Genomic DNA, 57,671 nt, shown 5'->3' on the forward strand with positions numbered 1-57,671 from the left:
TTTCCGGAGCTGCTGCTTTGTTCTATATCTCTCTCCTCTTTTTTCAGTTTGAGCATTGCAATTTCATAATTCTTCCGTGTCGGTTCACTGTACGGTTTTTGCTTTAATGAGCTTTTATAGGCTTTTGACGCTTTCTCTGCATCATCAAGTTTCATATACGCATTACCTAGATTGTGAAGCGCTGCTGCTTTATCTTCTACATTCTGAGCCAACTTTTCTGCTTTTGAAAACTCTGCTTTTGCATCTTCAAACTTTTCACTTTTATAGAATGCGTTTCCAAGATTGTAATGAGCTGCGAAGTCTTCGCCATTAATCTTTACCGCTTCTGTAAATTTAGATGAAGCACCCTCATAATCTTTTGCATTAAATTTCACATTGCCTTCTCTCACCAATATTCGGTATTCTGTCTGCGCAAAAACTGAGTTTTGGAACAAAAAAACCATGAGAAACGACAAAAAGAATATTTTATTATTCATCTAATGCAAAATTATTCGTTTATATGTTAATAAACAGTGTCTTAATTGTTAAAGTTGGGTTAAAGTAATCGGGGCAAATTTAAAATTTTACAGCACATTTTAAATAGAAAAATCTCTTTTCGGATTAAAAAAGAAAATCATCAGAAATAAAAAGATAGAAACTCCCAGGAAATACTGATAGTAATGATTGGCGTTCTGTGATTTCACATACATTTCAGACTTCCCTCCTTTTTTGTCTAAATCTTCAACAATTCTGCTTGGTGCGTCTTTCATAGAATTGCCGTCGATATAGCTCCCACCGGTGGATTGAGACAAATTGACCAGAGCCTCTGTTTGCCTTTTCGTGATTACCATCTGTCCTGAATTATCCAATTTATAACCCATTAGCTGACCATATTCATACATCGGAACCGGTGCGCCTTCTTCCGTACCAACTCCCACAGAAGTGATTGAAATCCCTTCCTTGTTGGCAAGTCTTACTGCTGCATTGTCATTGCCTTCATTGTCTTCGCCATCGCTTATCAACACAACTTTTCTTGAACCTTTGGCAACATTTTTAAATTTATCTGAAGTGATTTGCATTGCCTTTAAAAAATCGGTACCCTGCACTCGCATAGCCTTGGTTTCAACTTCGCTCAAATAAGTTTCTGCAGCTCCGTAATCTGTTGTTAAAGGCATTACAGAAACGGCATCCCCAGCAAAAACAACAATTCCCACTTTATCATTTTTCATCTTCTGCATCGTATTGATCACGAGATTTTTCGCCTGATCCAGACGGCTCGGTTCAATATCTTCTGCGTTCATTGAATTGGAAATATCGAGAACAAACATTACGTTGCTGAGTTTCTGTTCAGATTTTACAGTTTCAGATCCATTCAACAAATCAATAATTGAAAAAATTAAAAACAAAACCGCCAGCAGATACAGAAACGGAAAAAATTTTACAAAAGACGAATTCTTTTCAAACAGAGCCTCATGAAATTTCGATTCTGCAAAAATTGCCTTTCTCTCCTTTTTCCATCTTAAGAACCGGATCACGATGAAAGACAGCAGCGGCAGAAGCAACAGCAGAAGTAAATACCAGTAATTTCCCAGATCCCAGCTCATCAGTTTAAAAATTTATATAAAACCCATCTCAAAAGTGCATCAAATAGCAAAACCCCAAGTGCTATCCACAGAAACATTCTGAAATGCTCTTCATAATTATACGTTTTTGAAGAACTGACATCCGATTTTTCTAAGAGGTTAATTTCGTTGTAAACAGCCTCCAGTTTGTCGCCTGAAGTGGCCCGATAATATCTTCCGCCGGTGATATCTGCAATTTCTTCCAGTGTGCCTTCATCAATGGTGACGGGCATTTCGTTGTAAATATAACCAAATTCATCCACTCCGGTTGGCATTAAGGCATAGCCTTCAGTTCCAATTCCGATACAGTACACTTTTATGTTGCTTGATTTGGCCAATTGAGCTGCCAAAAGCGGTGGAATTACATTCTGAATGTTGCTCACTCCATCCGTCATCAAAATCACGATTTTACTCTTAGCTTTGCTTTGTCTGAGGTGATTGACAGCAACGGCCAATCCTTCACCCACCGCCGTTCCATCTTCCATCTCTCGCTGATTAATGTTTTTAATCTCATGAATCACAGCATCATGATCAAATGTGAGCGGCATTTTAGGAAAAGCTTCCAGTTTATAGGTCACAAGACCGATTCTGTCGTTGGGTCTTTTATTAACAAAATCGACAGCGATATTTTTTAAAACAGATAATCTGTCGGGCTCAAAATCTGTTGCCAACATACTTAGGGAAACGTCGACAGCAAGCATAATATCAATTCCTTTCGTCTCATCCTGATCCTGACTAATGGTAAAACTTCTCGGTCTTGCCATCGCAATAATCAGACAGCTCAGAATAAGGTATTTTGAAATTTTGAGGAGAAAAAGAACGGCTTTAATTCCGCTTCGGCCTTCCATATTTTTGGTGGACGGTACAACGATTCCCTTTCTTTTTTTTCTGCTTATATCTAAAATTAAAAGTTGCAGAAAAGCGAGAAAAAGCAGCAAAAACCACGGACTGTACAATTCGTAATTAAACATCCTTTCTCAAATTTTCAAATTCGATATCTTTCGCAGACTTTTCCACAACGGTTTTTATGTCTGCAAAATCTTTCTGCATTGTGGTTTCATCAGGAAATGTTTTAGCAAATTTCACCAAATCTCCGCGCAGGAAAACTTCTTCCACTATTTTTTCACTTTCAGGAGAAATTGTATTGTTCTGCTTCATTGCATCAATCAAATCATCGGTAAGCAAAACTTCCGCAGGCAAATGATATTGTGTAGTGATAAAACGTCTTGAAATATCGATTAATTCAACATAAAAAGATCTGAAATCTCCGTTTTCGATGTACTTTTTCTTTTTTAAAACATCCAGTTCCTTTAAAGTAAGGTTGGTGGTAATTTTAGGTGAAGATTTTGGTCTTCTTCCATATTTTAAAATAATAATGATTGCGATTATTAAAGCAATAACTGCGATTGCCGCAAGGATATAAAACTTATACAGCTCCCAATAATCGGCTATTTCAAGGTCAACTTCTTTGTTGCTCATGATGTCGTTGATCACATCTTCTTTTGTGGCTGTATTCACCACTTCAATTTCATAAGCGGGAGTTCTGTGAATTTCGTCACCCACTTTAAATTCAAGTTCAGGGATGGTAAATTTACCTTCCTCAAATACTGCAAATTCTATTTTTCTTTCGTAAGAATCTTCTGAAACACCGATGCTGTCTTTAATTTCCTCAAAATGAAAAGGCAAAAGTTCGTTTTGCTGAGCGGCACTTACTTTTTGTCCGTTCAGGTATTTAATTCTGATGATCAGCTGATCGGTTTCTCCCAGAGCCAGCATTTTTTTCTGCAGGTTTGAAGTAATCATCTGCGCAAATGAGAGCGATGAAAAAAGTATAGAAAATATGAAAAGTATTTTTTTCAATTGAAATTTTAGTTTTAATAATTGAACACTAAGTGCACAAAGTTTTTTTACTGTTTCTAATGATGTTCACAAAGCCGTTTCACTTAAATAAGTTCAGACTTTTAATTGTTGCTCGAGGAAATCCTTTCTAATTACTTTTAAAGGTACTTTCATTTAAAATTATTTCTTCTGAAAGTACTGATACAGCAGTTTCGAATATTCCGTTCCGGTGCCGATGTTCATAAAACCGGCAGACGAATTGGCAAAATTTTCTTCCAGTTGTTTCAGTTTCTGTTTTTGGGCTTCCGCAAAAGTATAACGCCATCTTGCACTCGAAGTATTGACGTAAATTTCTCTTCCAGTTTCCGCATCGTGCAGCAACGCATAACCTACATCGGGAATTTCATTGTCTTTTTCATCAAAAACCCGCATTCCCAGAAGCTGATGTTTTTTTGAAGCCACCGCAAGAATTTTTGAATCTAAATCATCTTCAAAATCAGACAGAAGAAAAACCAGCGATTTCCTTTTAAAAACACTCATCATGTAATTTAAAGCCACTTCAATTTTTGATTCTGCGGGCACATAATCTGCTGTCAGAATACTGCTGATCATCGACAGGATGTGCTTTCTACCTTTCTGCGGCGGAATTACTTTATATACTTTATCTGCAAACAGAATCAATCCCACTTTATCGTTATTCCCAGCGGCAGAAAAGCCTAAACTGGCAGCAATTTCTGCCACATACTCTCTTTTGAGCTGATGTTTTGTGCCGTAATTCATCGATGCTGAAATATCAACAAGAATCATCATGGTTAATTCCCTTTCCTCTTCCATTACCTTTACAAAAGGTTCCTGAAAACGGGCAGTTTTATTCCAGTCGATTCTACGGATTTCATCGCCAAACTGATATTGTCTAACTTCAGAAAAAGTCATTCCCTGTCCTTTAAAAGCCGAGTGATATTGCCCCATCAGCGAGTTCTCCGTCTTCCTTCTGGTACGGATTTCTATCTGTTTAACTTTTTTGACGATGTCTTTTATTTGCATAGGTTGAAAAGAGCCAAGTAAAAAGTAAAAAGAATCAAGTTTAAGAGATTAAACTCATTACCAATTACTTATTATTTATTACTCATAATTTAAGGGGCTTGTATTTTAGCTAAAATCCTGTTCACAATTTCCTCGGAAGTGATTTCTTCAGCTTCAGCTTCAAAAGTCAGTCCTATTCTGTGTCTTAAGACATCCTGAGCCAAAGCTTTTACGTCTTCAGGAATCACAAATGCTCTTCCTTTTAAAAATGCATACGCTCTTGATGCAATAGCCAGATTAATTGACGCTCTTGGAGAGGCTCCGAAACTGATGTAATTTTTAAGTTCCGAAAGTCCGTATCTTTCTGGGAAACGGGTTGCGAAAACCATATCCAAAATATATTTTTCAATTTTTTCGTCAAGATATATTTTATTGACAATTTCTTTTGCATCAACAATATTTTGCAGAGAAATCACCTGTTTCACTTCCTGAGACTGTGAAGTTGAAACCATTCTCATCACCGCTCTTTCGTCCTCAAATTCAGGATAACCGATGGTGCATTTCAGCATAAAACGGTCACTTTGAGCTTCAGGCAAGAGATAAGTTCCTTCTTGGTCGATTGGATTTTGAGTAGCTAAAACCAAAAATGGTTTAGGCAATTTCATCGTTTCATCGCCTATGGTTACCTGTTTTTCCTGCATTACTTCCAGCAAAGCCGATTGTACTTTTGCCGGAGCACGGTTGATCTCATCTGCAAGCACGAAATTGGCAAAAACAGGACCTCTTTTGATGGAAAAATCATTTTCTTTTACATTGTAAATCATCGTACCTACAACATCTGCAGGCAAAAGATCCGGAGTAAACTGAATTCTTGAAAACTGCCCGTGAACAGCGTCTGCCAGCGTTTTTATTGCCAAAGTTTTCGCCAGACCGGGAACACCTTCGAGCAAAACGTGACCGTTACCTAAAAGTCCTACCAAAAGGCGGTCAATCATATATTGCTGACCGATGATTACTTTATTGATCTCCTGTCTCAGAAGTGTGAAAAAATAATTCTGTTCCTTAACCTTTTCTGTAAGCTGACGGATGTCTTCTGCTTGAAATGTATCTGACATAAGTTTATTAAATAATTGGTAAATTTCTGATAAATACTTGCATTTGCCAACACAACAAATGCCATTATTGAGTTAAAGTTTGTTAAATCTAAAATATTTTTAGTATTAAAAAAGTTTAAACTCAGGCTTAAAATTGTAGCATCCACTTTATTAAACTATTTTTGGAGATTAAAAATTCTGTACGATGAATTATCATTTTCAGGCACACAGACAGGTGAGAAAAAACCTTCTACATATCCTGCAGGAAACTTCCCACGAAGACCTTCTGCTGATTCCGGATGGTTTCAACAATAATCTTTACTGGAATATTGCCCACACTGTCGCAACCCAGCAGCTTCTGCACTATTACCTGAGCGGAAATCCGTTCAGAATAGACAAGTACTGGGTAGAAACCTATAAAAAAGGTACACTTCCCAATCTTAACGTGCAAAAGTCTGAAGTTGAAGATCTTGAATTTCTTCTTACAGAAACTTCGAAAATTTTAATGAAGGATTTTGATGCAGATTTATTTGCTGATTATACTCCATACACTACAAGTTTTGGTATGGATTTGAAAAGCATTCAGGACGCCATTATCTTCAACAATATGCACGAATCACTGCACTACGGCTACGCTTTGGCGCAGAAGAGGGCGATTTTGGGGGAAAAGGATTAAATGGTTTTGGGTTTAAGGTTTAAAATTTAAGGTTATGGCAACGGTTAATAGATTTGAAGATTTAGACATTTGGAAATTATCAAGAATCTTATGCAATGATATTTTTGAGGTTATTGAAACTACAAACCTCAAAAGCAGCTTTAGACTTAGCAATCAGATTGACGGATCTTCCGGTTCTATAATGGATAATATTGCTGAAGGATTTGAAAGAAACGGCACGAAAGAATTTATAAATTTTCTTTCTATTGCAAAAGCATCATGTGGTGAAACGAGATCACAACTTTATAGAGTTTTAGACCGTAAATTTATTAATGAAGAGAGATTCGAAAATTTAAAAGAACAAACAGAATTATTGAGCAGAAAAATTGGCTCATTTATAAATTATTTAAAAAATACAGAACTGAAAGGAACAAAGTTTAAGTAGAAAGCAAAACCTTAAACATTGAACCCTAAACATTGAACTATATCAAATGAACGACGATTTTATATTCGGGTTGCGTCCCGTACTGGAAGCTATAGAAGCTGGAAAAACAATAGACAAGATATTTGTACAAAATGCTTTGCAGGGAGAAATTTATGCAGAACTGAAGGCAGCTCTGGCAAAAAATAAAATCCGTCCCAACTATGTTCCGGTAGAAAAACTGAACCGTTTCACGAGAAAAAATCATCAGGGAGTGGTGGCATTCATTTCAGATGTCCCTTTCCATAAAATTGAAAATATAATTCCTGAACTTTTTGAAGAAGGAAAAACACCATTCATTTTAATCCTTGACCGATTAACCGATGTAAGAAACTTCGGAGCGATTTGCAGAACCGCCGAATGTGTTGGAATTGATGCAATCGTAATCCCTGAAAAAGGCGGTGCACCGGTAAATTCTGATGCCATCAAAACTTCGGCTGGAGCATTATACAATATTAAAATCTGTAAAGAAAATAATCTTGCTCATGTGGTTGATTTCCTTCAGCAAAGCGGAGTTTCTGTATTTGCCGCCTCTGAGAAAGCTCAGAAATTAATCTATGATGTAGATTTCACAGAACCATGCGCCATCGTCATGGGTAATGAGGAAACCGGAATTTCAAAAGAAGTTCTTCATCATTCAGATGAAAAAATAAAACTTCCGATTGTAGGAAAAACCCAATCTTTAAATGTTTCTGTAGCCTGTGGAGCAATTATGTACGAGGCTTTAAGACAGAAAACTATTAAAACATCACTTTAATTTTAAATACAATTCATGAAATCGCCTTTATTATAAAAAAAACTATAACGACACGGCGAATTCATCAAAACAATAAATATCTATAAATGAAAAATATAGCAGCATTTGCATTACTGTCCATCGCTTTGGTATCGTGCAAAAAAGAAACCGCAACCATCACCAAAGTAGATCCTAAAACAGGAAAAACAATCACGGTGGAAGTGCCTGCAGATTCTATAAAAAAGGTGGAAGCCAACCCTGCAATCAAAGATTCACTGGGAGTTTTCAGACAGACTTTTAAGCTAAAAAAAGGTGAAACCTATCCGTTGACAACGTATCAGCGAGATGTAAGAACGATGACGGATCCTTCAGGAAAAACAATCTCAGGAACAAGCGATTCTACCGATGAGATGAATTTTACTGTAAATGATATTAAAGGTAAAGTTTACGATATCACCATCAATTTAATCTCAAAAAGAAGCTCACAAAATTCTCAGGGAAAAACAATTGCTGTCGATACAAAGGAGGCCGCTCCGAAAGAAGATCAGTTAAAAATGGTTTGGAATATCAATAAAGCTTTGGTAGGAAACAAACTTCAGATGAAAATGGATGACCATGGAAATGTAATTTCTATCAATGGTTTTGAGCCTATTTACAAAAAAATCGCTGACGTTGTCGCTAAAATCGTAAAAGATAAAACTCAGGAGCAAGGTGTTGTTGAAAGTTTAAAACAAACCTTCAACGAGAAAGTTTTAAAAGAACAGTTCGAAAAAAACCTTTCTGTAATGCCTAAAAAAGGTGTGAAAATTGGTGAAAAATGGACTTTAAGCGAAAGTGCAGACGAAGCGGGAAAAGTAAAGGTAACATCAAACTACCAACTCAAAAGCGTAGGAAACGGTATTGCTGAAATCTCCGTTACAGGTGGAATTCCGAAGAAAACTGACAAGCAAAAACAAGATGAAATGACGCACAGCCTGACCAGCGAACTTTCGCAGGATGGCGTTATTAAATTTGACCAAAATACCGGCTGGATCACACACCAAAATATCAGTGTGAAAACTACTCAGGTAGAAACTATTGCCAATGCAAAAGAATCTCAATCGATGAAGAGCGTTTCCAATTCTACGGTGATGGTTAATCCGTCTGCGAAGTAATATCAAAACTTTTAAAACTATAGTAACATGAAAAAAAATTTATTAATCTTAGGAATTCTTGCTTCTCAGTTTATTTTTGCTCAAATTAAATTTGAAAAAGGATATTATATAGACAAAAATGGCAGCAGAACTGAAGTTTTGATTAAAAACTACGATTGGAAAAATAATCCTTCACAAATTGAAATAAAAGGATTTGAAAATTCTAATATTTCATTGCTGAAGACGTCTGAAATAAGTGAATTTGAGGTAGGAGGTGTAAAATATGTTTCCGCTTTAGTTGGTATTGACCGTTCATCAAAAAATGCTAATTTTCTTTCCACTGATAGTGGCTTTAATCTTCAGCAGGAAAATCTTCTGCTGAAGATTTTAGTAGAAGGACCTGTAAATTTGTACAGATTTACAGACGGAACTACAACTCGCTTTTTTATTAAAAATCAGAATGATGATAAAATTAAGCAGCTTCTGTATAAAGAGTATAGTCCTGATGGCAGACAAATAGAGAAAAACGAGGAATATAAAAAACAATTAAAAGAAACCTTTGCCGCAGATGGGAATGATTATTCTTCACAGATTGACAACCTTTCTTACAGAGAAAGCAGTCTTGTTAAATTTTTCGCAGCAAATCAGGGAACACAGTTAAAATCAGAGCAAACGCAAGCAAACAAATTTCATTTATACATAAAACCAGGGATAGGCTTTTCTAAATATGAAATTGTTCCTGTTAATTCGAGTAATATTCAAGGAACTCAAACAAGCAGTATCATGCCTAGAATAGGAGCAGAATTTGAATATGTATTTAATTTTAACAGAGGAAAATGGGCAGTAATTTTTGAACCAAGTTTTCAAACAGTAGAACATCAAATTAATGATTTCAACCGCAGAAATTTTGAAATTAATTTTTCATCTATCCAGATTCCCGTAGGTATAAAGCATTATATGTTTATCAATCAAAATTCGAAGATACATCTTTCAGCTTCCCTATTCCCAAATATTGTATTGAACAATGATCAAAAACTTTCATCCGGAAATATATATCAAACATTTGCAGCAGGCTACAGTTACAAAAAATTCGGTGCAGAAATAAGATATGGCGCAACTCCGTTTTTTTCTTCAGACGTATATGCACAATATACCAAAGTATTCTTTGAAGGAATAAATTTATCATTAGCCTATCAAATATTCTAAACAAAATAATTAGATATGTCTTTTATAAAAACTCTTTTAAGTATAGTTCTCACTACGATTATCATTTTTTTCGTCTGGAATATTCTGAAAAGAATTTTCTTCAACAAATTTTACAAATACACTGGCTTCAGACCTCAGGAAAGAACACCGAAAGAGAAATCTAAAAACTCAAAGACAAACATTGAGAAAAAAGTAAAATGGGACGCAGAAACGGTAGATTTTGAGGAGGTAAAAGAAAATAAAAAATAATCATTTCAGACAAATTAAAAGTTAACAACCATCAACATGGCAAAAAATAAAAACTTAGTTTACATTGCAATTTCAATCGTTGCATTCTTGGTTTTAGCATTTTTATATTCAACGCCGGTACTTACCGGAAAGCAGCTTTTTCAGCATGATATCGTGCAGTATCGGGGCGGCGCAAAAGAACTTATCGATTACAGAGACAGCTTCGATAAAGAAACGTACTGGAGCGATTCTATGTTTGGCGGAATGCCTACTTACCAAATGGGAAGCCGCTTTGAAGGTGATATCATCAAAAAAGTAGACAGCTATTTGAATATTTTGCCACGTCCGGTTAACTACATGTTTCTTCTTTTCGCAGGATTTTTCCTTTTAGGAATGGTTGCCGTCAGAAACTGGAAATATGCGTTGTTAGGTGCAACATTTTTTGGACTCTCGACTTACTTTTACATAATCATTGCCGCGGGACACAACGGAAAAGTGAATACCATTGAGTATTTCGCACCATTATTAGCCGGAATTCTATTGGTTTACATCCGCAAAAAATACATTCTTGGTTTTATCGTCACTACCCTTTTCTTCGGATTGCAGGTTGCGGCAAACCACCCTCAGATGACCTACTATCTGTTTTTAGGACTCGGATTTTTATTTGTTTCTGAATTGATAAGAGCTTTGATGAAAATAGTGCCAATGAAGCACTTCCTAATCTCATCGGGAATTATTGCCGGAGCATTAGCCATAGGAGTTGGGATGAATTCCCAGCGAATCATGGCAAACTCAGAATACATTAAAGAAACAGTAAGAGGAAAACAGATTTTAAATACAGAAAATCATGCCGCCGGAAACAACGGAATGGATAAACCCAGCATTCTTAACTGGAGTTACGGAAAACTGGAAACATTAAATCTTTTCATCCCAAGATTGATGGGTGGAGGAAGTCAACAGGAATTTTCAGATTCTTATCCTAACAAATTAAGAGAGTCACTGGCAACTCAAACCAATGACGAAAATCAAATTGAAGAGGGCGTTCAAAGTATTGTACAGCAAACGACACCTTACTGGGGCGATCAGCCGGGAACTTCAGGGCCAGCATATCAGGGAGGTGTAGTTTGTTTTCTTGCCATTTTAGGATTCTTTTTTGCACCAAAAAAATACCGTTACTGGATTTTGGGAGCAACGATTTTAACGGTTCTTTTGGCTTGGGGAAGCAACTTTATGCCGCTGTCGGATTTCTTTATCGATTACATTCCGTTTTACAGCAAATTCAGAGCGCCGTCGTCAATTTTGGTCGTCGTAGAATTGCTTTTCCCTCTCATTGCGATTATTGGTTTATATAAGTTTTTCACAGATTCAAAATTAACTGAAGAGTACAAAAAGAAAATACTGCTTTATGTAAGTGGCGGAACTTTAGGTTTAACTTTAATTTTACTTCTTTTCGGAAAATCTTTACTTGGATTCACCAACGATTCTGAAAAAGAAATTCCAGGTTTTATTTTGGATGTAATCATTGAAGACAGAGTAAAATTATTCAGAATTGATGCTTTCAAAGCCTTAATTTATGTTGGAATCACTGCAGCTGTATTATTTTTAGGTTTGAAGCAGAAACTCAATCAGAACATCGCTCTATTAATCATCGGAGCAGTAAGTTTGTTTGATTTATGGAGTGTTAACAAAAATTATCTCAATGATAAAAACTATGTAGATGAAATCTTCGCTGAAAACCCATTCCAGACAGAAGGTACAGATTATTTACAGGAAAAAGTAGGCGACAACCCTAATTTACAGTCTATTTTAGCAAGCATTCCGGTCAACAAAACGTTGGAAACTATAGCTCAAAAAGATACTAAACACTACAGAGTTTATAATCAGGTTTTGGGTGTGACGGGAGAAACGAATACCTCTTATTTCAGACCGTCCATCGGTGGTTACCACGCAGTAAGGCTCAGAAGATATGATGATTTAATGAATGCATACATCACACAGCCTGACAGCGTAAAAACACCGAAAATTCTCAATTTACTCAACACAAAGTATATGATTTTCGGAAAACCTTCAGAACCGCAGGTTGTTCCAAATCCTAATGCCAACGGAAATGCGTGGTTTGTAAGCGATGTAAAATTCGCCAATAATCCAAACGAAGAAATCGCTTTGGTGGGTGAAATTGACAATAAAAAAACTGCAGTAATCAACGTTGAAGACAAAAAATATTTTGACGGAAAAAATCTTCAGGCAGATTCTTCAGCGACTATTAATTTAACCAAATATGAGCCGAATGAGCTGGAATTTAAATCGAATTCAAAAACGCCTCAATTAGCTGTTTTCTCAGAAGTTTACTATCCTCACGGCTGGAAACTTTCAGTAGATGGGAAAGAGGTTGATTACGTGAAAGCAGATTATTTACTGCGTGCTGTTCACATTCCTGCCGGAAATCACAATATTAAAATGGTATTTGAACCGCAAGTGATTGAAACAGGAAAATGGATTTCGTTGATTTGTTTCGGAATATTTATTTTATTGACCGCATTTGGAATTTTCTGGTTGAATAAAAATAAGAAACAGAACGTTTTAACTGAAGAAAAAATCTAAATAAGAGCAAGGCTTAAAAGTCAATATTCTTAACTTCTTAAATTAAAATCTTAATGGTAAAATTTAATCATAAAGGTTTAAATTAAGAAGTTAAGTTTTTTAAGAAGTAGACTTAAACTTTCAAGTTTATGAAAGACAAAAAAATTCTAATCATTACTTATTACTGGCCACCTGCAGGAGGACCGGGAGTTCAAAGATGGCTGAAATTTGCAAAATATCTCCCTGAATTTGGCTGGAAACCCATTATTTACACTCCTGAAAACCCTAGCTATCCTTTGCTGGATGAAAGTCTGATGAAAGATGTTCCTGAAGATCTTGAAATCGTAAGAACGAAAATCTGGGAACCTTATCAATTGGCTGAAAAGCTTAATAAAAGCAATAAAAAATTCAAAGCAGGGCAATTTGATGTCGGTAATAACCAAAGCTGGAAATCTAAACTTTCGATTTGGGTAAGAGGAAATTTTTTTATTCCTGATGCCAGAGTTTTTTGGGTAAAACCCTCCACACAGTTTCTGGAGAAATATCTTAAGAAAAATAACATCGAAACTATTGTTACGACTGGCCCGCCTCACTCGATGCATTTGATTGGTTTAAATTTAAAAAAGAAACTTCCAAATTTAAAATGGATTGCCGATTTCCGTGATCCATGGACGGAAATTTCATACTATAAACATTTAAAACTGACCAACAGATCAGACAAAAAACACCGTTTTCTGGAAAGTGAAGTTTTCAAAAATGCCGATATAACCTTAGCAACAAGCTACACCGATGCCGAAAACTTCCGTAAAAACGGAGCCAACGCTTTTTGCATAACCAACGGCTTCGATGAAACAGACTCCCGTCATTGCGAGCAAAGCGAAGCAATCTCTTCAAACCCTCAAACAAAATTTACCCTAAGCTACATCGGCGTTCTCGAGCAACTCAGAAATCCCGAAAACCTTTGGAAAGCACTGGATAATTTAGCTAAAAACAATTCAGATTTTGCAAATAATTTCAGTTTAAAGTTTGTGGGAAGAATTGATGATAAAATTTTAAGTACTATTGAAAATTCAGATTTAAATGATCACATTTTGAATTTAGGCTACCTTTCCCACGACAAAGCAGTCTCAGAAATGTCGAATTCTAATCTTTTACTGATGACCAATTTCCCGAACGATTCTTCAAAAGGCATTATTCCCGGGAAAATCTTTGAATATTTAGCTACTGGAAAACAGATTATTTCTTTCGGTCCGGATCATGCTGATGTTGCCAAAATTTTAGAGGAAACAAAAGCCGGAAAACATTTCAGTTACGACAATTCAAAGGAGATTGAAGATTTTATCATAGAGAAATTTTCAATGTGGAATAACGGAAATCTTTCTGAAAACACAGAAAATATTGAGCAGTTTTCGAGAAGAAATTTAACGAAACAATTATCGGAAATATTATAATTAAATCGTCCACTCATCATTGATGACGGCGACAATATAATATTTCCCTTCAAACTCTTCGAAGACAAAACGAAGTGCATTCCAATCCATTCCGCCATTTTTTTCTGAGCCGGAAATATAATTTTCTGTGAAATTGGTGTTAGGATATAGTTCTTTCAGATTGTTAAGCGAATTGCCCACTCCAAGAAATTTATTGAATGAATATTCTGACTTGGTAAAATCTTTTTTAAAAACCCAATTCTTCATATACTGACCGACTGTCGCTTTGTAAATTTCGCCGGAACCATCTCTCGAACCCCACGTAAAAATGGTTTTTGATGGAAAATATTTCTCAAAATCCGCCTTTGTAAAGTGCTTATCTTCATTTTTATTCACAAATGCATACATTGAAAACCGCACACCTTTCTGAGGGTGGATATAGTTGGCAAAAACATCGTAATAATTTACTTTCAAAGCCTGAAGCAACTCGTCATTGGTCTTTTTCAGCGCAACTTCTGGAGAAAAAGAATCCTGCTCTGTTTCGGTTCTTTCATTGGATCGTTTAAGGTTATCTGTGGAAACTGTTGGGTTTCTGTCCTGCTTTTTATCACAGGCTAAAATTGCTAAGATAGATGCGATTGCAAAGGCTTTTCTCATTGTAAAATTTTCAGGAAAACTTCAAATGCGATGCCAGTTTGCGTTGGAGAGTTGGAGTCCTTCGACGGGCTCAGGATGACATTACCTAAAGTTGGAGGGTTTGAGAGTGGGAGGATTTGAGGGTTTGAGTTATTCTTTACATACATAGAGAATAAGTATTACAGCAATCCTATTTTTCCTTCACTGTGTGCTGTTTTTGCTGGAGGCTTTTTAGTATTTTTGATGTATGGAAATTTTGGATATTCTCATCATAGGAGCCGGGCCGATCGGTTTAAATGTTGCGCTTGAAGCGAAAAAAAACAACCTGAACTATTTGGTTATTGAAAAAGGAACAATTGTCAATTCTCTCTACAACTATCCTTTGTACATGAAGTTTTTTTCGACGGCAGACAAACTTGAAATTGATGAAATACCATTTATTTCTGCTGCTCCAAAGCCAGGAAGACAGGAAGCTTTAGAATATTATCAGGGAATTGCGAGACAGAAAAACATCAACATCAATTTGTATGAAAAAGTATTTAAGGTTTCTAAAAACGACAATGTTTTTGAAGTTAAAACTATCAAATCAACATATTACGCCAAAAATGTTATTATTTCAACAGGATTTTATGACATTCCGAATCTGATGAATATCCCAGGAGAAAATTTAGACAAAGTAAAACATTATTATACCGAACCCTACCCTTTTGCAAGACAGAAAATTGTGGTGGTAGGTTCCAGCAATTCATCTGTAGATGCCGCTTTGGAAACCTACAGAAAAGGTGCTGAAGTGACGATGATCATTCGGAATTCTGAAATATCTCCCAGCGTAAAATATTGGGTAAAACCGGATATTGAAAACAGAATTTCTGAAGGAAGCATCAAAGCTTATTTTAATTCTGAACTGATTGAAATCAAAGAAAATTCTGTCATGTTTAAAGATGAAAACGGAAAGATCAATGAAATTGAAAACGATTTTGTTCTCGCCATGACAGGCTATCTTCCCGATTTTGATTTTCTGAAAAATTCCGGAATTGAGCTACAAGGCGAATGTTTAAATCCTTTTTACAATGCTGAAACGATGGAAACGAATGTTCCCAATTTGTATCTCGCCGGTGTTGTTTGTGGTGGAAAAGATACGCATCTTTGGTTTATAGAAAACTCAAGAATTCATGCTGAGATGATTGTGAAGAATATTCTTTCTAAGTAACGTCATTGCGAACAAATGGAACGGATTGTCATTGCGAGGAGAGAGCTACGAACGACGAAGCAATCTGTTCGGGACAGTTACCCAAGTTCAACAGATTGCTTCGTCGTTCCTCCTCGCAATGACGTTAAAAATCAACTTTCATACCCAATACAAAATTCCGTTTTGCAGCAGGATTGTAATATCGGTTTCCAAAAGCGTTGGTATCGAACCCTAAGACATAATCTTCGTTGTACAAATTCTGAATTTGAAAGTATAAATTCAGTCTTGTTTTGTCAATATCTACAGGAAATCTGAACTGGATATTTCCAATTAAATTAGGTTGTGACCAAACCGTATTGGCATCATTGAAAGGAATTTTTGAAGTGTAAAAATGGGAGTAATCAACTGATAATTTTTTAAAGAAAGTAAAATTGAGTAAGCTATTTATTGTCGTTTTCGGAACGCCTGTTAAGTCATTACCGGAAAAATCATTTCCGTTTTGCTGATAATTTTTAAATTTAAAATCATAAAAACTTCCGGAAAATCTGAATTTGAAATTGGAGAAAAATTCATTTTTTAAATTGAAATTTTTAGATTCCAGTAAAACTTCAAAACCTTTCTGAACAGTTTCCCCTGAATTGACGAAAAATTCCTGTCCGCTCTCATTTTGCCTTCTCACAATCGCATCTTTCATTCTGAAATCGAAATAGCTTCCTTCTACAAAAAGTGCATTTCCAAACTGTTTTCTCAGTCCGATTTCTTTGTTCCAGCCATATTCCGGACTAAGATTCTGATTAAATTCCTGTGTTGACGAACGGATTTCTTCGCTCGTGGGTGCTGAGTTTCCTTTCCCTATTTTTCCTCTTACCAAAAAACCTTTTCCGAGAAGATAAGTTACGCCAAAATTGGGGAGCCATTGGTTTTTAAATTTAATTTCTCCATTCTCAGTTCGTGGAAAAAGCCTCTCCCAATCGTAGGAATTTGAATTTAAACTGATGGAAATATCCGTAAATACTTTATCATTAAAATTCAGTTTTTGTGAGAGAAAGTAAAATCCTGAAGTATTTTTCAGCTGATCAAAATTCTGAGGATTACCCTCAAAACCTCTGTTGTTATCGTAGTTTTTAATTAAAATATCATTGATTCCGCCTTCAAATCCAAAACGGTAAGCCAGAGAAACTTTTTCCCATGTTTTTTCATAATTAAAATGGGTTCTTAAGGCAAAATTCTTCTCAAAACGGTTTTCAAAATTGGTAATAAACGGGTTTTCAAAATCTACATACGAACCCTGAACTAAAATAAAATGAGAGAAATTTTGGTTGAACTGATATTCATTTGAAAGTCCGGCCAAAACCATTTTATTTCTGATGCCTGCATCCTGTTCTGAAGCACCGGGAAGCGTTGCTGTTTTTGGTCTTGCCTGTTTTCTGTTGAGATTCATCTGCTCCAAGGTCAAACCACCAGGTGTTTGATAATCGAGGTCAGAATACATCAGCATTCCTTTTAAAACTCCCTTTTTTGAATATTGAAAATTGTCTTTTACGAAGATTTGCTTCCGCTGAACTTTTGACTGATCCCTATAAGAATCTGTCTGATAATAATTCTGAAAAACTTCCAGAAAATGATTTCCGATTTGCTTAGAAAAATCAAAACTTTGGTTGAAAGTTCCATAACTTCCCGTTGAAATATTCGCTGAAAAGTTATCTGAAGATTTTGTTTTTAAAAGTATCGTTCCGCCAGTCACAGCTCCATAATCACCACTTTCAGGACCTTTGTAAATTTCCATCTTGTCTATTAGTTCGGGAGAAATCACATTGAAATAAGTGTTTCCCGAAGCATCAGATAAAATGAAATCATCCAGATACACTTTCACATTCCGGACTCCGAAAGGCGACCTTAAAGTGCTTCCGCGAAGGGAAATCCTGTAACTTCCCGGCGACCTTTCTTCCATTCTTGCTCCTGCAATTTGGTTGATGGATTCAAGCATTCTTTCCGGCATATTCTGATTCAGCAGATTATCTGAAATGACTGATACCGACTTTGTGGAATTGATGAATGCTGTTGGTTTTTTATAAGCATCTATTTTCACTTCCGAAATGAGATTTGCAGAATCTTTTTTTTGAGAAAATACTATTGATGCAGAAAAAAGAGGGAGAACGAAGTAGAGCTTTTTCATTGCGAATGGATATGCAAAAATTGTACACTTTATCAATGAAAGTTTATGTTGTGATTAAAAAAATCTTTTTGGGTTTTTCAGATAAACCCTGCCAGGGTTTGGAACCCTGGCAGGGTTGAGCGGTTTTGCTGGATTTTGCAGATATTTCTTTTAGAAACCTTCAAGGTTTTGAAAACCTTGAAGGTTTGAAGGAGATGAAAAAGGAATTTTAGAAAAAAAAATGTTTTACGCGTACCCGTCTTTGCGTGAGGGATTTGGCGGGCGGCGACGAAGGAGCCGGTGCGATGTGAGGTACGAACGGAGTACGGGAGCGAAGCGGACCCCAGAGAAGCCCGACCCGAAGTTTTGGCGGTGGAATCAGCGGTGGAAAAACGCAGGGGCACGCCCAAATTTCCAGTTAAATCTTCTCTTTTTGTGCACCAATCATCCACGGAACTACAAAATAAAATGCGATGGCGATTGCTGTTGCTGCGATTCCTGTTCCGATCCACAAGATCGTAAAGCCTAGTTTTTCGGCAATTAAAGTTCCTAAATAAGGAGTTACGATGAATGCGATTGAAAACGAAATCCCGTTCAAACCCATGTAAGCACCTTTGTTGTTTTTTCCTGAACGTAAGGCTGTAATCGTCGACATAAAAGGCAATGCCCAAATCTCTCCTACCGACAGTAAAGTCATCGATAGTACCAAAGTTAAAATGCTGTAATCAAATCCAAGCATAGCGTATGACAATCCGCAAATAAAGGTTCCGAGGAACATGGTTCGGGCTAAATTTAAATATTTTTCTGCGACCTGAACCAAACCCATTTCGAGCAAAACCACGATAAATCCGCTGTAACCTAAAAGATAACCGATATTTTGCTGACTGAGATGCGCTGTATCTTTGTAAAAAATGGTCAATGTGCTGAACAATTGGAAGAAGCAGATTGCAAAGAGCATACACAGACCACAATAAATCAAGAATTTACCGTCGCGGTAAGGGGAATTTTCTTTTTTTATTTCTACTGCTTCTGTTACTTTTCTTGCTTTTAATTGGGCTAATTTGTTCCGTTTTCTGAAGAAGATAATGTATAAAATTCCGGCTGACAAAGCCGCCAATGCATTGGAATAAAATAGAAATTCATAAGAAATCGCAGACAAAATTCCACCCAAGGCTGGACCGATGGAAAAGCCAAGATTGACTGCCATTCGGTTTAATGAAAATGCTCTTGTAATGTTTTCCGGTTTTGCATATTTTGTAATCGCCACCGAGTTTGCAGGACGAAATGCATCGCTCACAATACTTTGCAAAAGAATAATTGCTGCCACCCCGACTTCGGTTTTAAAAAGGGGAATTAAACAAAACAACGGAACGCTCAGCAATAAACTGAGGTACTGCACTTTGTACTCTCCTATTCTATCGGTAATAAAACCTCCAAGCCAAGAACCGATAACCGACCCGATTCCGAAAAAGCTCAAAACAATTCCTGTATTTTCTATACTGAATTTCAAATGAGCAGTCATGTAAACGCCCAAAAACGGGAGCACCATCGAACCCGCACGGTTGATGAGCATAACCAATGCAAGCATCCAGCTTTCCTGTGAAAGCCCTTTGAATGAGTTGGTGTATAGATGTATGAGTTTCATGATGATTGATGATTGATGATTGATGATTGGTGTTTGATAGGATTTCATCCTATCCTTTGTTAAATCGTCCCTTTGGGACTGATTTTATTTAAGTAAATTCTCTTTTTATGGATAAACACAATAAATATTCGTGAATACGTGCCGATAATTTTTAAAGGTGCCAAAAACAAAAACAGGACTTAAAAAATTAAGCCCTGTTTCATTTATAATGATATAAATAAGTTTTTACTCCGGCTTGTAAGAGTCTTTTAAGGTCACTGTTCTGTTGAACACAAATTTTGAATCTGTGGAATCTTTATCTTTTGTGAAATAGCCAATTCTCTGGAATTGAAGAGGTTCTTCAACTGCCACGTCCTTTAAGCCAGGCTCACCAAATCCTTGAATAATATTGACAGATTCTGGATTGATAAAGTTCAGGAAATCCACATCTTTCTCAGCATCAGGCTGTTCTACAGTGAATAATTTCTCATAATTTCTTATTTCCACAGGAATGGCATGTTTCGCAGAAACCCAGTGAATCGTCCCTTTTACTTTTCTTAAACTTTCTTCAGTTCCGCTTCCTGACTTAGATTTCTCGTCATAAGATGCGTAAATCGTTGTGATTTCTCCATTTTCATCCTTCTCTACTCTTTCACCTTTAATGATGTAAGCAGATTTTAAACGGACTTCACCTCCTAATCTCAATCTAAAGAACTTGTTACCAGCTTCTTCCTTGAAATCTTCACGCTCAATATATAATTCTCTTGAGAACGGAATTTTTCTCGTTCCTGCATCTTCCTGCTCATTATTATTTTCCGTGGTTAGCCATTCTTCATGTCCTTCCGGATAATTTTCAATGACCAATTTGATAGGATCTACAACCGCCATTACACGTTTTGCTACCTTGTTCAAATCTTCACGAACACAGAAATCCAATAACTGAATTTCGATTAAATTTTCTCTTTTGGCAACGCCTACTTTATCAATAAAATTTCTGATAGCGTTAGCTGTAAAGCCTTTTCTACGCATACCGGAAATTGTAGGCATTCTCGGATCATCCCAACCATTTACTACGTTTTCAGCAATAAGCCTTTGTAATTTCCTCTTGGAAGTAATCATGTAAGAAACGTTCATTCTCGCAAATTCTCTCTGCTTGTTTTTCACCTTTCCTTCTTCATAAACCTGATCTAAATACCAGTTGTAAAGCGGTCTGTGGTTTTCAAACTCTAAAGAGCAAAGTGAGTGCGAAATTTGTTCAATATAATCGGATTCACCATGCGCCCAGTCGTACATGGGATAGATTTTCCAAGCTATACCAGTTCTGTGGTGAGGTTTATTTAAAATTCTGTACATCACAGGGTCACGCATATTCATATTTGGCGAAACCATGTCGATTTTTGCACGAAGAGACATTGAACCACTTTCGAATTCACCGTTTTTCATCTTTTCGAATAAGTCTAAAGATTCTTCGACTGGACGGTTTCTGTATGGAGACTCAACTCCCGGTTCTGTAGGGTTTTTTCTTTGCTCAGTAATCACTTCAGATGGTTGCTCATCTACGTAAGCTTTTCCCTCTTTAATTAACTGAACTGCCCAATCATAAAGCTGCTGGAAGTAATCGGAAGCATACAATTCTTTATCCCATTTGAAACCTAACCATTCAACATCTTTTTTGATAGAATCTACAAATTCCTGCTCTTCTTTTTCAGGGTTTGTATCGTCGAAACGAAGGTTTACGGGAGCATTGTATTTTTCACCCAAACCGAAGTTGATGCAGATGGCTTTTGTGTGACCTACATGCAGATAACCGTTTGGTTCAGGTGGAAAACGGAAACGGATTTCTTCTCTTTTGAGACCGTTTGCCAAATCATCTTCTATAATTTGCTCAATAAAATTGAGTGATTTTTTTTCTTCTTCCATTAAAATTCGCTTTAAAATGTCGATTGTGACGACAATTTGCAAATTTAGGAAAATTTAAGGTCTTAAAAAAAGATAATTTGTTGATGAATTAATATGAAATTAAAAATAAATAACGGAACTTTAATGTGGAAAAAAGCTATCCAAAAACTTTTAAATAAAATCTTATTTTCAGAAGATTAAAGTTGTACTGTACTGTTGATTATCAAATTCAGATTTGATAACCAGATATTTAAAAATTTAATGTCAAAGAATTGAACCTTTTCAAAACTTTGACAAATGCTAAAATCAACATCATCTTATAAAGAATATTTGAACATGAATATTTTTTAATCTTGATTTCGGCATATATTTTGTTAACTTTGTCATCCCCCAACACTACCAAAATGAAAACTATGAAGAGAAAGTTTACCACCTTTTTAAATTACCTTAAAAGAGCAATTTTTGCTGAAGATGTAGTTTAAAAACCTTGATTTACTTTAAACCAAAATAAAGCTTATCTCTTTCCAGATTGAGATGACTTTCAAAATTATTTGTAAATAATCCTCCCGTACCCAAACCTTGAGGCATACTGTTATTTTTTGTAAATGTATATTGTGCAATAGCATTTAATCCTATATTGCTTTCCAAAGCGGAAGTAATCCACCAGCCTATTTTTTGCTCTTCAGCCAGAGAAATCCATTCGTCACAACCTAAAAAACCTCCTAACAATGCGGGTTTAAGAATAATATATTGAGGTTTTATTTTTTCTAACAGCTTTTGTTTTTTATTAAAATCAATGATACCAATCAGTTCTTCATCCAAGGCAATCGGTGTAGGAGTTTCGGTACACAGTTCTGCCATATCATTCCAGTTTCCAGCTTTTATAGGCTGCTCAATTGAATGAATATCTAAATCTGCTAACTGCTGCAAAACTATTTTTGCCTCATCTTTTGTGAAACCTCCATTGGCATCAACCCGAATCTCAAGCTGTTGTCTTGAAAATTTCTGTCTTAGTTTCTGAATAATTTCGTGCTCAGATATCCAGTTGACTCCGATTTTTAGTTTTATACAGTGAAAGCCCTGATTAAGTTTTTCCTGAATCTGTTCTTGCATGAAATCGATATCACCCATCCAAATCAAACCATTGATGATGATTGGAATTCTACCGTCCGTAAATTCACTTGGAAAATAAAGATTCCCGCCATTTTTTAAATTTAAAACAGCTTGTTCATATCCAAACCATATTGATGGAAATTCTTTTAATTCTTCTTTTAAAAACAGAGAATCCTGATTGATGTTTTCGCACAGCCACCGAAGCTTTTCTTCATAATCTGGTTTATCATCATAACTTAAGCCCCTGAAAATAGCGCATTCTCCTACTCCTTTTTTATCATCCTGAAAAACTTCAAGAATAAAAGTCTCTTTTTCAAGCAAAACGCCTCGAGAGGTTCCTCCCGGGCGTTTAAATTCTAATAGATATTTAAAATATTCAGCTGTCATCTATTTTACACTGTCAATTCGCATAAATTCTTCTGCCTTTTCAACCATATTGATGCTGCCTGCAAAAAATGGAATTCTCTGGTGTAATTCTGTAGGTTCAACTTCTAAAATTCTTCTGAATCCGTCAGTTGCCTTACCACCGGCTTGCTCAGCCAAAAATGCCATTGGGTTACATTCATACAGTAACCTTAATTTTCCGTTAGGAGCCTGACCGTAAGACGGATAGATATAAATTCCGCCTTTCAGCATATTTCTGTGAAAATCTGCAACCAAAGAACCTATATATCTGGAAGTGTAAGGGCGGTCACCTTCTTCCATCTGGCAATATTTTAAGTAATTTTTCACTCCTTGAGGGAATTTAATATAATTTCCTTCGTTTATTGAATAAATTTTACCTGATTCCGGAAACTTCATGTTTGGATGAGAAAGGTAATAAGTTCCCAAAGAAGGATCCAATGTAAAGCCGTTCACGCCATTTCCAGTAGTGTAAACAATCATTGTTGACGAACCGTAAATCACGTATCCAGCAGCAATCTGATTAATTCCTTTTTGCAAGAAATCTTCCAGCTGAACAGGAGTTCCTGGCTCTGTAACTCGTCTGTAGATAGAAAAAATAGTTCCTACAGAAACGTTGACGTCAATATTTGAAGAACCATCCAAAGGATCTATTAAAACAACATATTTGCTTAAATGACCGTTTTCACCGCATTTAATATCGATAAAATCGTCGTTTTCTTCTGAAGCAATTCCACAAACAACTTCTCTCTGAGAAAGTGCTGTAATGAAAATATCGTTGGCAATAACATCCAGTTTCTGTTGCTCTTCACCCTGAATATTCTGGTTCCCAGCAGCTCCTGTAATATCTACAATCCCTGCTTTATTTACTTCTCTGTTTACTACCTTAGATGCCAGTCTAATAGCACTTAGAAGACGGGAAAATTCACCCGTGGAATACTGAAAATCTTCCTGTTTATCAATTAAAAATTCACCTAGAGTCTGTAGTGACTGATCCGACATTGTAAGTTGTTTTTGAGATTTTTACAAATTTGAGCATTTTTATCATATATTCCCAAATTTATTTTGATATATTATTTGTCTGACTTATAAACAATTCCGTTGCTTCCTGCATAAAACCAATCTTTAGAATCTATGCTATACATTCTCTTTAACAGTATACTATTAACAATATCAAGATGATCATCGTATAAATATCCTTTTACAGTGGTATATTTTAAAGGAATTAGTTTTTTAGTTTTGAAAAAGTAAAGTCCTTCTCTGCCATTTTTTTCAATTATAACTAGACTTTCTTTAACTATAAGATTCGTATTATCAAAAGGCAACAGAACATTTCCTGAAGTGTCTAAAAGTGCTTTCTTATCATCTTTATCAGCAATTATGTAGACTTCATCAAAAGTAGTTTTAGCCTCTAGGCCGTCGTATTCTGCTTTCAAACGCTGATTGGTTTCCGTATTAATATAGCCGAGCTTGCCTTTAGATCTGTAAATACAATGCGTGCCCCCATCTACACATTTAAGTATTTCAATCTGGTATTTATTTGAAATATTTTTAAGATCAATGTCTATTGGTGCGGTGACTCTCACAGTTTCATAGAAATAGCTGTCACTCTCATCTTTTTCTATCGGTAATAATATGTATTTGGATTCCTGATCAGAACTGACTCTGTATTTTATTGTTTTACGGTCATAATCTGTAGATTTAATGTAATCAATCTGATTATAAACGATAGGTAAAACTTCCTTTCCATTATCATCAAACATTCCAAGTTTATTATTTTTCCTGACCAAAGTAAAATTTCCTGCAACAGACTTAATCCCCTGAAGATTGTCAGCAATTTTGGTAACTCCGGAATACAGTTCAAATATCCCATCCTGCTTTTCTGCGGAAAAAGATTTACTTCTGCTGCGATACAGTCCTCCATCACGCAGATATTCAATATTTTTATAAATATTAGGAAGAATTTCTTTTCCGGTTTCATCGATGACACCCACTTTTTTATTTTCAGAGACAATGGCAGTCTTCATTTTTTCATTAGAAAACAATGTCACACTGTCGTATTTTGGCTGTATCACAATACTTCCGTTTTCGTCGGCGTACCCCCAAAGTTTTCCGTTTTTATAGGGAATCAGTGTTTTTTGAGCGAAGACAATCTGAAAGCAAAGAAGAGCGAGAACAAAAAGACTATTTTTCATTTTGAGCAACGATTTGAATGGTGAAATTTTCTTTGGAAGCAAGCTTTTCCACACGACTCAATTTAAATCTGTCATCCAGCGTTTCTGTTTTGGATATAAATCCTTTTGTAGTAAACTCAGGGAATTCATAGACAAAAGAAGGACTGTCTTTTTTACTGAGCACAGACATGGAAATAGAGTGATTATGTGTATCCCGGTCTAAAGATATGATTTTGGAATATTCTTTATTATCTTCAAGAAGAATGTATCGGTTTCTGTTGCAAACATTACCAGCCAATAGCAACGCTTTCTCATAACGGAAAGTAGTACCATCCAAAAAGCCGTAAAGTACAAATTTGTTTTTGTAATCGATATAATAAGATTTTCCGGATTGATTTCTGTCTACCTGAAGTTCAAAATTCCTGAATTCATCTGCGTAGGTCGTCGATTCTTTAATTTCATTTTTTAATGAAATACTGGAAGTAATTTTATGCGTAAATTTTTGTGATGCCGGAATTGCTAATTTCCCTAAAATCAACTCTTCCTGCTTTGGAAGATTCTTTTTGCAGGTTTCATACTCTTTTTCATACTCAAAAAAAGATCTGAAATCAGGATAATACATACCTGTATTTCTGGCGGTCAAATTATGGGCATCCACTTCCAGATTCATAATTTCTGTTGCTATCAGCACGTTTCCCTCTGGTACATTACCTAACAGATTCATTTCTTTAAAATACTTTTCCAAAGGATTATTTTCGTTGCTTCCGGTGGTAAACCAAAGTGAAATATCCAACAAATCTCCTTCTAAAACATACTCATCTGCTTTCTTTCCAAAAAATATTTTCTGTTTCCCCGTTTTGTAAAAGCCACCTTTAGGAAATGTCTGTTTCAACGTTTGGTACTGTGCATTTTTACCATCACTTAGAATATATAAATCCCAGTTTTTAATATACAGTAAAGATTTTCCGGACGGATTTCTCTCTTTTATTCTATTGAGCAAATAAAATTGTCCATCATAAACTCCGAAATGCATTTTTATATTTCCCCGATCTTTATTATCATCGACGTAATTGTAAGTGATATCATCGTTGTTTAATCTTACTTCATAACTCTGTGAAAATAAATTCTGAAAAACAAAAAATACTGAAGAAAGAAAAAATAATCGTTTCATTGTCGGTTTTTATCGGTTGGGCAAATTTCTTAAAAAAATATTAATCTTTAGATTCAGATATTACCCGTATTTTCATTTCTCGTTGTAAAATCTTAATTTTGAAAAATTAAAAAATAAACAAAATCTTAATGCGCAGTAACTAAAAAACTGCAAATCAATTACTTAAATGAAAATCTTTAAATTTGGTGGTGCATCAGTAAAAGATGCCGAAGGTGTAAAAAATGTATCTGCAGTATTAGAAAGCCAGGGTTTTTCTAAATGTCTGCTTGTAATCTCTGCAATGGGAAAAACAACTAATGAATTGGAGAAGGTCGTAGAACTTTACTTCAAGAAAGACAATTACCAAGCCGAAATTGAAAAGATAAAACGAAAACACATTGAGATAGCCAACGGTCTTTTTCCTGAAGGTCATGCAGTTTTTGCTGAAATCAATCTGTTTTTTGATGATATAGATTCATTTTTAAGAAGAAATAAATCTCCAAACTACAATTTTGTTTACGATCAGGTGGTGAGTTGTGGAGAAATGATTTCTACAAAAATCGTAAGTGAATATTTAAATGAAATTCAGTTTACCAACCAATGGCTGGATGCCAGAGATTATGTACAGACAGACAATTCATATCGTGAAGGTATTGTAGATTGGGCAAAAACTGAAGAATTTATTTCAAATTTAAATAAAGAAATCTGCTATGTTACCCAAGGTTTCATTGGCTCAGATGACAATAATTTCACTGTAACTTTAGGAAGAGAAGGCTCAGATTACTCAGCTGCAATTTTCGCTTACTGTTTAGACGCTGATGCAATGACGATCTGGAAAGATGTTCCCGGAGTCATGACTGGAGACCCAAGAAAATTTAAAGATGTAACTTTGTTATCCAATATTTCTTACGAAGAAGCTATTGAAATGGCGTATTACGGAGCAAGTGTAATTCACCCAAAAACTTTGCAGCCACTTCAGCAGAAAAATATTCCTTTTCATGTGAAATCTTTTATAGATCCTACGAAAGCAGGAACTAAAGTTGGCGCTTCAGAAAGCAATCAAAATGAAGAATCTTACATTTTAAAAGAAGACCAAACATTGCTTAAAATCTCAACGAGAGACTTCTCATTCATTGCAGAAGATCACATGAGCCAGGTTTTTGCATTTTTAGCTAAATATAAAATTAAAGTTTCTTTGATGCAGAATTCGGCAATTTCATTAGCTTTATGTCTTGAAGACAAATTCCTGAAAGCAGATGATCTGAATGCTGAATTGCAGAAAGAATTTAAAACCGAACTGATAAAAAATGTATCTTTATTTACCGTAAGACACGCCAAAAAAGAAAACATTGATCAGTTTTACCAGCAGAAAAACGTGCTTTTGGAACAGATTTCCAAAAATACGCTTCAGATGGTAACACAATAAAACTAATTGCGACTAAAAAAACATGAGTTTAATATCGAAAAACGATCTTATAAAAGCTTCCGGACTTGGGCGGCTGGGTTTTCTGAAAAATCCTGTGGCTTCTGCTGTGATGAGTCTTACAAAAATCAACGAGGTCAATACACTTTATGACAAACTAAAAGATAAAAAAGACAAAGATTTTTTCGATTCTTTCGTGAAAGAAAGAAATTTAAGCTACATCGTTTTTGAAGAAGATCTTGCAAAAGTACCAAAAACGGGACCTTTCATATTGGTTTCAAACCATCCGCTGGGTGCGATTGACGGTATTCTCATGTGCAAAATTCTGTCGGAAATCCGTCCTGATTTTAAAGTGATGGGAAATTTTCTTTTGGAAAAAATTGAACCAATGGAGCCTTACGTAATACCGGTAAATCCATTCGAAAAAAGAAAAGATGCTTACAGCAGTTCTTCAGGAATGCGGGGAACATTGAAACATTTGGAAAACGGAGGTTGCGTAGGAATTTTCCCTGCGGGCGAAGTTTCAAATAAAAATAATCCTTACGGAGAAATTTTAGATAAAGAATGGGAAATACCGGCACTGAAGCTGATAAAAATGGCTAAAGTTCCGGTGGTTCCTATGTATTTCCATGCGAAAAACAGCCGGATGTTTTATCAGGTGGCAAAAATGCATCCAAATCTTCAGACTTTGATGTTGCCATCCGAAATGATGAAAGACAGAGAAGATCCTATCAGAATAAGAATTGGCAAACCCATTACTGTAAAAGTATTGGATGACAGCGAAAATATAGAGGAATTAGGCGAATTCTTAAGAAGAAAAGTCTACATGATGAAGTCTTATTATGAAAAAAGAAAATCGCTGGCACAGGCTATCAATCTTAAAAATTTATCACTAAAATTTCCGCTTTTAAAAGAAGAGAATATTGTACAGAACATCATCGATGAAACTCCGAAAGAAGATCTTATAAAAGATATTTCCAAACTGAGAGGAACCGATAAAATGCTTTTCAGCAACGGGAATTACGAGATTTACTTCACTCCTTATGAAGAAATCCCTTCTGTAATGAGGGAAATCGGGAGACAGCGGGAATTGACGTTCAGAGCTGTTGGAGAAGGCAGTAATTTACCTTTTGACCTTGATGAGTACGACAAACATTACCATCATTTATTCCTTTGGGATAATGCCGCAGAAAAACTTGCAGGAGCTTACCGTATGGCATTAGGGAAAGATGTGATGAAAAAATTCGGGATCAAAGGCTTTTACACAAGTTCTTTGTTTGAATTTGAACAGGACATTCACCCGTTTTTTAAGAAAGTGATCGAAATGGGAAGAGCTTATATCTGTGAAGAATATCAGCAGAAACCACTTCCACTTTTCCTTTTATGGAGAGGAATTGTGCATGTTTGCCTCAGAAATCCTGATCATAAATTTTTGATGGGAGGTGTAAGTATTTCAAATAAATTTTCTGAGTTTTCAAAATCGCTGATGATTGAATTCATGCGTTCAAATTATTACGATTCTGCTGTAGCTCAATACATTACACCGAGAAATGATTTTAAAGTAAAGCTTAAAGATCGTGATAAACATCTGTTTTTGAATGAAATGGAATCTGATTTGAATAAGTTAGACAAAATCATCGACGACCTTGAGCCTGAACTGAGAATGCCTGTTTTAATTAAAAAATATATCAAACAAAATGCAAAAGTTATCGCCTTCAATGTAGACCCGAACTTCAATGATGCGATTGACGGATTGATGTATATCAGAATAAGCGACCTTCCGGAAAGCACTATTAAGCCAGTTTTGGAGGAAATGAGCGAGCAGATAAGGAAAGAGCAGGAAAATAATCAGACTGAAAATCAGTAAGTTTTTATTTAAATCTAAAAAAGTTTGATTAATATTTGCTTCATATACCAAAACTTCCTACTTTTGCATCACTTTAAAACAACGAAGTAACAAGAATGGTTTCTTAGCTCAGTTGGTAGAGCAATGGATTGAAAATCCATGTGTCCCTGGTTCGATTCCTGGAGAAACCACTTAAGAAAAACCGCCTCACCAAAGGCGGTTTTTTCTTCCAAACTTAAAGTACAAAACCAAATGGTTTCTTAGCTCAGTTGGTAGAGCAATGGATTGAAAATCCATGTGTCCCTGGTTCGATTCCTGGAGAAACCACTTAGACCACTCTTTTCTGAAGAGTGGTTTTTTGTTTTTTACTATAAAATTTTCTCATCTTCAAAATTTCTTCAGAATTGAATTGCTACATTTGAAATATGAAAATTTTAATCATAGAAGATGAAATAGAACTGTCAAAAAGTATTTCAGAATATCTTTCTCAGGAAAATTACCACTGTGAGTTTGCAGAAACTTTCAGCGATGCTATGTATAAAATTGAAATGTTTCAGTACGACTGCATTATTTTAGACATCATGCTTCCCGGCGGAAGCGGTTTAAAAATCCTTGAAGAACTCAAAAATCAGAATAAACAGGACGGGGTGATCATTGTTTCGGCAAAAAATGCTTTAGAAGATAAAATCACCGGACTACAGCTTGGCGCAGATGATTATTTAACCAAACCATTCCATTTATCTGAATTGATGGCGAGAATCTACTCTATCATCAGAAGAAAGCAGTTTGGAAATTCAAATATCATCAAACAAAACGAACTTGAAATTGATGTCTTGGCAAAAACTGTTTCTATCAATTCACAAAACATTAATTTAACCAAAAAAGAATTTGATCTGTTGCTTTTCTTTATCGGAAATAAAAATCGGGTTATCTCAAAAAGTACTTTGGCAGAACACCTTTCGGGAGATTTTGCAGATATGCTCGATAATCATGATTTTATTTATGCCCATGTGAAAAATTTAAAGAAAAAATTATCGGAAGCAGGTTGCAGTCAATATCTAAAAACGGTGTATGGAACAGGCTACAAATGGGATTTTAAATCATAAAAAAATACTGATGAAGCCATTATTAAGCAAAACCACAAAACCTTTCATCATTTATGTCCTGATTATACTGGTCATAAGTATTCCTGTGTATTATTTTGTGGTAGATACAATTTGGGAACATGAGCTTGATGAGCATAATACCACTGTGGCAGAAAAAACGGCATTCGAGTTTAATCATCAAAAACTTTCTGATGATGAGCTTGAAAAAAGCCTTGAGCTCTGGAATAAAATTCAACCCGAAACCAATATTGAAAAACTCCAGAAAACTTCAGATAAAAAAGATCAATATTACACGACCGAAAGAAAAACTTTGTTTGGTCAGGATAATGATATAGAGCGTTACCGAGTTTTAAAGAAGATTGTATTCATCAACAATCAACCCTATCTTTTTACCATAGAAACCAATATTGAAGAATCCCGCGAAACGATTGCTGCCATTGCGACAATCACTATATTCTTTTTTCTCATTATCGTTTTGGGACTTCTTTTTTTAAACAGAAAATTATCACAAACCATTTGGAAACCTTTCAGAAATAATCTTGAAAAGCTTAAATCTTTTAATCTAAATCATCAGACACAAATTGATTTTGAGAAAACTGATATCAAAGAATTTGAAGAACTCAGTCAATCACACAGAAAACTTATAGATCATACCATTTCTGTTTTTAAAACCCAAAAAGAATTTACCGAAAATGCTTCTCACGAGCTGCAGACTCCGCTTGCGATCATTCAGCATAAACTTGATATTTTACTGCAGGATGAAAACCTTACCGAGAAACAATATCAAATTGCGGAAGACATTAACAAAGCATTGACCAGAAGCTCAAGAATTAATAAAAGTCTTCTTTTACTTGCTAAAATTGAAAATAATCAGTTTGATGCAACAGAAAACTTAAGTTTGAATAAAATTTTAGAGCAAAGTCTGGAAGTTTTTGAGGAACATTTTTTATTTAAAAATATTGAAGTAAAAACAGATTTTCAAACCGTCAACATAAAAGGAAATTTGAGTTTGATTGAGACTTTAATCAATAATTTGTTTGTCAATGCCATTCGTCACAGCAGTCAAAACGGAATTGTTTCTTTAAATTTAAATGAAAAACATCTCACATTTTCAAATTCAGGAAGTTTCAAACTAGAATCTGAAATTCTGTTTAAAAGATTCTCAAAATCTTCAACAGAAACTCACGGGAGCGGTTTAGGGTTATCGATCATCAAAGAAATCTGCAGTTATCACGGCTGGAACGTAGAGTATGATTTTCAAAATGATTTACATACTTTCAAAATAAATTTCCAAACAATCTAAAATTCAAAATTTCTTCAGAATTGAGCAGGTACTTTACATCAAAATTGTAGAGTATGTTATCAAAAATCAAGGGGAATTCTATTTTCAAAGGCAGATTCAGTTTATTTTTCACAATCCTTTCTGGGTATTTGGTTTTTTGTTTTGCAATCAGAATTGTATTTCTGTTTTGGTCATTTAATGATCTTGAATTTGATATAATCAAAGTTCTGAGAGCTTTTTTCACAGGTTTTCTGTTTGATTTATTTTCCGGATTAAGTTTTCTGGCAATTTATCTTCTATACATTTTTCTCTTTCCTAGAAAATGGATTGGTTCGCTTTTCGACAAAGGCTTTACCTATTTTTATACTGCAATCATTCTGTTGATTATTTACTTCAGTTTATTGGCTGAAATTCCATTTTGGGATGAATTTGGAGTGAGATTCAATTTTATTGCAGTTGACTATCTTATCTATACCTACGAAGTCGTTGAAAACATCAATCAGTCTTATCCTTTATCTTTAATTATCGTAGTTTTAATTGGTTTAATTGTTATCAGTTTTTTAGGTTTAATTAAATTAAAAATTTTTAGAAACACTTTCTCAGACAAATCAGGTTTAGGAAAACGTTTCAAACTTGCTTTTCCCGCAATCATTTTAATTTCAGTTTTATCTTTTATTCTAAAAAACAAACAGGCAGATTTCAGCAATAATCTTGTCATTAACGAGCTCGGAAAAAACGGAACTTTTTCCTTTATTTCCGCTTATCATTCTAACGAACTGGATTATGAAACGTTTTATCCTAAAATGACTGATAGAGAAGCTTATTCTATTTTAAAACCAAATCTTTTACAGGATAATCAAAAATATACCAGCCAAGTTCCGGATGATATTTCAAGATTGACTTCAAGTGAAAACGAGCAAAGACCAAATATTATTTTGATTACTATCGAAAGTTTCAGTGCAGATTTTCTGAAATCGTTTGGAAATACTGAAAACCTCACTCCAAACTATGACAAACTTGCTAAGGAAAGTATTTTCTTCACCAATCTTTATGCAACAGGAACAAGAACCGTAAGAGGAATGGAAGCTTTAACCCTTTCCGTACCGCCAACTCCTGGAAACAGCATAGTAAGAAGACCCGAGAATGAAAATCTTTTTTCAATTGCAACAGTTTTAAGACAGAAAAATTATCATCCCTACTTTATTTATGGCGGTGATGGATATTTTGACAATATGAATACTTTTTTTGGCGGACAAGGTTTTGATATTGTAGACCGCGACAGAGGAAATCCTTTATCTGATCAGATAAAAACCAAAAGATTCCCGATAAAAGACAGCGAGGTTAGTTTTGAAAACGCATGGGGAATCTGCGATGAAGATATTTACCGACAGTCTTTGAAATTTGCAGACCATAATTATCAGCAGAAACAGCCGTTTTTTCAGTTTGTCATGACGACTTCCAACCACAAACCTTATACTTTTCCGAACGGAAAAATTGATATTCAGCAAGGCGAAAGAAATGGTGCTGTAAAATATACAGACTATGCTTTGGGAAAATTTATTGCTCAGGCGAAAACAAAACCTTGGTTCAAAAACACTGTATTTCTCATCGTTGCGGATCATTGCGCAAGCAGTGCCGGAAAATGGGAAATCAATATTGCAAAACATCATATTCCTGCAATCATTTATAATGTAAACAATCAGATTCCACAGAAAATTGACCGCCTCGTTTCTCAAATTGATTTGATGCCTACTCTTTTCGGGTATCTCAACTGGAATTACAAAACCAGTCTTTGCGGAAAAGATATCAATCAGACAAAACCAGGAAGCGAACGTGCTTTTATCGGCAACTACCGCACTTTAGGACTTTTGCGCAACAACCTTTTCACGCAGATTGACGACCGAAAAAGAGTAAAACAATTTACAGTTTCGGGAACCGACCGTTCTTTATCTGAAGTTAATTTTAAAAATGAAGACTTGATAAAAGAAACGATTTCTTACTATCAAACGGCAAGTGAAAGGTTCAAAAACGGAAAAATGAAGTCCAAATAATCATCTTTTCTAAATATTATATTAAAATGAATTCATTTAAAAAATTAAAATATACGCTTCTCGCAGCTCTGTTTTCGATGGCAAAACTTCAGGCTCAGGACAGTTTGGCTGTTGATTCTTTGGAAAATAAATCTGCTCTAAATTTAATTTCGGATAAAAGCAATTTGCATCAGTTCAGCTACAAAAAACTGATCATTCCGACTGCTTTTATTTCTTACGGAGTTGCCGCTTTGAGTATTGAAGAAATTAAACATCTCAATTCTTCTACCAAAACAGAAATTGCAGAACATCAGCCCGATCACATCAGATTAGACAACTATACTCAATACGCTCCCGGAGCTATGGTTTACGGACTGAATGCTTTTGGGGTAAAAGGCGAACATAATTTCAGAGACAGAAGTATTATTCTGGGGACTTCATTGCTTTTTACAACGGCTTTTGTGCTTCCTCTGAAACACATTGTTAAGGAAGAAAGACCAGATCAGTCGAACAGTCTGTCTTTTCCATCAGGTCATACGGCGAATGCTTTTGCAACTGCTCAATTTATGTATCGGGAATATAAAAACACTAATTTCTTATTGGGAATTTCGGGATATTCTTTTGCAGTTTTTACAGGAATTTACAGAATGCTGAACAACAAACATTGGTTCGGTGACGTGGTTGCAGGAGCTGGATTTGGGATTTTATCTACCGAAATGGCTTATTGGCTTTATCCGAAAATCAACAGTCTTTTGGGTGGAAAAAATAAAAATTCTCAGGTGATGATCACACCTTACTATCAAAAAGGAAATGCCGGAATTGGTTTTATTAAAACTTTTTAAATCTTACATCTCATGTTAAATCTTATTTTGCTTTTCGCAGGAACTATTCTGGCTTTTTGGATCAGTGCGATTTGTGGTGGTGGTGCGAGTCTTATTTTAATTCCGATTTTAAATATGATTCTTCCCGCTTCTGTGGTTCCTTTTTCTTTAACGGTGGGAACTTTCAGCAGTTCGGCTTCCAGAATTGCGGTTTTCAGAAAACATATCAACTGGAAAATATTTTTCTGGTTTGTACCTTTTTCAATTCCGGCTGTTCTTGCGGGAGCATGGCTGATTAAATACATCAATCCTAATTATTTACAACTGATAGTTTCGATTTTTCTCATTATTAATTTGCCTGAATTATTTAAATCTAAAAAATCAGAAAAAGATTCAGAGAAACCTTATCCGAAATTTCTTTTAGCAATAATTGGAGTTTGCGCCGGTTTCGTTTCTGGAATTACCGGTGCAATCGGATTGCTTTTTAACCGTTTTTATCTGAAATTTGGATTGACAAAAGAAGAAATTGTTGCAACAAGAGCGGCTAATGAGATTTTTCTTCATTTCATCAAAATCATCATCTATATTTCTTTGGGATTATTCTCTAAGCACGCTTTGTGGATTGGTCTTGCAATTGCTTTGGGAGCAGTAATTTCATCATTTACGGTAAAATACATTCTTCCTTATCTGAGCGAATTTATTTTCAAAAAAATTGGTTTCGGATCGATGGTTATTTCTGGAATTGTTCTGTTTGCTGGAACGGGACAGAAAATAATTCTGGATGATCAGATTTCTGTTTCAACAAATCAGAAAGAATCGGTGATCTCCTGGCGGAATACAGATTTTATAGTCGAATTTGCTTACGATGACGGATTTGAGGTGGAAAGACCGATTCATCCTACAGAATTACCTTCACATCTAAAACAACATTATAACAATCTCATTCCAAACTACGATGCTATCCATTTGGAAAAAGTATTTAAGTTTGCAGAAGATCCGGCTTATGAATTTTACTGTTACAAAGAGGGAAAGCTTACGAAATTTGAGCTTTAAAGCTTCTAAAACTTAATTTTCAGAACAATAACAAGTGATATAAAATCAAAAATAAGTATCTTCGCTTGTTCAATTTTTTAAATTAAAAATGAAAAACTTAGTTACGACATTCTTCATTCTCATATTCTCATTCACATTTGCTCAGGAGGAAGGAATTAAATTTGACCAAAGCGCATTTAAAGACCTTCTTGCCAAAGCCAAGAAAGAAAAAAAGCTCGTTTTCATTGATGCTTACGCAGTTTGGTGCGGTCCGTGCAAAATGATGGACAGAAATGTTTTCACTCAAAAATCAGTCGGAGATTATTTCAATAAAAATTTCGTCAGCTCAAGAATCGACATGGAAAAAGGTGAAGGAAGAGAGATTGCCCAAAAGTTTGCAGTACGCTCCTATCCTACTTTTCTTTTTCTGAATGGCGATGGTGAAATGGTTTCGCAAAATTACGGTTATATGGAGCCAAGTCTTTTTCTTTCGATGGCTCAGGATGTGAACGCCGGAAATTCTAAAGGCGGATCTATGAAAGACCGTTTTGCAAAAGGGGAAAGCAGTCCTGAATTTCTGATGAACATTATGAAACTGAATTCTACTTCAGATTTTGAATTTGCAAAAAAAGCTTCTGAAAAATATTTTGCAACAAAAAAAGCCAACGAACCTTTAACAAAAGAGGAAGCCGGGTTTTTATTTTTCTTCATTAAATCTTCCAAAGATGCCAATTTTAAATTTTTGGTGGATAAGAAAGCTGAAATTATTCAGTTTTTGCCCGAAGAAAGTTACAATGAATACAAAAATCAGATTTTACTTGCAGATGTTATGGAAACTGCCATTGATGCTAAGAATAACAAAATTGATGATGCGAAATTTATGGCCACAGCTGAACCTTTGGTAGGAAAAGAAGTGGCTTCAAAAAAACTTAATCAAATAAAGCTTGGCTTCTACGAGCAAAATGCCAATTACCCAGAATACGAAAAAACGGCTTTGGAATATTATAAAAACCCAGACCTTTTTGAGCCAAATGAAACTTTAAAAGCCGCATGGATTTTTGCCGAAAATGTAAAAGATAAAACGTCGCTGAAAAAAGCGGCAGAATGGGCAGAAAAATCTGTAATGCGTGGTGAAACAGCAGAAAACACTTACATTTTAGCTAAACTTTATTTTCTTACAGGAAATAAAGAACAGGCAAAAAGTTTTGCTGAATTTTCCAGCACAATAGCAAAACAGAACGGAAAAGATGCCAGATTATCTGAAGAATTATTGAATCAAATTAAAAAATAAAAGCTTTGAAAAATATTTTATTAGCTATTGTTACATTAGCTTCTGTGGCAGGTTTAAAAGCCCAGCAGAATGAGGTAACTCCTACAGGAACTATGGCTCAGAATGATAGTTCTGAAAAAGGATTGAGACTGAAAGCCAACGCTCTTTTTTTGCCAATCGGTATAGTCAATGTAGCCGGAGAATTTCAGTTGTCTAAAAAAATTACTTTGCAGGGAGATGTTTTGATTTCTCCATGGAAATCTTTTGCAGGACATGAGCTTCAGTATTATTCTGCTTCAATCGAAGGAAGATATTATTTTAAAGAAGCTTTTAGTGGTTTTTATCTGGGAGCAAACATTGCAGGCTCTGCATATACATTTCAAAAATGGAATTACTGGCCGGATGAGCCATACATTAATGAAAAAAATGAAGTATTTACAAAATCTGATCTTTACCAAAAAGGATATTCTGTGATTTTTGGAGGTACTGCAGGATATCAATTCAGGCTTTCTGATAAGTGGTCTATGGATATTTACGGAAGCATCGGAACTTCTCAGGATTTCTACAAAGGGTACGAAAGAGGAACCGGAAAAAGATATGATGCAGCAGCAGGATACAATAGAAGTGGTGAAATTTTACCTTACAGAGGTGGAATTATGATTGCTTATAAAATCAGATAATTATGAAACTTTTCGGAAGAAACCACATTATCATAATGGCAATCACTTTTGCCATTCTTTTCGCCATGAATTACATAGGAAACAACGAGCCAGATAAACTTGAAAGAGCGTTACTGACAGCAGCATGTGGCATCGTTGGCTTAACCATCGGACTTATCATTTACAACAGAGGGAAGAATGACAACAGTCCGCCACAGAATTTTGATTAACTCGAATGAATTTAAATTGAATTAAAATTCATTTCATAAAATATAACAAAACCGTCGGAGCCAATGGCTCCGACGGTTTTTTGCTGTAATACCTGTAAATATTTACTGATTAATTTTCATACAGAACATATTTTGCTCTGATTTTCTTAAATTTTTCAAGGTCAGTCTGCCATGAAGCTTTGATTTCTTTTTCAGACTTTCCAGCGATAATTTGCTTTCTCAATTCATCACTTCCGGCAAGTTTATCAAAGAATAAATTTTTCAGGAAAAAGTCCTGTTGAGGATTTTTATAGTTTTTGTACGCTTTTAAAAGCCATTCAAGATTCAATTCTCTTAAATCATTTTTGTAATTTGAAAGATCTTCTCCGTAACATAATTGTCCGTTTAAGAAAGGATCTTTTGCCCCGTTGGTTGGTTTTGGAGTGAATTGATAAGAAAGATTTTTCGTCCACGGAGAACCGTAGATTTGAAAAGGCAAGGTCGTTCCACGCCCTACAGAAACCTGAGTTCCTTCAAAAAAACAAAGACTTGGATACAGATTGATTGATTTATCATTGGGTAAATTCGGGGAAGGTTTATCTGAAATTGGGTAGTGTTCTTTCTTGTGATAGTTCTGCATTTTAACCAAAGAATATTTTGCCTGAACACCATTTTTGAGCCACTTTTCGCCGTTCACCATTTTTCCGTATTCGCCAATCGTCAAACCATAAACAACAGGAACTTCGTGCATTCCTACAAAACTTTCCCATTTCTTTTTTAAAACAGGACCATCTACGTAGCCGTCTTGTGGATTTGGTCTGTCGAGAACGATTACTTCAACGCTATTCTCAGCGCAAGCTTCCATTACATAAGTTAAAGTTGAGATGTAAGTATAAAATCTCACTCCAACATCCTGAATATCAAAAAGAACAATATCAACCCCTTTCAACTGCTCAGGTTTGGGCTTTTTATTGGATCCGTATAGTGAAACTATGGCAATTCCTGTTTTCACATCCACACCGTTTTTCACCTTTTCACCGGCATCGGCATCCCCTCTGAAACCATGTTCCGGAGCGAAAATCGATTTAATTTTAATATTATTTTTAACCAAAAAATCAACCAGATGGGTTTTATCTTTAAGCAAACCGGTTTGATTGGTCACGATTGCAATACTTTTGTCTTTCAGCATCGGCAGATACAGTTCCGGCTGGTCTGCTCCCGTTTTGAAAGTATTCTGATCTTTACTTTGTGCAAAGCTGTGAATGAATGTTCCTAAAAAAATTAGGCACATAAGAAGTAAATCTTTAATTTTGAAATCTAAATTCATAAGCTTGAAGTTTCCTTTATATTTCTCAAGAAAAATAGCGTTTTCCAAAGATAATAAAAATAACCTGTCACGGGTGATTATCGTTATTGGCAGACTCTCCGTCGCGATTGGAATCATCGTTTCGCTCATCACCATTTCTACGGGATATGGCTCTAAAAAGGCTATTAAAGAGAGATTAGCAGATTTCACCGGACATATTAATGTGAAATCAACCCGATCCAATTCTTCCTACAACACCTCGGTTCTTGACAATAATGGTTTAAACATCAAAAAAATATTAGAAATCCCAACAGTTTCGGGTGTACAGAAATATGCAACCGTAACCGGAATTATGAGGACTGAGAAAGATTTTGCAGGTATTATTTTTAAAGGTGTAGGTAAGGACTTCGACAGCTTGAGATTTAAAAAATTTCTGTTGGAGGGTACTGCTCCACAAGTAACAGAAAAAGGTTATTACAACGGAGTTACTATTTCACAAAAACTTGCTGCAGACCTTCATCTGAAACTTCATGACAGCATTGTAACTATATTCTCAAAAGCAGATCAACAGCCCATATACAGAAACTTTGAAGTGGTTGGAATTTATAAAACCGACATCAAAATGATTGATGATCAAATGGTTTTAGGCGGAATAAATCATGTAAGAAAAATTATGGATATGAAGCCCGATGAGATCGGCGGACTTGATATTTTCTTTAAAAATGTAAACGACATCGATAAACCTCATCCTGACATCGAAAAATTTATCGGTTATAAAAATTTCATAGAAACAGCAACCGAAAAATACCCTCAAATTACCGACTGGATCAGCATTTTTGACGTAAATATTGCCCTAATTATCGTTATCATGCTCATTGTGGTCATCATCAATATCATTATGGTTCTTTTAATTTTGATTATTGAGAGAACAAATTCGATTGGTTTGCTTAAAACTTTGGGAGCAACCAATGCCCAAATCAGAGCTACCTTTATCAATTACACTTTAATTATTATGGTTCCCGGACTTGTTTTTGGTAATGCCATCGGGCTTGCGCTGCTTTTAATTCAACGTTTTTTCGGAATTATAAAACTGAATCCTGCCAACTATTACGTAAGCACAGTTCCGGTGGATCTTGATCCTTTGGCAATTATTTCGATTTCGGTTGGGATTTTAATTATTTCAGGTTTAGCATTGATAATTCCAAGTTATCTTATCAGCAAAATTTCTCCGGTAAAAGCAATTAAATATAATTAAAACGAAACTTTCTGCCACTCAAAAAATTCCGAAAATTTCAGACTTTGAAACTGAAGTTTGAAACTGTTATTTATTTTTTCTGATTTTATTGATTTTATTTTTAAATTTCCAACGTAATTTAAAATTTGTATCATTTAAGATTTTATCACATTTAAAACCTTAAAATTGAAAGGTTTATATTTGTGGCTTTAGAAAAGATAAGTATGAAATACGCAGAAAATATACTCGAAACCATTGGAAATACGCCTTTGGTAAAGCTAAACAGAGTTTTAGGAGAAGACTTCCCGGCACTTGTTCTGGCAAAAGTAGAGACATTTAATCCCGGAAATTCTGTAAAAGACAGGATGGCAGTAAAAATGATCGAAGATGCCGAGAAAGACGGAAGACTGAAACCGGGCGGAACCATCATCGAAGGTACTTCAGGAAACACAGGAATGGGACTGGCTTTGGCTGCAATCGTGAAAGGTTATAAATGTATTTTTGTTACCAATGCAAAGCAATCTAAAGAAAAATGTGATATTCTTCGCGCTGTAGGTGCTGAAGTAATTGTTTGCCCTACAGATGTGAAGCCTACAGACCCTCGTTCTTATTATTCAGTTTCAAAAAGACTGGCAAAAGAGACCGAAAACGGCTGGTATGTAAATCAATACGACAATTTATCAAACCGTACTGCACATTACGAATCTACAGCACCGGAAATCTGGGAACAGACAGAAGGTAAACTGACCCACTTTTTAGTAGGAGCAGGAACTGGAGGAACAATTACAGGCTGTGGAAAATTCTTTAAAGAGAAAAACGAAAATATCAAAGTAATTGGTGTTGACACTTACGGTTCAATTCTGAAAGAGATTCACGAGACGGGTGAAATTCATCTTGAAAATGCTTATACTTACGTCACAGAAGGTATTGGCGAAGATATTCTTCCTGAAAATTACGATATGTCGGTGATTGATCATTTCGAAAAAGTAACTGATAAAGATGGAGCCATCTACGCAAGAAAACTCGCAAAAGAGGAAGGTATTTTCTGTGGTTATTCTGCAGGAAGTGCAATGGCTGCTTTGGTTCAGATGAAAGATCAGTTTACAAAAGATGACGTTATTGTTGTTTTGCTTCACGATCACGGCTCAAGATATGTGGCAAAAATCTACAATGACGATTGGATGCGTGAAATGGGTTGGTTAGACTAATAAATTTCCACATTAAAATACAAAACTCAGAGTGTTTGCTCTGAGTTTTTTTGTTTTTAATTATATCTTATAAATCTATTTTAATTGAGATTCTATCATCTTTTTTAAAACTGAAAAATCGCTTCCGCTCATCGATTTTTTTGGAAACATATAGCTGTATTTTCCTTCCAGAGCAATATATTTTTCATTGATTTCAAATGTCTGAAAATCCTTCCATTCGCTGGTTTCTTTTTCGTCGTAGATATTTACGGTGAAGAATTGTTGATTAAAAATCACTTCATAAATCTTACAGTTTTCAAGTTTAACAAGATAAGAATTCACCTGTTTTTTCCATCTTGAAACTTTGTTGACGCTTACAGAAAGAAAAACCGCTGTCAGCAAAAAAAGAAAACTCACAAAATACAGAATTCCAAATTTCTCTTTGCTTAAATCATCCTTAAAAAAGAAAAGAATTCCCAAAATCAAAGCAATTACAATAAGCGTAAAAGTTTTGCCTCGGGTATCGTTTGAAAGAAATAAACTTCCCTGATTTCCGCTGAAATAGATTTCTTCAAAGTCCTGTCTTTTAGGTTTTATAATGATTTTTTTTTCGTCGCTCATAATATTCATTCTGTATTGAGTGTACAAAGATAAGTTTTTAAGTCATTTCTAAAAATGGAATTGCAATCATTTAAAATTACAAAAAATCAAAAAATGAGCAGTTGGTCGTGTTTTGAAAAGATTTTGGACTGATCAGAAAAGAAATCATTAGAATTTATTTCCCTATTTTTAGGGAGTTTTAAATTTCATCATTTTAATGAAAAATTTCCCATCTAAAAATCAACATTTTGGTATCGTTTCATCTTTTTCCGAATTAGTTTCTTCTGAATTTCAAGGAACTGTGAATTCATTCTGCTGGAAAAGAAATCTGAATGGTGATTTTAAAGAAATTGTTTCAAAACTTCAGTTAGACGAAAATATAACTGTAGTTTCAACGGAGGATCTTTTAGAACTTAAACTTTCAGCAAATGGTGAAATTGCAAGAGAAATTATTTTAAATGATCTGCAGCTGCTGACAGATTTCGGAGCTTTACCCACGCTGAACTTACTCAAAAATTATGAGCGGGATGATGAATTTGATTTTATTTCGACAGACGTTTATTCTTTTCATGTAGACCGTTCGCCCATATTAGCAGATACTTTCTTATGCACTTACCACGGCGCTTCCAGCGATATTTTGCCGAATGACCAAGCGGTTCAGAAGGTTTTAATTCCAGAAATCCGTGAGAAACTTAAAGAATTACATGAATGTTCTGAGGATGACTTTGAAACTTTTTTAGAAGAAAATTTCTTTGATTTGCATTACGAGCCCAAAAAAGACTCCCACCCAACTAATCTTGGACAGGGAAATCTTTGGAGACTGGCGGTAGATCATCCTGAGCAAAAGGTTTTGCCGTGTATTCATCGGGCTCCGGTAGAAAATGACGGGGAATATAGACTTTTGTTGATTTGCTGATTTTCCAGAAAAATTAAAATTTTCAATTCAAAATTTTAACGCCTAACTCATCCAAATATTTTTTTGGAATATAGAATTGCAGCGTCTCTTCATTAAATTTAAAATAAGTACTTTTCTCATTTTTCACATCCTCAAAACGCAATGATGCATTATGATATGTGATTTTCAGAGGTGAAGAAAGTACTTTTCTGTTGACACCGTTTCTTTTATCTACAAAATAATAAATTCCGCTGTCACGTTCAGTTGTAAATTTGGGTTCTTCTCTTTTTCCATCCGAAGCCATTCCTACAGAAGGGTATCCTCCGCGGTGTCTTTCAAATTTACTGCCTGCAAAAGTTTCAGATTTTTTCATCGCTTCTTCACTTACTCCATATTCTTCGCTTGGTTTTGAAGTGAATTTTTTAATCAGCTTAAAATCTTTGTCATAGAGCTCGTAATTTCCTTTGTTTTCAAATAAAACAAAATCAAAGTCGTTGAGATTGATGGTGACAATCTGCATTTTCACATTTCCGTTTTCGTCTGGTTGATTTTCAGGAGCTTGTTTATTCAGTAAATAATAATGATTTGCTTTTGTACGTAAAACAGGTTTCAAATTAGCGGTACTACTATAAATTACGTAATCAGTGCCGCTTTCTTCCCGCGATATTGGTGGAGGCGGTAAAATTGGAGGTGGCAATTTTCCTTTGGCTTTTACGGGAGTAACTTTTTTAGGAGCAACTTTCGGAACCGTTATTTCTTTAGCAAAATACTTAGCGATAATAAATTGTTCACTTAAATCTTTCAGGCTGTAAACATCATCTTTAAAATTAATTTTTTCAGCAGTTTCAGAATTCAAAAGATATTTCTTTCCGTTGATTTCTTCTACAAAATGGTGACTGACTTTTTGTATTTTAACCTCATCTTCATAGAAAGTTTCATATTTTTTGCCCTGTTCTGCATTTACATCAAAGCAAAAGGTCTTTAGATTTCTTGAATCAAATCCCGGTTTGAAAATCAAGAGTTTTCTATCATCACTTTCTCTACAGTAATCGTAGATTGGGGCAATAATTTCGTTTCCTTTATCATCAGACAGTCCATCTTTATTTTCGTATGAAAACGGATAAAACTTTTGTTGTCCGACAATATTGATGATGCTAAAAACCGTGATTGCAACGATTGAAATCTTTCTGAAAATCATTTTTCTTGCGTTTTTTATATTTCTAAAAATACAACTTTCTACAATTTCATCAAAATATTTTTCATTCATCAGGGATTTTGTTTAAAAGTTTTCCATTTTGAAAATTAAAAAAGGTATTTAGAAATATCTTAAACTTTAATAAATATTTGATTTTCAATAAATTAAATTAAACCGATCTAAAATAGAATTGATAAAAAAAATATTCGCCAATTATGTATATTTACTCAAAATCACATAATGCGGAAAAAACAACTGCTTCTTTTTTTTATCTTACAAATTACGCTTGCATTTTCTCAGGAAAAAACAATATTTCATGACATCAACTGGAAAGTGGTCAACAGCGAAAAGAAAGCTTTCTATTATCGTCCTATGCCTTTGCTTAAAACACAAAATTTACATCTCTTACGGGATTTTTATGTGAAAGAAAAAACTCTTCAAATGCAGGGATATTATGCAGACGGCATTGAAAAAAACTACGTCGGTGAGGTTTTCTGGTACAGAAATAATGGTGAAGATTATTATTCTACTATCTACATCAATAAATCTAAGCAAAAGAAACTCAGTTATTATTTTGATAGCGGAAAACTCTGGAAAACTATAGAATATGGCGACAGCCTTAAACACGGAAAAACCATAGAATACAAGTCTGACGGAAGTCTTTTGGGAGAAAGTCTGTATAAAAATGGCTATCTTATTTCCGGAACCGCAGGTCACCTGGAGAATTCTATCGATTACAGAAGATACAATAAGAAATCAAAGTACGAACAATCTGTATATATACCAGAATACAAAGGTTCAGACAGAGATTATACAAGCATTAAATACTGGAAATCTACGCTAAAAACCGCAGTAGAATATACGTATCACAATGGCAAAATTGTCGTAGAAAAAAACTTCGATGAGAACGGAAATCTTCTTCAGAAACTCGACAGTACTTCCTATTTTAAAAATACAAAAGAGCTTAAAAATGGAAGACAATATTATTATAAAAATTACAAAAGTGCAATTTTAGAAGCTCCAACATTCATCGAATACCGCAGTTATCCGTTTTCTGATGTTAAATTAAATTATATCAGCTATCTTATTTTATACCGTGGAACAATTCAGTTTTTAGAAAAACATCCCGAAAAAAATCTCTACAGAAAAACTGCCTATACTTTTTTTAAAGACAATGGAAGTCAGTGGATGAGGCTTGAACTCAATTTCCGGTCTGATGATGCTTGGAAACCTTTAGAAGACTTTTTAGATCAGGAAACTCAACTGATTTCTGTTAGAGATATTGAAAGCTACTCTAAAGAAAAGATCTTTGATAAATTTTCAAAAAAAACGTGGTCCAATAAAGATTTAAAGAATAAAACAATCTCCGAAACACTGTTTTTTGCCTCACCAGATTTTATGGGGAAAACTTTAAAATCTTCCTCAAAAACTCTGACAAAAGAGAAAGAATCTGCATTGATTTACCTCAATATTGCACCAGAAAAATATGTACTGCTTCGGGAAAACGGCGGTTATTTTATTCCTGAAAAGTCAGGCGATATTATTGAAATTCCAAATTTCGTTTTAAACTAATTTTCATTTCCAAAACAAAATTCAAATGAAGCCATTCATTAAAATAATACTATTTCTCTCAATTTTCATTTATACTGCCGGCCTTTCTCAAATCGCTCCAAAACTGCGTCCTGTAAAAATAAAAGCGCCGGTACCGACGATAGATGGCATGTACGACAGACCCATAAGATCAACCAAACCGCTGTCGACAACAGATTCTATTCAGGAAGAAATTCGGGATGTGATGTATCTTGGTTATGATAGGTTTAACGATGATGATGAAGAAAACATTGAAAATGAAAAGGATTTAATTTTAGTTTTAAGAAAAAAAATTACCGAAACCAAAGGTCTCCGCAAAACGCTTTTCCGTTTTTACCTCGCCAAAATTTATGATTCTTACATCAGTGAATATGGTTACAGAATTACAAAAACTGACATCACTCCGTTAGAAAAACTTCCAGAAGATTACAAAACGTGGTCTATAAAAGATTTCGACAGAGAAATTGATCAACTTTACATCGAGGCAATTTCTGACAAAAATCTTCAAAGCGAAAAAGTTGTAAACTGGAATACTCTTATTTACGATATCGAGTACGCAAAATTCAAACCTACTTTATACGATTTTGTTGCTACATCTTACCTGCAGTTTTTAGAAAAACAAATTTTCTCAGATATTAATCAAAACCATAAAAAATCTGACAATACAAAGCAGGAACTTATTGATTTTCATCGAAATGACACAGACAAAACTGCACTTTTGTATCTGCAAAGCACTTTGATACAGGGAAATTCTAAAGAACAGGCTCTGGCTTACGAAACTTTAGCAGACTCTTACCTCAGCGAACCATTTTCGGCGTATTTGCTTCATACAGCCGCTAATCTTGCTAAACAGGAAAATTCAGTTCAAAATCTTGTGAACGCACATCGGATTTGCACTAAAGCTATAGATAAAGTACCCAATTCCAACTGGAAAAACCATTGCAAAAGTTTAATTAATGTCATCGAAGAGAAAAAACTTTCCATTGAAATCCCCGAAAGAAATCTTCCCGGAGAATACATTCCGATGAGGACGACCCATACCAATACTGATCAGGTAAAAATTAAAATTTCTAAAAGATCTGCGAAAATAAATTTCGATAAAGAAGTGATTTGGGATCAATATTCGGTGGAAAACAAAAGTATTGTTTATACCAACATTAATTTCCCAGACATTGATTTCAGAACCGACGATTTCGAACTGAAAAAATTTGATGATTACAAAGCCCATCAAACCACATTGGCACTTCCGCCTTTGGAAGAGGGTGTTTATGAGGTAACGGCTTCTGTGGCAGACGATGAAAAAAAATCTGAAATCGTGGTTTCAGACTTATATTACATCAAAAGATTTGAAGATGATGCGAAAGTAGATTTTCAGGTTATCAATTCTAAAACAGGAAGAAGCATCGCCAATTCACAATACATAGTTTACCAGAATATCGATGATTATGACAGAAAATACAACGAAAAACGAGACAACAAAATTATCTCCACAGGCAACGGAATCACTGATAAAGACGGAATATTTTCATTTTTAAAATCTGAAAAAAGAGATTACAGCAACAGCATCGTCTACTTCCCTGTTTTAAAGAAATACATTGCAATAGACGATGATTATGATGATATAAGAAATGAAAAATCACAAGCAGAAGAAGCGAAAGAACCGATTTTGAAAGATTTTATCATTTACACAGACAGAGCAATTTACCGTCCCGGACAAAAAGTTTTCTATAAAGGAATTTTAAAACAGGAATATTACGAAAAAACAAAAGTACTTCCCAAGCAGAAAGTTTTGGTAAAATTATTCAATAATAACCAACAGGAAATTGCCAAAAATGAAGCAGTAACCAATGAGTTTGGAAGCATTTCCGGAGAATTTGCACTTCCTTCCGGCGGATTGACGGGAAAATATTATTTCATCATGGAGTATTTCTCGGAAGAATCCGACAAGAACGAAATTAAGTCTTACAAAGAAATATTGGTAGAAGAATACAAACGTCCGAAATTTAAGGTGGTTGTAGATTCTGTGAAAGAAATCTCCAAACTGGGCGATTCTGTGAAAATTAGCGGTAAAGCTCAGGCTTTTTCGGGGGCAAATATTTCGGCTGCAACGGTAAAATATGAAGTAAAAAGACAGAGAATTTATTTGTGGAGATACTACTATGACGATTATAAAAATTATGAAAATGATGCTGAAATTGCTCATGGTGAAACCACAACAGACGCTGATGGAAATTTTAACATATCATTTTCAGCGGAAGCTGGCAGTAAATCAAATGACACGAGAAGAAGTTACCAATACATTGTTTCGTTTTTTGTAACTGATGTGAACGGCGAATCTCAAAACGCCAAATCTACAGTAACCGTAGGTGATCTCAATGCAAAAATAGAACTTTCTGTTCCTGAAAAAATGCTTCAAAAAGACTGGGAATCTGTGAAAGTGACAGTCAAAAATTTAAATGACCAAAAAATTTCTGCAAAAGGGAATGTTACTGTAACTCAATTGGGAAGTCAGGAAAAAATTCTTCTGCCGAGATTTATGAATTACAACCGGGATTATTCTGATGAGAATTCAATTTTCCTGTATCAGCATTACGACAGAGAAGTTTTTGATGCATATTTCCCATACATCAGCTATGATTTGCCTGAACTTAATAATAAACTGAAAAAAGGAAAAACTGTTTTAACTAAAAATTTCGACACCGGAAATTCTGAAACTGTAGAACTGACTGCAAACCCAGAGCCCGGAAAATATTTAATTGAAGCACAAACGATTGTAGAAAACGATACTGTTTCCAGCTACAAAATTGTTGAAATTCTGCATAATGAAACTTTCAGAAACGGAAATCCTGTTTTTGCAGGTATCAACGTTGATAAACCGTTTTACAAAGTGGGCGAAAAAGCCACGGTTACCGTATTTTCAGATTTTGATGAAGGTTTTGTGAACTACAGATTCATCAGAAACAACAAAAAAGAAAATTATCAGCAAATCGCAATGAAAAACGGCAAAGCCGAAATCAGTTTTATAGTTACCAATGAAGATTTAAAAATTAAGCCTTTTCTGGAATATGATTTCATTCATGACAATGATTTTTCTAAACGGAAAATTACATTTGACATTAAAGAAAATATCAACCGTGAACTCGATATTACCACAGAAGTTTTCAGAGATAAAATGCAGCCCGGAAATCAGGAAAAATGGATTCTGACCATCAAAGGAAAAGACAAAGACAAGATCAATGCAGAGGTTTTGGCAACGATGTACGACGCTTCTCTCGACCAATTTGCAAAAAATGAGTTTAAATTTACTCATTACATTCCGCAAAATGATAATTACAGATACAACTCTAATTATGAATATTACAATCCGTCAACAGACGACCTTTTATCAGACTTAACAGATTTAAGCAGCAACAGTTTTCAGAAATCAGCCAATAAATTTCTACTTCCGTCCGGAACAGATTTTCCAAGTCCTAAGGTTCCGGCACTTCAATATACTTCTATCCGTAGACCGAGATATGAGTATCGTTCTTATGCAACCGCTTCAATGGTTAGTGGAGAAACTCGCGGTGTAGAGGTTCAGGAAGTTGCAGTCACTGGTCTTGCAAGTAAAAAAGATACGAAAGCATCACCTTTGTATGTAATTGACGGGAAAATTTCAGATAAAAATCTTCCTGATGAAGAAATTGCCGAAACCATTTTTTTAAATTCTAAAGATGCTGTGGCACTGTATGGTCAGCAAGCTGCAAACGGAATCTACGTTGTTACTTCTAAAAAAGCAATGCGGGAAGAATTGCTTAAAAATGTAAAAACCAGAACCAACCTCAGCGAAACTGCTTTCTTTTTCCCGAATTTATACACAGACAGTGAAGGAAACATTAAACTTGAATTCAAATCTCCTGAGGCCCTCACCCAATGGAAACTTCTCTTATTTGCTCACACCAAAGATTTGAAAACGGGTTCTGCAGAATTTATTTCTCAAACTCAAAAAGAACTGATGGTAACGCCCAATCCACCAAGATTTTTGAGACAGGGCGACGAAATTCTTATTTCCGCAAAAATTGATAATCTTACTGAAAAGAAAGTTTCCGGAAACGCAATACTCCACCTTTTTGATCCGGAAACTAACAAATCTCTGGATGCAGAATTTTTGAATAAGGAAAATTTAACCAAAATGACCATCGGTTCAAAGGCTTCAACAGAAGTGATCTGGAAAATAAAAATTCCTTACAATGTCAATTCCGTCAGCTATAAAATTGTTGCCAATACAGGGAAATTTTCTGATGGCGAAGAAAGTATGCTTTCTGTTTTATCAGACAGAATACTTGTGACAGAAACAGTACCAATCTTCATTAAAGAAGGACAAAGTAAAACCTACGAAATGAATGGAATTACCAGTCCAAATTCGAGTTCTGCAGCCAATTTTAATCTGAGTGTGGAGCTTACATCCAATCCATTGTGGTTTGCGGTGATGTCAATTCCATATCTGAGAACCTTCCCACACGAATGTTCTGAGCAGCTTTTCAGCAGACTGTACGGAAATATGTTGTCGGCTTACATTATGAATTCTTCCCCGAAGATTAAAAAAGTTTTTGATGAATGGAATAATAAAGAAACTGCAAACAACCCTCTGGAAGCCAATGAAGAACTGAAAAATATTCTTATTTCGGAAACACCGTGGCTTCAGGATATTAAAGATAAAGAAAAGCAGATGCAGGAACTGGCGTTCTTTTTCAATTTAAACAAAATGAAAAAAGACCTGAAAAAAGCCCAACACGACCTGGTAAAACGCCAAAATCCGAACGGAAGTTTCTCGTGGTTTCCGGGTGGAAGCAATGATAAAACAATTTCCGGGCACATTCTCGGAGGTTTTGGAAAACTCAGTAAAATGTTGAAAGATAAATCTGAGGAATATTTCAGCAACGAAATTGAAAAAGTGATTACCAACACAATTGATTATCTGGATAAAGACTATTCTAAACAATTATCTGAAGACAGAAAAGCAAATACAAAACCTGATTTAGCAGATTACTCTTCCTATTTCTACTATAGAAGTTTTTGGACTCATAAAAAGGGAATTCCTTCCGAACTTAAAGAAGTTTTAAAAGATTTGTCTAAAAATTATATCGATAATTTTAAAGATTACGACCTATATCATCAGGCGATGATTACTACATTTTTACAACGTTACGGTTACAGAGAACAGGCGAAAAATTTAGTTTTAAAATTAAAGAAAACCGCCAAAACCTCCGAAGAAAATGGAATGTATTGGGAAGATAACAGATCTGGATGGTATTGGTATCAGGCTCCGGTGGAAACACAGGCAATGTTGATAGAAGCCTTTTCAGAAGCTACTCCAGAAGATGAAAAAAGTGTGGAAGAAATGAAAATCTGGCTTTTGAAAAACAAGCAACCGGAAAGTTGGGGAACTACAAAATCAACCACAGAAGCCGTTTATGCATTATTAAATTTCGGAAAATCCTGGCTCGATTCAGAAAAAGGAATTACAATGAAATTAGGTACAGAAAATATTTACCCTGAAACCAAAAATGACGAAAATTCACAAGCTGGATATTTCAAAAAATCATATTTCTGGAAAGAGATTACACCTGATAAAGGCAAACTGGAAATTTCAAAAACGAGTCCCGGAGTTGCCTGGGGCGGAATGCATCGCCTTTTCTACGAAAACATCGACAACATAAAAAACAGCAACTCTACTGATGTTTCAATTCAAAAGAAATTATTCATCAAAATTTTTGAAGGAAATCAACCAAAACTTCGTGAAATTACTTCTGAAAACAAGCTGAAAGTCGGCGATTTAGTAACAGTAAGAATGATTATTAAAACCAATAAAGACATGCAGTACATTCATCTGAAAGATATGCGTGGAAGCGGTTTTGAACCTGTAAATGTACTTTCCTCATACAAATGGCAAAACGGAGCGGGATATTATGAAAGCACAAAAGATACGGCAACGAATTTCTTTTTCAGCCATTTACCGAAAGGAACTTATGTTTTTGAATATGAGCTAAAAGCCAATAATGCAGGAGATTTTTCTAACGGAATTACCACTTTCCAAAATATGTATGCACCCAATATGAGTGCCCATTCTGAGGGAATAAGGGTGAAAATTGAGAGATAGATTCTAGCTTTTTTAAATAAAATGAATTATGATGAAGAAATTATCTTTAGTTACTTTAAACCTTAATGATTCGTTTCGCAATGAAGACGATTTTTTGGTGAACCTCCTTTTAATGGGAGCTGCATTTGCTTTGTTTGCGATAATCATTGCAATTTCCTTGATACTTATTGTTTCAATCATCCTCTTTTTACTGATCAGTGCGGGGATTATTTCTACATCCTTACTGGTGGGTTTTCAGCAGAAGTCTGTCAGCAAAGGCTTTAAAGCTTTTTTCATCTTGTCATTCATCATCGGATGCTCGGTGATTTCCGTTATATTCTTTTGGTTTTTGAATTCGGTATATGACTTGTGGATTTCTGGAGTGGCTGTTCCTGCAGGATTGATTTTTGGGGCAATTACAGGTTGGGGACTGGGCTCAATTACGTTTCTTGCTTGCAAAAAAATTGTACTGTTTATAAAAAATCAGTTGGATACAAGAGTTTTGAAACGAAAATAATCTAAGCTAAAATTCAGATGAAAAAAGAAATTACAAAAACAATTACCTATGGACTTCTGTTAAGCTTTCTGGCAGGAACTATTTCCTCAATTATCATTCTGCTTATCATCCAGTCTCAGAACCAAAATCATCATGATGACGGAGGACAAAGAATGGATTGTTTTGCTGGTTTAGGGTACGGCATTATTGTGGGAGTTCATATTCTATTTGTCATCCTCAGTTTAACTGCGTTTTTTAATCTTTTTAAAACTGTTCGTGAAAACAGATTCTATTCTTTTCTGTCATTTTTTGCAGGTTCATTTTTATATTTAAGTCTGATTTTGCTAAGTCTTTCTGAGTTTTCAGCCGAGGATTATCTATTTATAATCCCTTGGATTTTCATAGTGATTTGGGTGTTTTATTACTTCAAAATCAGAAAAATAATAAAACTTAAAAGTGAATAATTTATTTTAAATTTAATTAAATCTAAAATACAACTGCAATGATGAAATTATTTAACTGTATGACCTTTGTTTTCTGCCTGTTACTGATAGCTTGCAGCAACGATACTCCAAAGAAAAATATAAAGATCTCTGATGTACATCCTGAAGAGAAAAAATCAATTCCATTTACTTCTGATGCCAAAACCATTCACGTTTTTGTGGCTTTGTGTGATAATAAATATCAGGGAATTGTGCCCGTTCCTGAAAAAATTGGAAACGGTCAGGATCCCGACAATAATTTGTATTGGGGTTGCGGATTTGGCGTGCGAACCTATTTTAAAAAAAGTAAAGAATGGAAATTCATCGAGAGCCGAAAACTGAAAACTGAAAAATTGGAAAGAGTAATTTTTAAACATACCACCAAAAATTACTATCTCATTGCCGATGCTTACGATGGTCAGTTCATCAAAAATACTACGGTCGATTTTCTCAACAGCAGTTCGGGGAAAACAAAAGATACTTTAAAAATAGGAAAAACAGTCATCGGAATTAATGGAAATGCAAAGCTAATGGCTTACATCGGTCACGACGGACTGATGGATTTCCAATTGAATGAAACCTTTGAAAACACTGATCAACAAAAGCGTGACGTCATTATTCTGGCTTGCTACAGTAAAAGATTTTTCACACCTCATCTTCAGAAAGCCAACGTCAATCCTTTGGTTTGGACAACCGGATTAATGAGCCCCGAAGCATATACTTTGCATGATGCCATTTCCGGATATTTAAATTCCGAAAGCAATGAACAAATTCGTTCCCGGGCGGCGAAAGCCTATTCAAAATATCAGAAATGCAGCGAAAAGGCAGCTCGAAATCTCTTGGTAACAGGTTATTAAATTATTCCCACCCTATTTCATTAAAAATCAACCTGATACAAATGGTATCTTATGAGATTTCACTAGTATTTAAATGGTTGTTTTTAATAATTACTTTCCGATACAAAACTTAGAAAAAATATTTCCCAACACCTCATCATTTGTAAACTCACCGGAAATTTCACCCAAATATTCCAAAGCATAGCGAAGTTCATACGCCAAAAGTTCAGTTGAAATCCTTCCTGAGATGGCATCTTCAACTCTCTTCACAGATTCCAGAGATCTCTGCAAAGCTTCGTAGTGACGCTGGTTAGTAATGATGGTACTTTCCTGCGTTTCAATATTTTGGATATAGTCGGCAAGTTCAGATTTTAACTCTTCAATTCCTGTTTTATTTTTTGCCGAAATCCCTATAATTTGGGAAGTATAATTTGGAAATAACTGTTCTTTTAATTTTGCGTCAAACTCATTTACAGAAGCAGTTTCCTGCAAATCAATTTTATTATGAAGAAGAATCACCTTCAAATCATCACGGTAAAATTCTTTGATAAACTCAATTACTTCTTCAGGTTGAGAGTCGAATTCATCATATAAGTACAGAAGAATTTTTGCAGTTTCAATTTTCTCCTTCGCTTTTTTTACGCCGATTTCTTCAATAATATCTTTCGTTTCGCGAATTCCCGCAGTATCGATAAATCGAAAAGCCGTTCCTTTGATATGCAAAACTTCCTCAATCGTATCACGGGTCGTTCCCGCAATTTCCGAAACAATCGCACGTTCTTCTTTCAGCAAAGCATTCAGCAAAGTAGATTTTCCGGCATTTGGCTTTCCGATAATGGCGACATCCACTCCATTTTTAATTGCATTTCCATATTGAAAACTGTCAATCAGCGACCGCAGTTTTACTTCCGTTCTGTTCAGTGAGGCTGTCAAAGCTGCTCTGTCGGCGAATTCCACATCTTCTTCCGCAAAATCAAGTTCGAGCTCTATCAGTGAAGTAAAGTTTAATAAATCTGTTCTCAGAATAGAAATTTCATTGGTAATTCCACCTTTCAATTGGTTCAAAGCTACTTTTCTTGATGCTTCATTTTCAGAAGCAATCAAGTCAGCAATCGACTCAGCCTGACTCAAATCAATTCTTCCGTTCATGAATGCACGCATTGTAAACTCTCCTGCTTTCGCCATTCTTCCGCCGTTTTTAATCAAAACTTCCAGAATTTTCTTCGCAATATGTGGCGAACCGTGAAAGGAAATTTCCACAGAATCCTCCGCCGTAAACGTTTTCGGACCTTTAAAAACAGACACCATAACTTCGTCTATGACTTCAGGTTGGATGTCAGATGTTGGATGCTGGATGTTCTCTGACCCATTTTCTGCAGTTTGTAAAGTCCCTTTTGGGGATTTAGGGGATTCCACTATAAACCCATAATGCACCGTATGCGAATCTGCTTTTTCAAGATTTTTACCTTGAAAAATTCTGTTTACAATTTCAAAAGACTGTTCACCGGAAATTCTGATAATTCCGATAGCTCCGATTCCGTTGGCTGTGGCTAGTGCGCAGATTGTGTCGTGATTCATGCTGCAAAATTACGGAATAAACATTTAAATTTTAAGATTCAGAATTCAAGTTTTAAAACACCATTTTCAGCCAAACTCAATTGCTCAAACTCCATGCAACTTTCACCTCTCTATCTCAAACTCTCCTACACAAATACTCCAACTCTCCTAAACTTTCAGGAGCCGGGAACCTGCTGTACACTATATCTTTTGCTCTTCGTACCTCATCACAAAAGGATGCCGTTGCCATCAGGGCTATGACACTCAATATCAATTTTTTAAATATTCAATAAATGAAAAAAACTATTCTCTTTTTTTAGTAATTTAGAACAGAAGAAACAAATTTCAAAATCTGAATACATTTTAACTAATCAATTCTAAAAGTCAACAATGTTAAAAGGAAATCTGATATTATTAGCCGTTTTTGTACTGATTTTTATGAGTTGTACAGAAACTGAGAACAGACAAAAAACAAATCAGAAAGAGCCCAAAAAGGAGTTTTTGGAAAAACTTCCTGGAAAAAATATTTTAATTGTTGAGGCAGTAAAAAAATTCGGTCCTGAAATTTCCACAACTTACGAAAAAGCCGTCTGCACAGAATTGGTCATTCAGATTATTGAAAAATTCCATCATTTGGAAGCACAGGACAAATATAGAATCAGAATTATAACTGACGAAAATATTCAGGATTTACTGAAAGAAAATTCACCGATTCCAAAAGGAGTTTTTTACGCACTAACTGAAAAAGGTATTGGCATTCCTGTCAAAAAAGAAGACGTTCTGGTAGGAGATTTTGTACAATTCTGGACACCAACCTGGGGACATTGCGGAATTGTGAAAAGCATCAGTTTAGAAAAGCATGAAATGGAACTTTACTCATCGTTTCCTTCAACTAAAGGTTATGGAATTCAAAAATTTAAAATTCCTCAATATGTATTCTTTGTGAGACTAAAATAATTTTAATTTAAATGGTTTTGGAATGATTGAAATGTTTTTTTAGTGAAAATTCATAAAAACAAAATGAATATCCGTAATTGATAATAACTTAATCTTCACAGCTTGTTTGTCATTCCGCAGAAACCTCAACACACTTAAAATCAGAAAGTTTAGATTCCTACGGAACGACAAGATGCCTGCTGGTTTTATATTATTGTAAAAAACCGGCAGTCGTTAAAACAAATATTGTTTTTAATGTTGCAAAGTTTTTATCCAAAAAAAACCATCCCATTTCTGAGATGATTTAATTATAAAAACGTATATGAAGTGAATGTGTTTGGTTTCGTTTACAAAACTACGCCACTTTTCATGTCACTTCTTTCAGTGATTTCACTATTTCTTTACCGTAAAAATACGGGGATTCTATTTTAAATTTTAAATTTAAGATTTAAGATTTAAGATTCAAAATTACTTACCTGTGATTTTAAATTTAAAATTCACTATTGACTAATGACAATTCACTTCTAAAGCGGACTTACCAATTCCAAAAACCAATCCTTCACTTCGCCTTCCAGAAACGGGGCAATTTTTCCCTCACAGGTTTTATGATAAGCATTCAGCCAGTTGATTTCCTCTTCCAAAAGAATTTCTTTTACAATATCACTTTTGAAGAACGGACAGAAAGTCAACGTTTCAAACTCGTAAAAAGTTCCATGAATCGTAGTTTCAGATTCTTTTACAGCAATCAGATTTTCATGACGGATTCCGTAATCGCCTTCCAGATAATAACCAGGTTCGTTAGAAACAACCATTCCCACCAACAATTCCTGTGGATTTAAATCTTTTCTGATGTTTTGCGGGCCTTCATGCACATTCATAAAACTTCCCACACCGTGACCAGTTCCGTGGTTATAATCTTTTCCGTTCATCCACAATGGAAGTCTTGCAATCGCATCCAGCTGAACGCCTCTTGTTCCTTTCGGGAATTTCACCATCGACAGACGAATCATTCCCTGTAAAACCAAGGTTGAATTTATTTTAAATTCTTCCGAAACCGCTCCCAAAGCTAAAGTTCTTGTAATATCAGTTGTTCCTTCCAAATACTGACCACCGGAATCTACCAAAATGCTCGCATCATTCGTCACCTCTTTGCTGCCTTCACTTTTTGCGGAATAATGCATCATCGCCCCATTTTCCTTAAACCCAACAATGC

General features: G+C 35.1%; 47 protein-coding genes and 2 tRNA genes (2 of these 49 cut by a window edge). 30 read left to right on the forward strand and 19 right to left on the reverse strand.

Translation table 11 applies throughout. The features are described 5' to 3' along the window. The 6 genes from AC2A1G_RS11155 to AC2A1G_RS11180 form a co-directional block, all read right to left on the reverse strand. Positions 1-476 carry the 5' portion of a tetratricopeptide repeat protein gene (locus AC2A1G_RS11155; protein ID WP_484046994.1) on the reverse strand. 262 nt of this gene lie to the left of the window's left edge, so 476 of the gene's 738 nt are visible here — the first part of the coding sequence; its start codon is at positions 474-476; the stop codon falls past the left edge of the window. A 99-nt stretch (positions 477-575) separates the two neighbouring features. Then, the gene (locus AC2A1G_RS11160) at positions 576-1,583 is read right to left on the reverse strand and encodes a vWA domain-containing protein (RefSeq protein WP_484046995.1); all 1,008 of its coding nucleotides are present in this window, start codon (positions 1,581-1,583) and stop codon (positions 576-578) included. After that, positions 1,583-2,572 carry a VWA domain-containing protein gene (locus tag AC2A1G_RS11165; RefSeq protein WP_484046996.1) on the reverse strand — a complete coding sequence of 330 codons (990 nt, stop codon included), beginning with the start codon at positions 2,570-2,572 and terminating at the stop codon, positions 1,583-1,585. Before AC2A1G_RS11165 ends, AC2A1G_RS11160 begins: the two co-directional genes overlap by 1 nt. Continuing rightward, positions 2,565-3,461 carry a BatD family protein gene (locus AC2A1G_RS11170; protein WP_484046997.1) on the reverse strand — a complete coding sequence of 299 codons (897 nt, stop codon included), beginning with the start codon at positions 3,459-3,461 and terminating at the stop codon, positions 2,565-2,567. Before AC2A1G_RS11170 ends, AC2A1G_RS11165 begins: the two co-directional genes overlap by 8 nt. Before the next feature lie 159 nt (positions 3,462-3,620). Beyond that, positions 3,621-4,484 (reverse strand): DUF58 domain-containing protein, encoded by an 864-nt coding sequence (locus tag AC2A1G_RS11175; RefSeq protein WP_484046998.1) that lies wholly within the window; start codon positions 4,482-4,484, stop codon positions 3,621-3,623. Between the two features lie 89 nt (positions 4,485-4,573). Beyond that, the gene (locus AC2A1G_RS11180) at positions 4,574-5,578 is read right to left on the reverse strand and encodes an AAA family ATPase (protein WP_484046999.1); all 1,005 of its coding nucleotides are present in this window, start codon (positions 5,576-5,578) and stop codon (positions 4,574-4,576) included. Positions 5,579-5,762: 184 nt separating this feature from the next. On the opposite strand from AC2A1G_RS11180, the gene AC2A1G_RS11185 reads away from it, so the two are divergent. The 8 genes from AC2A1G_RS11185 (at position 5,763) to AC2A1G_RS11220 (ending at position 14,027) form a co-directional block, all read left to right on the forward strand. Then, positions 5,763-6,233, forward strand: coding sequence for a DinB family protein (locus tag AC2A1G_RS11185; RefSeq protein ID WP_484047000.1), 471 nt, complete (start codon positions 5,763-5,765; stop codon positions 6,231-6,233). 34 nt (positions 6,234-6,267) lie between these two features. Next, positions 6,268-6,657, forward strand: a complete 390-nt coding sequence (locus AC2A1G_RS11190) for a four helix bundle protein (RefSeq protein WP_484047001.1) — start codon at positions 6,268-6,270, stop codon at positions 6,655-6,657. A 46-nt stretch (positions 6,658-6,703) separates the two neighbouring features. After that, positions 6,704-7,450, forward strand: coding sequence for a 23S rRNA (guanosine(2251)-2'-O)-methyltransferase RlmB (rlmB, locus tag AC2A1G_RS11195; RefSeq protein ID WP_484047002.1), 747 nt, complete (start codon positions 6,704-6,706; stop codon positions 7,448-7,450). Between the two features lie 86 nt (positions 7,451-7,536). Then, positions 7,537-8,583, forward strand: a complete 1,047-nt coding sequence (locus AC2A1G_RS11200) for a DUF6263 family protein (RefSeq protein ID WP_484047003.1) — start codon at positions 7,537-7,539, stop codon at positions 8,581-8,583. A gap of 27 nt (positions 8,584-8,610) precedes the next feature. Then, complete coding sequence (locus tag AC2A1G_RS11205; RefSeq protein ID WP_484047004.1) at positions 8,611-9,768, forward strand: porin family protein; 1,158 nt, start codon at positions 8,611-8,613, stop codon at positions 9,766-9,768. Between the two features lie 15 nt (positions 9,769-9,783). Beyond that, on the forward strand, positions 9,784-10,017 hold the full coding sequence (locus AC2A1G_RS11210) for a hypothetical protein (protein WP_484047005.1): 234 nt from the start codon (positions 9,784-9,786) through the stop codon (positions 10,015-10,017). A 36-nt stretch (positions 10,018-10,053) separates the two neighbouring features. Next, positions 10,054-12,597 carry a YfhO family protein gene (locus AC2A1G_RS11215; RefSeq protein WP_484047006.1) on the forward strand — a complete coding sequence of 848 codons (2,544 nt, stop codon included), beginning with the start codon at positions 10,054-10,056 and terminating at the stop codon, positions 12,595-12,597. A gap of 128 nt (positions 12,598-12,725) precedes the next feature. Further along, positions 12,726-14,027, forward strand: a complete 1,302-nt coding sequence (locus AC2A1G_RS11220) for a glycosyltransferase family protein (RefSeq protein WP_484047007.1) — start codon at positions 12,726-12,728, stop codon at positions 14,025-14,027. Here AC2A1G_RS11220 and AC2A1G_RS11225 read toward each other — a convergent pair whose 3' ends face one another. After that, positions 14,028-14,663 (reverse strand): hypothetical protein, encoded by a 636-nt coding sequence (locus tag AC2A1G_RS11225; protein ID WP_484047008.1) that lies wholly within the window; start codon positions 14,661-14,663, stop codon positions 14,028-14,030. A gap of 226 nt (positions 14,664-14,889) precedes the next feature. Between AC2A1G_RS11225 and AC2A1G_RS11230 the strand changes: the two genes are divergently transcribed. After that, positions 14,890-15,852 (forward strand): YpdA family putative bacillithiol disulfide reductase, encoded by a 963-nt coding sequence (locus AC2A1G_RS11230; RefSeq protein WP_484047009.1) that lies wholly within the window; start codon positions 14,890-14,892, stop codon positions 15,850-15,852. Between the two features lie 124 nt (positions 15,853-15,976). Here AC2A1G_RS11230 and AC2A1G_RS11235 read toward each other — a convergent pair whose 3' ends face one another. The 7 genes from AC2A1G_RS11235 to AC2A1G_RS11265 all read right to left on the reverse strand — a co-directional run bounded on the left by AC2A1G_RS11235 (position 15,977) and on the right by AC2A1G_RS11265 (position 26,369). Continuing rightward, entirely contained in the window at positions 15,977-18,007 is a 2,031-nt protein-coding gene (locus tag AC2A1G_RS11235; RefSeq protein ID WP_484047010.1) for a TonB-dependent receptor, read from the reverse strand. Between the two features lie 397 nt (positions 18,008-18,404). After that, positions 18,405-19,631, reverse strand: coding sequence for an MFS transporter (locus AC2A1G_RS11240; RefSeq protein ID WP_484047246.1), 1,227 nt, complete (start codon positions 19,629-19,631; stop codon positions 18,405-18,407). Positions 19,632-19,856: 225 nt separating this feature from the next. After that, the gene (locus AC2A1G_RS11245; protein WP_484047011.1) at positions 19,857-21,530 is read right to left on the reverse strand and encodes a glutamine--tRNA ligase/YqeY domain fusion protein; all 1,674 of its coding nucleotides are present in this window, start codon (positions 21,528-21,530) and stop codon (positions 19,857-19,859) included. 471 nt (positions 21,531-22,001) lie between these two features. Beyond that, positions 22,002-23,009: an o-succinylbenzoate synthase gene (locus tag AC2A1G_RS11250; RefSeq protein WP_484047012.1), complete on the reverse strand. Its 1,008-nt coding sequence runs from the start codon at positions 23,007-23,009 to the stop codon at positions 22,002-22,004. Beyond that, positions 23,010-24,026 carry a class 1 fructose-bisphosphatase gene (gene fbp, locus AC2A1G_RS11255; RefSeq protein ID WP_484047013.1) on the reverse strand — a complete coding sequence of 339 codons (1,017 nt, stop codon included), beginning with the start codon at positions 24,024-24,026 and terminating at the stop codon, positions 23,010-23,012. A gap of 71 nt (positions 24,027-24,097) precedes the next feature. Further along, positions 24,098-25,219, reverse strand: coding sequence for a WG repeat-containing protein (locus tag AC2A1G_RS11260; RefSeq protein WP_484047014.1), 1,122 nt, complete (start codon positions 25,217-25,219; stop codon positions 24,098-24,100). Then, positions 25,209-26,369: a hypothetical protein gene (locus AC2A1G_RS11265; RefSeq protein WP_484047015.1), complete on the reverse strand. Its 1,161-nt coding sequence runs from the start codon at positions 26,367-26,369 to the stop codon at positions 25,209-25,211. Before AC2A1G_RS11265 ends, AC2A1G_RS11260 begins: the two co-directional genes overlap by 11 nt. 166 nt (positions 26,370-26,535) lie before the next feature. Between AC2A1G_RS11265 and AC2A1G_RS11270 the strand changes: the two genes are divergently transcribed. The 12 genes from AC2A1G_RS11270 to AC2A1G_RS11325 all read left to right on the forward strand — a co-directional run bounded on the left by AC2A1G_RS11270 (position 26,536) and on the right by AC2A1G_RS11325 (position 38,047). After that, complete coding sequence (locus tag AC2A1G_RS11270; protein WP_484047016.1) at positions 26,536-27,774, forward strand: aspartate kinase; 1,239 nt, start codon at positions 26,536-26,538, stop codon at positions 27,772-27,774. Positions 27,775-27,796: 22 nt separating this feature from the next. Further along, positions 27,797-29,638, forward strand: a complete 1,842-nt coding sequence (locus tag AC2A1G_RS11275) for a lysophospholipid acyltransferase family protein (protein WP_484047017.1) — start codon at positions 27,797-27,799, stop codon at positions 29,636-29,638. A 97-nt stretch (positions 29,639-29,735) separates the two neighbouring features. After that, positions 29,736-29,808, forward strand: a tRNA-Phe gene (locus AC2A1G_RS11280). A gap of 63 nt (positions 29,809-29,871) precedes the next feature. Next, positions 29,872-29,944 (forward strand) — tRNA-Phe (locus tag AC2A1G_RS11285). A 98-nt stretch (positions 29,945-30,042) separates the two neighbouring features. After that, positions 30,043-30,723, forward strand: coding sequence for a response regulator transcription factor (locus tag AC2A1G_RS11290; RefSeq protein ID WP_484047018.1), 681 nt, complete (start codon positions 30,043-30,045; stop codon positions 30,721-30,723). Positions 30,724-30,733: 10 nt separating this feature from the next. Continuing rightward, complete coding sequence (locus tag AC2A1G_RS11295; protein WP_484047019.1) at positions 30,734-32,026, forward strand: sensor histidine kinase; 1,293 nt, start codon at positions 30,734-30,736, stop codon at positions 32,024-32,026. A 53-nt stretch (positions 32,027-32,079) separates the two neighbouring features. Next, positions 32,080-34,056, forward strand: a complete 1,977-nt coding sequence (locus tag AC2A1G_RS11300) for an LTA synthase family protein (RefSeq protein WP_484047020.1) — start codon at positions 32,080-32,082, stop codon at positions 34,054-34,056. A 26-nt stretch (positions 34,057-34,082) separates the two neighbouring features. Next, positions 34,083-34,877, forward strand: coding sequence for a phosphatase PAP2 family protein (locus AC2A1G_RS11305; protein ID WP_484047021.1), 795 nt, complete (start codon positions 34,083-34,085; stop codon positions 34,875-34,877). Between the two features lie 12 nt (positions 34,878-34,889). Further along, positions 34,890-35,909 (forward strand): sulfite exporter TauE/SafE family protein, encoded by a 1,020-nt coding sequence (locus AC2A1G_RS11310; protein ID WP_484047022.1) that lies wholly within the window; start codon positions 34,890-34,892, stop codon positions 35,907-35,909. 88 nt (positions 35,910-35,997) lie between these two features. Further along, positions 35,998-37,179: a thioredoxin family protein gene (locus AC2A1G_RS11315; protein WP_484047023.1), complete on the forward strand. Its 1,182-nt coding sequence runs from the start codon at positions 35,998-36,000 to the stop codon at positions 37,177-37,179. Positions 37,180-37,184: 5 nt separating this feature from the next. Continuing rightward, on the forward strand, positions 37,185-37,838 hold the full coding sequence (locus AC2A1G_RS11320; protein WP_484047024.1) for a DUF3575 domain-containing protein: 654 nt from the start codon (positions 37,185-37,187) through the stop codon (positions 37,836-37,838). A 2-nt stretch (positions 37,839-37,840) separates the two neighbouring features. Beyond that, complete coding sequence (locus AC2A1G_RS11325) at positions 37,841-38,047, forward strand: hypothetical protein (RefSeq protein WP_484047025.1); 207 nt, start codon at positions 37,841-37,843, stop codon at positions 38,045-38,047. 109 nt (positions 38,048-38,156) lie between these two features. Here the strand turns inward: AC2A1G_RS11325 and AC2A1G_RS11330 are convergent, their stop codons facing one another. Continuing rightward, positions 38,157-39,353 (reverse strand): exo-beta-N-acetylmuramidase NamZ family protein, encoded by a 1,197-nt coding sequence (locus AC2A1G_RS11330; protein WP_484047026.1) that lies wholly within the window; start codon positions 39,351-39,353, stop codon positions 38,157-38,159. Between the two features lie 4 nt (positions 39,354-39,357). On the opposite strand from AC2A1G_RS11330, the gene AC2A1G_RS11335 reads away from it, so the two are divergent. Both AC2A1G_RS11335 and AC2A1G_RS11340 read left to right on the forward strand, forming a co-directional pair. Beyond that, positions 39,358-40,587 (forward strand): ABC transporter permease, encoded by a 1,230-nt coding sequence (locus AC2A1G_RS11335; protein ID WP_484047027.1) that lies wholly within the window; start codon positions 39,358-39,360, stop codon positions 40,585-40,587. Positions 40,588-40,790: 203 nt separating this feature from the next. Beyond that, positions 40,791-41,774 carry a PLP-dependent cysteine synthase family protein gene (locus tag AC2A1G_RS11340; protein WP_484047028.1) on the forward strand — a complete coding sequence of 328 codons (984 nt, stop codon included), beginning with the start codon at positions 40,791-40,793 and terminating at the stop codon, positions 41,772-41,774. Between the two features lie 75 nt (positions 41,775-41,849). On the opposite strand, the gene AC2A1G_RS11345 is transcribed toward AC2A1G_RS11340, so the two are convergent. Next, positions 41,850-42,374 carry a hypothetical protein gene (locus AC2A1G_RS11345; RefSeq protein WP_484047029.1) on the reverse strand — a complete coding sequence of 175 codons (525 nt, stop codon included), beginning with the start codon at positions 42,372-42,374 and terminating at the stop codon, positions 41,850-41,852. 196 nt (positions 42,375-42,570) lie between these two features. Between AC2A1G_RS11345 and AC2A1G_RS11350 the strand changes: the two genes are divergently transcribed. After that, the gene (locus AC2A1G_RS11350) at positions 42,571-43,269 is read left to right on the forward strand and encodes a DUF1826 domain-containing protein (RefSeq protein ID WP_484047030.1); all 699 of its coding nucleotides are present in this window, start codon (positions 42,571-42,573) and stop codon (positions 43,267-43,269) included. 22 nt (positions 43,270-43,291) lie between these two features. On the opposite strand, the gene AC2A1G_RS11355 is transcribed toward AC2A1G_RS11350, so the two are convergent. Beyond that, positions 43,292-44,515 (reverse strand): hypothetical protein, encoded by a 1,224-nt coding sequence (locus tag AC2A1G_RS11355; protein ID WP_484047031.1) that lies wholly within the window; start codon positions 44,513-44,515, stop codon positions 43,292-43,294. Positions 44,516-44,683: 168 nt separating this feature from the next. Between AC2A1G_RS11355 and AC2A1G_RS11360 the strand changes: the two genes are divergently transcribed. The 5 genes from AC2A1G_RS11360 to AC2A1G_RS11380 are packed head-to-tail and all read left to right on the forward strand — an operon-like array spanning position 44,684 to position 53,986. Next, complete coding sequence (locus AC2A1G_RS11360) at positions 44,684-46,015, forward strand: toxin-antitoxin system YwqK family antitoxin (RefSeq protein ID WP_484047032.1); 1,332 nt, start codon at positions 44,684-44,686, stop codon at positions 46,013-46,015. 25 nt (positions 46,016-46,040) lie between these two features. Beyond that, positions 46,041-52,172 carry an alpha-2-macroglobulin family protein gene (locus tag AC2A1G_RS11365; RefSeq protein ID WP_484047033.1) on the forward strand — a complete coding sequence of 2,044 codons (6,132 nt, stop codon included), beginning with the start codon at positions 46,041-46,043 and terminating at the stop codon, positions 52,170-52,172. A gap of 28 nt (positions 52,173-52,200) precedes the next feature. Then, positions 52,201-52,668, forward strand: a complete 468-nt coding sequence (locus AC2A1G_RS11370) for a hypothetical protein (protein ID WP_484047034.1) — start codon at positions 52,201-52,203, stop codon at positions 52,666-52,668. A 17-nt stretch (positions 52,669-52,685) separates the two neighbouring features. Next, positions 52,686-53,111 (forward strand): hypothetical protein, encoded by a 426-nt coding sequence (locus tag AC2A1G_RS11375; protein ID WP_484047035.1) that lies wholly within the window; start codon positions 52,686-52,688, stop codon positions 53,109-53,111. A 38-nt stretch (positions 53,112-53,149) separates the two neighbouring features. After that, positions 53,150-53,986 carry a hypothetical protein gene (locus AC2A1G_RS11380; protein WP_484047036.1) on the forward strand — a complete coding sequence of 279 codons (837 nt, stop codon included), beginning with the start codon at positions 53,150-53,152 and terminating at the stop codon, positions 53,984-53,986. Between the two features lie 90 nt (positions 53,987-54,076). On the opposite strand, the gene mnmE is transcribed toward AC2A1G_RS11380, so the two are convergent. After that, positions 54,077-55,543 carry a tRNA uridine-5-carboxymethylaminomethyl(34) synthesis GTPase MnmE gene (gene mnmE, locus AC2A1G_RS11385; RefSeq protein WP_484047037.1) on the reverse strand — a complete coding sequence of 489 codons (1,467 nt, stop codon included), beginning with the start codon at positions 55,541-55,543 and terminating at the stop codon, positions 54,077-54,079. 369 nt (positions 55,544-55,912) lie between these two features. Here mnmE and AC2A1G_RS11390 point away from each other — a divergent pair, with 369 nt between their 5' ends. Beyond that, complete coding sequence (locus AC2A1G_RS11390; protein WP_484047038.1) at positions 55,913-56,479, forward strand: hypothetical protein; 567 nt, start codon at positions 55,913-55,915, stop codon at positions 56,477-56,479. Between the two features lie 503 nt (positions 56,480-56,982). Here AC2A1G_RS11390 and AC2A1G_RS11395 read toward each other — a convergent pair. Continuing rightward, positions 56,983-57,671 carry the 3' end of an aminopeptidase P family protein gene (locus AC2A1G_RS11395; RefSeq protein ID WP_484047039.1) on the reverse strand. Its footprint extends 1,081 nt past the window's final position, so only the last 689 of its 1,770 coding nucleotides appear in the window; its start codon lies beyond the right edge, outside the window; its stop codon occupies positions 56,983-56,985.

This window comes from Chryseobacterium sp. HNCC26DJ240 (assembly GCF_057180485.1).

Coding starts and splice junctions, on each gene's coding strand:
- AC2A1G_RS11185 (WP_484047000.1), top strand. CDS start 5,763: ATGAATTATCATTTTCAGGCACACAGACAGGTGAGAAAAAACCTTCTA.
- AC2A1G_RS11270 (WP_484047016.1), top strand. CDS start 26,536: ATGAAAATCTTTAAATTTGGTGGTGCATCAGTAAAAGATGCCGAAGGT.
- AC2A1G_RS11345 (WP_484047029.1), bottom strand. CDS start 42,374: ATGAGCGACGAAAAAAAAATCATTATAAAACCTAAAAGACAGGACTTT.
- AC2A1G_RS11315 (WP_484047023.1), top strand. CDS start 35,998: ATGAAAAACTTAGTTACGACATTCTTCATTCTCATATTCTCATTCACA.
- AC2A1G_RS11160 (WP_484046995.1), bottom strand. CDS start 1,583: ATGAGCTGGGATCTGGGAAATTACTGGTATTTACTTCTGCTGTTGCTT.
- AC2A1G_RS11355 (WP_484047031.1), bottom strand. CDS start 44,515: ATGAATGAAAAATATTTTGATGAAATTGTAGAAAGTTGTATTTTTAGA.
- AC2A1G_RS11190 (WP_484047001.1), top strand. CDS start 6,268: ATGGCAACGGTTAATAGATTTGAAGATTTAGACATTTGGAAATTATCA.
- AC2A1G_RS11225 (WP_484047008.1), bottom strand. CDS start 14,663: ATGAGAAAAGCCTTTGCAATCGCATCTATCTTAGCAATTTTAGCCTGT.
- AC2A1G_RS11305 (WP_484047021.1), top strand. CDS start 34,083: ATGAATTCATTTAAAAAATTAAAATATACGCTTCTCGCAGCTCTGTTT.
- AC2A1G_RS11365 (WP_484047033.1), top strand. CDS start 46,041: ATGAAGCCATTCATTAAAATAATACTATTTCTCTCAATTTTCATTTAT.
- rlmB (WP_484047002.1), top strand. CDS start 6,704: ATGAACGACGATTTTATATTCGGGTTGCGTCCCGTACTGGAAGCTATA.
- AC2A1G_RS11360 (WP_484047032.1), top strand. CDS start 44,684: ATGCGGAAAAAACAACTGCTTCTTTTTTTTATCTTACAAATTACGCTT.
- AC2A1G_RS11380 (WP_484047036.1), top strand. CDS start 53,150: ATGATGAAATTATTTAACTGTATGACCTTTGTTTTCTGCCTGTTACTG.
- fbp (WP_484047013.1), bottom strand. CDS start 24,026: ATGTCGGATCAGTCACTACAGACTCTAGGTGAATTTTTAATTGATAAA.
- AC2A1G_RS11340 (WP_484047028.1), top strand. CDS start 40,791: ATGAAATACGCAGAAAATATACTCGAAACCATTGGAAATACGCCTTTG.
- AC2A1G_RS11235 (WP_484047010.1), bottom strand. CDS start 18,007: ATGAAAAAGCTCTACTTCGTTCTCCCTCTTTTTTCTGCATCAATAGTA.
- AC2A1G_RS11275 (WP_484047017.1), top strand. CDS start 27,797: ATGAGTTTAATATCGAAAAACGATCTTATAAAAGCTTCCGGACTTGGG.
- AC2A1G_RS11210 (WP_484047005.1), top strand. CDS start 9,784: ATGTCTTTTATAAAAACTCTTTTAAGTATAGTTCTCACTACGATTATC.
- AC2A1G_RS11245 (WP_484047011.1), bottom strand. CDS start 21,530: ATGGAAGAAGAAAAAAAATCACTCAATTTTATTGAGCAAATTATAGAA.
- AC2A1G_RS11325 (WP_484047025.1), top strand. CDS start 37,841: ATGAAACTTTTCGGAAGAAACCACATTATCATAATGGCAATCACTTTT.
- AC2A1G_RS11375 (WP_484047035.1), top strand. CDS start 52,686: ATGAAAAAAGAAATTACAAAAACAATTACCTATGGACTTCTGTTAAGC.
- AC2A1G_RS11250 (WP_484047012.1), bottom strand. CDS start 23,009: ATGACAGCTGAATATTTTAAATATCTATTAGAATTTAAACGCCCGGGA.
- AC2A1G_RS11290 (WP_484047018.1), top strand. CDS start 30,043: ATGAAAATTTTAATCATAGAAGATGAAATAGAACTGTCAAAAAGTATT.
- AC2A1G_RS11260 (WP_484047014.1), bottom strand. CDS start 25,219: ATGAAAAATAGTCTTTTTGTTCTCGCTCTTCTTTGCTTTCAGATTGTC.
- AC2A1G_RS11180 (WP_484046999.1), bottom strand. CDS start 5,578: ATGTCAGATACATTTCAAGCAGAAGACATCCGTCAGCTTACAGAAAAG.
- AC2A1G_RS11300 (WP_484047020.1), top strand. CDS start 32,080: ATGTTATCAAAAATCAAGGGGAATTCTATTTTCAAAGGCAGATTCAGT.
- AC2A1G_RS11175 (WP_484046998.1), bottom strand. CDS start 4,484: ATGCAAATAAAAGACATCGTCAAAAAAGTTAAACAGATAGAAATCCGT.
- AC2A1G_RS11295 (WP_484047019.1), top strand. CDS start 30,734: ATGAAGCCATTATTAAGCAAAACCACAAAACCTTTCATCATTTATGTC.
- AC2A1G_RS11330 (WP_484047026.1), bottom strand. CDS start 39,353: ATGAATTTAGATTTCAAAATTAAAGATTTACTTCTTATGTGCCTAATT.
- AC2A1G_RS11265 (WP_484047015.1), bottom strand. CDS start 26,369: ATGAAACGATTATTTTTTCTTTCTTCAGTATTTTTTGTTTTTCAGAAT.
- AC2A1G_RS11390 (WP_484047038.1), top strand. CDS start 55,913: ATGTTAAAAGGAAATCTGATATTATTAGCCGTTTTTGTACTGATTTTT.
- AC2A1G_RS11200 (WP_484047003.1), top strand. CDS start 7,537: ATGAAAAATATAGCAGCATTTGCATTACTGTCCATCGCTTTGGTATCG.
- AC2A1G_RS11165 (WP_484046996.1), bottom strand. CDS start 2,572: ATGTTTAATTACGAATTGTACAGTCCGTGGTTTTTGCTGCTTTTTCTC.
- AC2A1G_RS11220 (WP_484047007.1), top strand. CDS start 12,726: ATGAAAGACAAAAAAATTCTAATCATTACTTATTACTGGCCACCTGCA.
- AC2A1G_RS11215 (WP_484047006.1), top strand. CDS start 10,054: ATGGCAAAAAATAAAAACTTAGTTTACATTGCAATTTCAATCGTTGCA.
- AC2A1G_RS11230 (WP_484047009.1), top strand. CDS start 14,890: ATGGAAATTTTGGATATTCTCATCATAGGAGCCGGGCCGATCGGTTTA.
- mnmE (WP_484047037.1), bottom strand. CDS start 55,543: ATGAATCACGACACAATCTGCGCACTAGCCACAGCCAACGGAATCGGA.
- AC2A1G_RS11350 (WP_484047030.1), top strand. CDS start 42,571: ATGAAAAATTTCCCATCTAAAAATCAACATTTTGGTATCGTTTCATCT.
- AC2A1G_RS11310 (WP_484047022.1), top strand. CDS start 34,890: ATGTTAAATCTTATTTTGCTTTTCGCAGGAACTATTCTGGCTTTTTGG.
- AC2A1G_RS11370 (WP_484047034.1), top strand. CDS start 52,201: ATGATGAAGAAATTATCTTTAGTTACTTTAAACCTTAATGATTCGTTT.
- AC2A1G_RS11205 (WP_484047004.1), top strand. CDS start 8,611: ATGAAAAAAAATTTATTAATCTTAGGAATTCTTGCTTCTCAGTTTATT.
- AC2A1G_RS11240 (WP_484047246.1), bottom strand. CDS start 19,631: ATGAAACTCATACATCTATACACCAACTCATTCAAAGGGCTTTCACAG.